Annotated in this window: 57 protein-coding genes and 13 pseudogenes (1 of these 70 running past the window's edge); 32 read left to right on the forward strand and 38 right to left on the reverse strand. The window is 47.6% G+C overall.

Translation table 11 applies throughout. The annotated features are described in order from the left end of the window. The 19 genes and pseudogenes from A5N84_RS03880 to A5N84_RS03955 form a co-directional block, all read right to left on the reverse strand. Positions 1–571 carry the 5' portion of an HAD family hydrolase gene (locus A5N84_RS03880; RefSeq protein ID WP_072281342.1) on the reverse strand. The gene continues 122 nt to the left of window position 1, outside the view, so only the first 571 of its 693 coding nucleotides appear in the window; its start codon is at positions 569–571; its stop codon lies off the left edge, out of view. Then, positions 568–966, reverse strand: coding sequence for a TRSP domain-containing protein (locus A5N84_RS13335; RefSeq protein ID WP_408633836.1), 399 nt, complete (start codon positions 964–966; stop codon positions 568–570). Before A5N84_RS13335 ends, A5N84_RS03880 begins: the two co-directional genes overlap by 4 nt. 143 nt (positions 967–1,109) lie before the next feature. Further along, positions 1,110–1,679 (reverse strand): annotated as a pseudogene (locus A5N84_RS13340) (phosphoribosyltransferase domain-containing protein); the annotation flags it as partial. A 60-nt stretch (positions 1,680–1,739) separates the two neighbouring features. Beyond that, complete coding sequence (locus A5N84_RS03890; RefSeq protein WP_072281343.1) at positions 1,740–2,318, reverse strand: TerD family protein; 579 nt, start codon at positions 2,316–2,318, stop codon at positions 1,740–1,742. Position 2,319: 1 nt separating this feature from the next. After that, positions 2,320–2,631, reverse strand: a complete 312-nt coding sequence (locus A5N84_RS11580) for an AIM24 family protein (protein WP_233119931.1) — start codon at positions 2,629–2,631, stop codon at positions 2,320–2,322. Then, on the reverse strand, positions 2,601–3,023 hold the full coding sequence (locus A5N84_RS11585) for an AIM24 family protein (RefSeq protein WP_233119920.1): 423 nt from the start codon (positions 3,021–3,023) through the stop codon (positions 2,601–2,603). The genes A5N84_RS11580 and A5N84_RS11585 overlap by 31 nt, the downstream gene beginning before the upstream one ends. A 3-nt stretch (positions 3,024–3,026) precedes the next feature. Further along, a complete protein-coding gene (locus tag A5N84_RS03900) occupies positions 3,027–3,602 on the reverse strand; it encodes a TerD family protein (RefSeq protein ID WP_072281344.1) in 576 nt (191 codons plus the stop codon). 30 nt (positions 3,603–3,632) lie between these two features. Then, positions 3,633–4,211: a TerD family protein gene (locus tag A5N84_RS03905; RefSeq protein ID WP_072281345.1), complete on the reverse strand. Its 579-nt coding sequence runs from the start codon at positions 4,209–4,211 to the stop codon at positions 3,633–3,635. A gap of 153 nt (positions 4,212–4,364) precedes the next feature. Further along, positions 4,365–5,473 (reverse strand): annotated as a pseudogene (locus A5N84_RS13345) (TerC/Alx family metal homeostasis membrane protein). Positions 5,474–5,560: 87 nt separating this feature from the next. After that, positions 5,561–7,059 (reverse strand): annotated as a pseudogene (locus tag A5N84_RS03915) (protein kinase domain-containing protein). Then, entirely contained in the window at positions 7,056–7,883 is an 828-nt protein-coding gene (locus A5N84_RS03920; protein ID WP_233119932.1) for a PP2C family serine/threonine-protein phosphatase, read from the reverse strand. Before A5N84_RS03920 ends, A5N84_RS03915 begins: the two are co-directional and overlap by 4 nt. After that, the gene (locus A5N84_RS11595; RefSeq protein ID WP_233119923.1) at positions 7,778–8,635 is read right to left on the reverse strand and encodes a hypothetical protein; all 858 of its coding nucleotides are present in this window, start codon (positions 8,633–8,635) and stop codon (positions 7,778–7,780) included. The genes A5N84_RS03920 and A5N84_RS11595 overlap by 106 nt, the downstream gene beginning before the upstream one ends. Positions 8,636–8,637: 2 nt before the next feature. Continuing rightward, a complete protein-coding gene (locus A5N84_RS13625; RefSeq protein WP_198923770.1) occupies positions 8,638–9,093 on the reverse strand; it encodes a TerY-C metal binding domain-containing protein in 456 nt (151 codons plus the stop codon). Positions 9,094–9,126: 33 nt separating this feature from the next. Beyond that, positions 9,127–9,684: a vWA domain-containing protein gene (locus A5N84_RS13630; RefSeq protein WP_198923771.1), complete on the reverse strand. Its 558-nt coding sequence runs from the start codon at positions 9,682–9,684 to the stop codon at positions 9,127–9,129. 31 nt (positions 9,685–9,715) lie between these two features. Continuing rightward, a complete protein-coding gene (locus tag A5N84_RS03935) occupies positions 9,716–10,876 on the reverse strand; it encodes a TerD family protein (RefSeq protein ID WP_143324819.1) in 1,161 nt (386 codons plus the stop codon). A gap of 21 nt (positions 10,877–10,897) precedes the next feature. Further along, on the reverse strand, positions 10,898–11,539 hold the full coding sequence (locus A5N84_RS03940) for a vWA domain-containing protein (RefSeq protein ID WP_072281349.1): 642 nt from the start codon (positions 11,537–11,539) through the stop codon (positions 10,898–10,900). 12 nt (positions 11,540–11,551) lie between these two features. After that, a complete protein-coding gene (locus A5N84_RS03945; RefSeq protein ID WP_072281350.1) occupies positions 11,552–12,097 on the reverse strand; it encodes a hypothetical protein in 546 nt (181 codons plus the stop codon). A 3-nt stretch (positions 12,098–12,100) separates the two neighbouring features. After that, the gene (locus A5N84_RS03950) at positions 12,101–12,661 is read right to left on the reverse strand and encodes a ComF family protein (RefSeq protein WP_072281351.1); all 561 of its coding nucleotides are present in this window, start codon (positions 12,659–12,661) and stop codon (positions 12,101–12,103) included. 58 nt (positions 12,662–12,719) lie between these two features. Next, complete coding sequence (locus A5N84_RS03955; protein ID WP_072281352.1) at positions 12,720–13,355, reverse strand: vWA domain-containing protein; 636 nt, start codon at positions 13,353–13,355, stop codon at positions 12,720–12,722. A gap of 137 nt (positions 13,356–13,492) precedes the next feature. Between A5N84_RS03955 and A5N84_RS03960 the strand changes: the two genes are divergently transcribed. Continuing rightward, positions 13,493–14,095 (forward strand): DUF3375 family protein, encoded by a 603-nt coding sequence (locus A5N84_RS03960; RefSeq protein WP_072281353.1) that lies wholly within the window; start codon positions 13,493–13,495, stop codon positions 14,093–14,095. 45 nt (positions 14,096–14,140) lie between these two features. After that, a protein-coding gene (locus tag A5N84_RS03970; protein ID WP_215253584.1) for an IS5-like element IS5 family transposase occupies positions 14,141–15,120 on the forward strand; the annotation gives its coding sequence in 2 pieces (ribosomal slippage) (positions 14,141–14,804 and positions 14,804–15,120; 981 coding nt in all). A gap of 161 nt (positions 15,121–15,281) precedes the next feature. Here A5N84_RS03970 and A5N84_RS03980 read toward each other — a convergent pair. The 10 genes from A5N84_RS03980 to A5N84_RS04025 form a co-directional block, all read right to left on the reverse strand. Next, complete coding sequence (locus tag A5N84_RS03980; RefSeq protein WP_016239123.1) at positions 15,282–15,896, reverse strand: ATP-binding cassette domain-containing protein; 615 nt, start codon at positions 15,894–15,896, stop codon at positions 15,282–15,284. 196 nt (positions 15,897–16,092) lie between these two features. Continuing rightward, positions 16,093–16,659: an ATP-binding cassette domain-containing protein gene (locus tag A5N84_RS03985; protein ID WP_233119924.1), complete on the reverse strand. Its 567-nt coding sequence runs from the start codon at positions 16,657–16,659 to the stop codon at positions 16,093–16,095. Continuing rightward, entirely contained in the window at positions 16,652–17,464 is an 813-nt protein-coding gene (locus tag A5N84_RS03990; protein ID WP_021565144.1) for an alpha-D-ribose 1-methylphosphonate 5-phosphate C-P-lyase PhnJ, read from the reverse strand. Before A5N84_RS03990 ends, A5N84_RS03985 begins: the two co-directional genes overlap by 8 nt. Continuing rightward, positions 17,461–18,474: a carbon-phosphorus lyase complex subunit PhnI gene (locus A5N84_RS03995; protein WP_016239120.1), complete on the reverse strand. Its 1,014-nt coding sequence runs from the start codon at positions 18,472–18,474 to the stop codon at positions 17,461–17,463. The genes A5N84_RS03990 and A5N84_RS03995 overlap by 4 nt, the downstream gene beginning before the upstream one ends. Continuing rightward, positions 18,474–19,031: a phosphonate C-P lyase system protein PhnH gene (gene phnH, locus A5N84_RS04000; RefSeq protein WP_016239119.1), complete on the reverse strand. Its 558-nt coding sequence runs from the start codon at positions 19,029–19,031 to the stop codon at positions 18,474–18,476. Before phnH ends, A5N84_RS03995 begins: the two co-directional genes overlap by 1 nt. Positions 19,032–19,035: 4 nt before the next feature. Continuing rightward, complete coding sequence (phnG, locus tag A5N84_RS04005; protein WP_021565143.1) at positions 19,036–19,461, reverse strand: phosphonate C-P lyase system protein PhnG; 426 nt, start codon at positions 19,459–19,461, stop codon at positions 19,036–19,038. A 12-nt stretch (positions 19,462–19,473) separates the two neighbouring features. Then, positions 19,474–19,989 (reverse strand): hypothetical protein, encoded by a 516-nt coding sequence (locus A5N84_RS04010; protein WP_072281355.1) that lies wholly within the window; start codon positions 19,987–19,989, stop codon positions 19,474–19,476. Beyond that, positions 19,982–20,806, reverse strand: a complete 825-nt coding sequence (locus A5N84_RS04015; RefSeq protein WP_016239116.1) for an ABC transporter ATP-binding protein — start codon at positions 20,804–20,806, stop codon at positions 19,982–19,984. Before A5N84_RS04015 ends, A5N84_RS04010 begins: the two co-directional genes overlap by 8 nt. 2 nt (positions 20,807–20,808) lie before the next feature. Next, the gene (locus A5N84_RS04020) at positions 20,809–21,867 is read right to left on the reverse strand and encodes a FecCD family ABC transporter permease (protein ID WP_072281356.1); all 1,059 of its coding nucleotides are present in this window, start codon (positions 21,865–21,867) and stop codon (positions 20,809–20,811) included. Then, positions 21,864–22,958 carry an ABC transporter substrate-binding protein gene (locus tag A5N84_RS04025; RefSeq protein ID WP_072281357.1) on the reverse strand — a complete coding sequence of 365 codons (1,095 nt, stop codon included), beginning with the start codon at positions 22,956–22,958 and terminating at the stop codon, positions 21,864–21,866. The genes A5N84_RS04020 and A5N84_RS04025 overlap by 4 nt, the downstream gene beginning before the upstream one ends. An 83-nt stretch (positions 22,959–23,041) precedes the next feature. Here A5N84_RS04025 and A5N84_RS04030 point away from each other — a divergent pair, with 83 nt between their 5' ends. Beyond that, on the forward strand, positions 23,042–23,947 hold the full coding sequence (locus A5N84_RS04030) for a LysR family transcriptional regulator (RefSeq protein ID WP_086961197.1): 906 nt from the start codon (positions 23,042–23,044) through the stop codon (positions 23,945–23,947). 293 nt (positions 23,948–24,240) lie between these two features. After that, a protein-coding gene (locus A5N84_RS04040) for an IS1 family transposase (protein ID WP_223814698.1) occupies positions 24,241–24,938 on the forward strand; the annotation gives its coding sequence in 2 pieces (ribosomal slippage) (positions 24,241–24,490 and positions 24,490–24,938; 699 coding nt in all). A 249-nt stretch (positions 24,939–25,187) separates the two neighbouring features. Here A5N84_RS04040 and A5N84_RS09860 read toward each other — a convergent pair. Together A5N84_RS09860 and A5N84_RS04055 are read right to left on the reverse strand one after the other, a co-directional pair. Next, positions 25,188–26,307 (reverse strand): annotated as a pseudogene (locus A5N84_RS09860) (IS3-like element ISSen4 family transposase). A 139-nt stretch (positions 26,308–26,446) separates the two neighbouring features. Continuing rightward, positions 26,447–26,671, reverse strand: a pseudogene (locus A5N84_RS04055) (hypothetical protein); the annotation flags it as partial. A 285-nt stretch (positions 26,672–26,956) separates the two neighbouring features. Here A5N84_RS04055 and A5N84_RS04065 point away from each other — a divergent pair. Beyond that, positions 26,957–27,688, forward strand: coding sequence for an HNH endonuclease (locus A5N84_RS04065; protein ID WP_072281358.1), 732 nt, complete (start codon positions 26,957–26,959; stop codon positions 27,686–27,688). Positions 27,689–27,864: 176 nt separating this feature from the next. Here the strand turns inward: A5N84_RS04065 and A5N84_RS04070 are convergent, their stop codons facing one another. Continuing rightward, positions 27,865–28,512, reverse strand: coding sequence for a recombinase family protein (locus A5N84_RS04070; protein ID WP_024262784.1), 648 nt, complete (start codon positions 28,510–28,512; stop codon positions 27,865–27,867). A 294-nt stretch (positions 28,513–28,806) separates the two neighbouring features. Between A5N84_RS04070 and A5N84_RS04075 the strand changes: the two genes are divergently transcribed. From A5N84_RS04075 to A5N84_RS04115, 11 genes and pseudogenes are all read left to right on the forward strand, one after another. Beyond that, positions 28,807–29,427, forward strand: coding sequence for a ParA family protein (locus tag A5N84_RS04075; protein WP_072281359.1), 621 nt, complete (start codon positions 28,807–28,809; stop codon positions 29,425–29,427). A 51-nt stretch (positions 29,428–29,478) separates the two neighbouring features. After that, a complete protein-coding gene (locus A5N84_RS04080; RefSeq protein WP_000051066.1) occupies positions 29,479–29,709 on the forward strand; it encodes a plasmid partition protein ParG in 231 nt (76 codons plus the stop codon). A gap of 171 nt (positions 29,710–29,880) precedes the next feature. Further along, on the forward strand, positions 29,881–30,861 hold the full coding sequence (locus tag A5N84_RS04085; protein ID WP_000019445.1) for an IS5-like element ISKpn26 family transposase: 981 nt from the start codon (positions 29,881–29,883) through the stop codon (positions 30,859–30,861). Positions 30,862–31,019: 158 nt separating this feature from the next. Then, a pseudogene (locus tag A5N84_RS04090) lies at positions 31,020–31,883 on the forward strand (DUF3375 family protein); the annotation flags it as partial. Next, entirely contained in the window at positions 31,873–32,517 is a 645-nt protein-coding gene (locus A5N84_RS04095) for a DUF4194 domain-containing protein (protein WP_072281361.1), read from the forward strand. The pseudogene A5N84_RS04090 and the gene A5N84_RS04095, both read left to right, overlap by 11 nt. After that, the gene (locus tag A5N84_RS10595; RefSeq protein WP_198923773.1) at positions 32,510–32,974 is read left to right on the forward strand and encodes an ATP-binding protein; all 465 of its coding nucleotides are present in this window, start codon (positions 32,510–32,512) and stop codon (positions 32,972–32,974) included. Before A5N84_RS04095 ends, A5N84_RS10595 begins: the two co-directional genes overlap by 8 nt. Next, positions 32,965–34,350 carry a hypothetical protein gene (locus tag A5N84_RS10600; RefSeq protein WP_198923774.1) on the forward strand — a complete coding sequence of 462 codons (1,386 nt, stop codon included), beginning with the start codon at positions 32,965–32,967 and terminating at the stop codon, positions 34,348–34,350. The genes A5N84_RS10595 and A5N84_RS10600 overlap by 10 nt, the downstream gene beginning before the upstream one ends. Further along, entirely contained in the window at positions 34,317–35,861 is a 1,545-nt protein-coding gene (locus A5N84_RS10605; RefSeq protein WP_198923775.1) for an SbcC/MukB-like Walker B domain-containing protein, read from the forward strand. Before A5N84_RS10600 ends, A5N84_RS10605 begins: the two co-directional genes overlap by 34 nt. Then, positions 35,858–37,021: a Wadjet anti-phage system protein JetD domain-containing protein gene (locus tag A5N84_RS04105; protein ID WP_072281362.1), complete on the forward strand. Its 1,164-nt coding sequence runs from the start codon at positions 35,858–35,860 to the stop codon at positions 37,019–37,021. Before A5N84_RS10605 ends, A5N84_RS04105 begins: the two co-directional genes overlap by 4 nt. After that, on the forward strand, positions 37,018–38,100 hold the full coding sequence (locus A5N84_RS04110) for a cysteine protease StiP family protein (RefSeq protein ID WP_072281363.1): 1,083 nt from the start codon (positions 37,018–37,020) through the stop codon (positions 38,098–38,100). The genes A5N84_RS04105 and A5N84_RS04110 overlap by 4 nt, the downstream gene beginning before the upstream one ends. Continuing rightward, positions 38,093–38,965, forward strand: a complete 873-nt coding sequence (locus tag A5N84_RS04115; RefSeq protein WP_072281364.1) for an HpcH/HpaI aldolase/citrate lyase family protein — start codon at positions 38,093–38,095, stop codon at positions 38,963–38,965. The genes A5N84_RS04110 and A5N84_RS04115 overlap by 8 nt, the downstream gene beginning before the upstream one ends. Before the next feature lie 316 nt (positions 38,966–39,281). On the opposite strand, the pseudogene A5N84_RS13030 reads toward A5N84_RS04115, so the two are convergent. After that, positions 39,282–39,509: pseudogene (locus A5N84_RS13030) on the reverse strand (uroporphyrinogen decarboxylase family protein); the annotation flags it as partial. A 316-nt stretch (positions 39,510–39,825) separates the two neighbouring features. On the opposite strand from A5N84_RS13030, the pseudogene A5N84_RS04125 reads away from it, so the two are divergent. The 8 genes and pseudogenes from A5N84_RS04125 to A5N84_RS04165 all read left to right on the forward strand — a co-directional run bounded on the left by A5N84_RS04125 (position 39,826) and on the right by A5N84_RS04165 (position 47,511). Then, a pseudogene (locus tag A5N84_RS04125) lies at positions 39,826–40,949 on the forward strand (ABC transporter substrate-binding protein). Positions 40,950–41,017: 68 nt separating this feature from the next. Further along, the gene (locus A5N84_RS04130) at positions 41,018–41,548 is read left to right on the forward strand and encodes a hypothetical protein (RefSeq protein WP_143324820.1); all 531 of its coding nucleotides are present in this window, start codon (positions 41,018–41,020) and stop codon (positions 41,546–41,548) included. 28 nt (positions 41,549–41,576) lie between these two features. Beyond that, on the forward strand, positions 41,577–42,674 hold the full coding sequence (locus A5N84_RS04135; RefSeq protein ID WP_072281386.1) for an ABC transporter substrate-binding protein: 1,098 nt from the start codon (positions 41,577–41,579) through the stop codon (positions 42,672–42,674). Positions 42,675–42,676: 2 nt separating this feature from the next. Next, positions 42,677–43,726 (forward strand): FecCD family ABC transporter permease, encoded by a 1,050-nt coding sequence (locus A5N84_RS04140; RefSeq protein WP_072281366.1) that lies wholly within the window; start codon positions 42,677–42,679, stop codon positions 43,724–43,726. Then, the gene (locus A5N84_RS04145) at positions 43,723–44,508 is read left to right on the forward strand and encodes an ABC transporter ATP-binding protein (protein WP_072281367.1); all 786 of its coding nucleotides are present in this window, start codon (positions 43,723–43,725) and stop codon (positions 44,506–44,508) included. The genes A5N84_RS04140 and A5N84_RS04145 overlap by 4 nt, the downstream gene beginning before the upstream one ends. 9 nt (positions 44,509–44,517) lie before the next feature. Then, positions 44,518–45,006 (forward strand): pseudoazurin, encoded by a 489-nt coding sequence (locus tag A5N84_RS04150; RefSeq protein ID WP_072281368.1) that lies wholly within the window; start codon positions 44,518–44,520, stop codon positions 45,004–45,006. Then, positions 45,006–45,860, forward strand: a complete 855-nt coding sequence (locus A5N84_RS04155) for an ATP-grasp domain-containing protein (protein WP_072281369.1) — start codon at positions 45,006–45,008, stop codon at positions 45,858–45,860. Before A5N84_RS04150 ends, A5N84_RS04155 begins: the two co-directional genes overlap by 1 nt. Before the next feature lie 616 nt (positions 45,861–46,476). Next, positions 46,477–47,511, forward strand: coding sequence for a 2,3-butanediol dehydrogenase (locus tag A5N84_RS04165; RefSeq protein ID WP_078055562.1), 1,035 nt, complete (start codon positions 46,477–46,479; stop codon positions 47,509–47,511). A gap of 46 nt (positions 47,512–47,557) precedes the next feature. On the opposite strand, the gene A5N84_RS13035 is transcribed toward A5N84_RS04165, so the two are convergent. From A5N84_RS13035 to A5N84_RS04180, 3 genes and pseudogenes are all read right to left on the reverse strand, one after another. Next, entirely contained in the window at positions 47,558–47,749 is a 192-nt protein-coding gene (locus tag A5N84_RS13035; protein ID WP_072281371.1) for a YgaP family membrane protein, read from the reverse strand. 20 nt (positions 47,750–47,769) lie between these two features. Then, positions 47,770–47,956: pseudogene (locus tag A5N84_RS13040) on the reverse strand (YgaP family membrane protein); the annotation flags it as partial. A 100-nt stretch (positions 47,957–48,056) separates the two neighbouring features. After that, on the reverse strand, positions 48,057–48,314 hold the full coding sequence (locus A5N84_RS04180; RefSeq protein ID WP_072281372.1) for a BrnA antitoxin family protein: 258 nt from the start codon (positions 48,312–48,314) through the stop codon (positions 48,057–48,059). Positions 48,315–48,663: 349 nt separating this feature from the next. Here A5N84_RS04180 and A5N84_RS10230 point away from each other — a divergent pair, with 349 nt between their 5' ends. Beyond that, a complete protein-coding gene (locus A5N84_RS10230; protein ID WP_158008638.1) occupies positions 48,664–48,819 on the forward strand; it encodes a hypothetical protein in 156 nt (51 codons plus the stop codon). Between the two features lie 58 nt (positions 48,820–48,877). Then, a complete protein-coding gene (locus A5N84_RS09870; RefSeq protein ID WP_143324821.1) occupies positions 48,878–49,060 on the forward strand; it encodes a hypothetical protein in 183 nt (60 codons plus the stop codon). A gap of 289 nt (positions 49,061–49,349) precedes the next feature. On the opposite strand, the pseudogene A5N84_RS04190 reads toward A5N84_RS09870, so the two are convergent. Further along, positions 49,350–49,501: pseudogene (locus tag A5N84_RS04190) on the reverse strand (helix-turn-helix domain-containing protein); the annotation flags it as partial. A 198-nt stretch (positions 49,502–49,699) separates the two neighbouring features. On the opposite strand from A5N84_RS04190, the gene A5N84_RS04195 reads away from it, so the two are divergent. Then, entirely contained in the window at positions 49,700–50,095 is a 396-nt protein-coding gene (locus tag A5N84_RS04195) for a hypothetical protein (RefSeq protein ID WP_072281374.1), read from the forward strand. Beyond that, positions 50,092–50,487 (forward strand): DUF4198 domain-containing protein, encoded by a 396-nt coding sequence (locus tag A5N84_RS04200; protein WP_072281375.1) that lies wholly within the window; start codon positions 50,092–50,094, stop codon positions 50,485–50,487. Before A5N84_RS04195 ends, A5N84_RS04200 begins: the two co-directional genes overlap by 4 nt. 284 nt (positions 50,488–50,771) lie before the next feature. On the opposite strand, the pseudogene A5N84_RS10610 reads toward A5N84_RS04200, so the two are convergent. Beyond that, a pseudogene (locus A5N84_RS10610) lies at positions 50,772–50,891 on the reverse strand (IS30 family transposase); the annotation flags it as partial. Here A5N84_RS10610 and A5N84_RS04205 point away from each other — a divergent pair. The 4 genes and pseudogenes from A5N84_RS04205 to A5N84_RS04220 all read left to right on the forward strand — a co-directional run. Beyond that, a pseudogene (locus A5N84_RS04205) lies at positions 50,882–51,202 on the forward strand (DHHA1 domain-containing protein); the annotation flags it as partial. The pseudogenes A5N84_RS10610 and A5N84_RS04205 sit on opposite strands and share 10 nt — an antisense overlap. 235 nt (positions 51,203–51,437) lie before the next feature. Further along, positions 51,438–51,923 carry a site-specific DNA-methyltransferase gene (locus A5N84_RS10615; RefSeq protein WP_072281376.1) on the forward strand — a complete coding sequence of 162 codons (486 nt, stop codon included), beginning with the start codon at positions 51,438–51,440 and terminating at the stop codon, positions 51,921–51,923. Positions 51,924–52,162: 239 nt separating this feature from the next. Next, complete coding sequence (locus A5N84_RS10620; RefSeq protein WP_233119928.1) at positions 52,163–53,521, forward strand: site-specific DNA-methyltransferase; 1,359 nt, start codon at positions 52,163–52,165, stop codon at positions 53,519–53,521. Then, positions 53,511–56,280 (forward strand): annotated as a pseudogene (locus A5N84_RS04220) (DEAD/DEAH box helicase family protein). The gene A5N84_RS10620 and the pseudogene A5N84_RS04220 overlap by 11 nt, the downstream one beginning before the upstream one ends. The last annotated feature ends 78 nt before the right edge of the window (positions 56,281–56,358 follow it).

The raw sequence follows: 56,358 nt of genomic DNA on the forward strand, positions 1-56,358 counted from the left end.
CCAGCCACGGCGGCAGTACGGCAAGATTATTGGCATTGAGGTGTAATTGTTCTGCGGGCAGTAGTTGGCTACGCAGGCAGGCGGCGGCTTGCTCCAGATGCACTTGATGTTGGCTGCGCGATTTGACAAGCAGGTAAAAGCTAATGCCCATATCGCTGATGAGGCGGATATGCAGGTCGTCATAAAGGGTGGTGGGTAGTTGCCGCAGGCTGTCGGCAAGTGTCTTTAAGCGGCTGTGGCTGCCGCGGGCAGCATTTTCGCTGCGTTGAAACCAGTCTTCGTCAATACTGCCGTTGGGCAGCAAAATGATGCCGCCGTAATTGATAACGGCATGATGTTTAAAGGCAATATTCACGCGGCGAAAGCTGTCCAAATTGCGTGCGGTAACCGGTATGAGGCGGCTGTGTGTCAGCCAATGTTGCAGCCATTGCTGCTGTTTGCGGTCGGCGTAGGAAATGGGGCTGCCGTTTTGCAAAAAGGCGAGGGCTTGGCTGTCGGCGGTCGGGGATTTCTTGCGGCAGCTGTTAAACAGAGTGTCGTCTAAATCGGTAAATAAAATGATGCTGCTCATAGGAATTCCAGTCGGATGAGTTGCGCGCCCAGTTCTGCGGCACAGGCGCTAAGCGCCGAATTTGCCGCATGCTCATGGCAGATATAGATGCGATCATAGCAATCGGGGGCGGCGAGATTGTAGAGGTAATAGGGGATGCCCTCGTCATAAGGGTCGGCAAAGGCGCGTTTGTGTTGCAGGATGTTCCAGACTTGCGCGGGCGAGCGGGTGCTGGATTGCAGAAAAATCGCGCCGCGCTTTGGGCGGCAAGCCCCTGCGCAAAAAGGGCGGCAGGGTGGATGTATTCGCCTGTGCCTAGTACCAGAACGCGTTCGCCGCTGCGGTGGGCGGCGGCATAATGGGCGATTTGCTCGGGATTGATGTGCAAGGGACGATCTATGCCCGTGCGTCCGCAGCCGCTGTCGATGATTTGCGGTGCTTCCTGGCTTTGGGCTGCCGCCGCAGGCGCCGTGTCAGCAATCGAGGGATGCGGCGTAAAGTGCCAGTCGCCCTGCAAGAGGCTGTGGCGCTGAATGTCTGGCGTGCCTTGTCGGCAAAAATCGGTCAGACAGAGCCAATGCTGCTCGAGCGGCTGCGGCAAATGTCGCTGCAATGCCTGATGTAATTGCTGAAAAGTGCGCCCTGTGGAGAGCTCATCATCAATCAGCACAAGGCGCTGCGCCTGCTGAAAAAGCGCCGATAGCCGCGGCGATGCGGGCAGATGCAGTAATTGACGGCTGGCGTGGCTGTGGCTTTCTTCAAATTCGCAGAGGGCATGCCCTTGCGCGCGCAGGCGGCTGCTGTGCAGATATAGAGCTTGAGCCTGCGGATAGCGCTTCAGCCATGCTTCAAAGACGCCTTGGGCGAGGGCAGTGGCGGTTTCCGCCATGCCGATAAAGAGCGTGATTTTGTCTTCGGGAGCAGGGAGTTTTGCCGCAAGGGATTGATAAATATGCCCAAGCGTTTCGGTGCCGACAGGATAATGCTTGCCCAGCACTTTGCTGACGAATAGAAAAGCGCGTTTGGGATTGTCTCGCGCGCCAATGCCGAACAGCGCATCGGGTGGCAGTTCGCTATGATGAATATTGAGTTGCAGAGTGCCGGTAGGGAGATGATGAGTTTGTTGCATGGTGTTAAGAATAAAAAAATTCAGACAGGCGAAGCTGTCTGAATGTCATCAAGTGGCGGATTAGAGATGCGGCAGAATGCGCGGTACGATTTTGTCCGGTGTGGCGCCTTGGCTGTTTTCGCCGATGGCGTGCATTTTCCATTCGCCGTTGTGGCGGTAGATTTTCGCCATGATTTGCGCGGTGTGCTTGCCTTGCGCGGAGAGGTTGTAGCGCGCGATTTCCTGTCCGTTTTGTCCGTTGATGAGGCGGCAATAGGCGTTTTCCACTTTGCTGAAATCTTGTCCGGTGTAGTTGCTGACGGTAAAGACCAAGGTTTTGATATGCGCGGGAATGCGCGTGAGGGCTACCGCGATTTGCTCGTCGTCGCCGTCGCCTTCGCCGGTGCGGTTGTCGCCGCTGTGTTGGATAGAGCCGTCTTGGCTGCGCAGTTGTCCGAAATAGACGAGATCGCGCAATTCGTTTTGCTCGTCAAATAAAAAGCAGGAGGCGTCCAAATCGATTTCGCCACCGCCGCCAAAGCCTAAAAAGCCTCTTTTTTTGACCGCATCCCAACCTAAGCCCATGACAACGCTGTTTAATTCGCCGCCCGCTTCTTTGGCAAGCGAGATTTTCTGTCCTTTTTCTAAATTGATACCCATTTTAATTCCTGGATTGTGAATTCATCGCGCCCAAGGGCGTGATTTTCATATTACGCGAGCAAATAATGACTTTGCCGCTGCCGGAAAATTTCAGCACTACGCCTTCGCCGCTGGTCATGCTGTTGACGATGTTGCCCAATAGTCCGCGGCTTTGCGAGCCGGTATTGAGCGCGATTTCATAGTGCAGGCGGCTGTCCCATGCCACCACATGACCGTTGTCGATGGTTATGGGATTATCGGGGCTGACGTCAAGCGTAAATAAGGTGCCGTAGCCGCAAACGGCTAATTGTCCTTTGCCGCTGCTTTGCCCGATGAAAAACCGCCGCTGCCGCCGAAGACGGCAGTACCGAGGCTTTGCATTTGCGCGGTTACTGCCACGCCTTCATCGGCGGCAAGATAGGCGCCGTCGGCGATTTTATATTGCGTTTCGCCTACTTTAAGCACTTCAATCGCGCCGGGAAAATTGGGGGCGAGCAGGCAATCGCCTTTGCCGCGCACCGCTTTGATGTGCTGCTGGAAAAAGCTCTCGCCGTTGACCAATTTGCGCGCCAATGCGCTTAAAATCCCGCCCTGCATACGACCGGAAAGCGCTAAGGCGCTTTCCATCATGACCATGGCATTGCTTTCGCAGGAAATGCTTTCGCCTTGCTCGAGGCTGATATGCAGGAAGGGATCGTTTTCGCTCGTAATGCTGAAAATGCTCATAAATTAGACGTTGACGCCGTAATTTTTTGCCAAAGGTCCTAAGCCGCCTTTAAAGCCCTGTCCGATGGCTTTGAATTTCCATTCGCCGTTATGGCGATAAACTTCGCCGAAAATCATCGCGGTTTCCACAGAAGCGTCTTCCGATAAATCGAAACGCGCGATTTCGCTATTGCCGTCGGCATTGATGCAGCGGATAAAGGCGCTGGAAACCATGCCGAAGTTTTGTCCGCGGGCTTCGGCATCGTGAATGGTGACGGAAATTGCGATTTTCTGTACGTCCGCCGGCACTTTGCCTAAATCGATGATGATTTGCTCGTCGTCGCCGTCGCCTTCGCCGGTGCGGTTATCGCCGGTATGTTCGACGGAGCCGTCGGCGGATTTGCTTTGATTGTAGAAAATGAAGTCGGCGTCCGAACGCACTTTGCCGCTTTCATTGAGCAAGAAGGCGCTGCCGTCCAAGTCGAAATCGGCGCCGTCGGTAGCACGCACGTCCCAGCCTAAGCCGATAATCATTTTGCTCATGCTTGGGGCTTCTTTGCTCAAGCTGACGTTACCGCCTTTTTGTAAACTAATTGCCATAGTGTTTCTCCTGTTAGGTTGAGTAAAAAATTAACCGACATTCACGCCGTATTGCTGACACAGCGCAAGCAGACCGCCTGCATAGCCCTGCCCGATGGCGCGGAATTTCCATTCGCCATTGTGGCGGTAAACTTCGCCGAATACCATGGCGGTTTCCGTACTGTAATCTTCGGACAAATCAAAGCGCAGCGCTTCCTGTCCGTTTTCATGATTGACCAAGCGCACAAAGGCATTGCGGACTTGTCCGAAATTCTGGCGGCGGTTTTCGGCGTCGTGGATAGTGACGGTAATCAACAGCGATTTGATGTTTGCCGGCACTTTTTCCAGCTCGACAATCAGACTTTCGTCATCGCCGTCGCCTTCACCCGTGAGGTTGTCGCCGGTGTGTTTGACCGAGCCGCAGGGCGATTGCAATTGATTGTAGAAAATGAAATGGCTGTCGGAAGGCACTTTGCCGTTCTCCGCCGTCATAAAAACGCTGGCGTCCAAATCGAAATCTTGTCCGTCGCTGCTGCGCGCGTCCCAGCCTAAGCCGATTAAAATATGCTTGAGACTGGGATCGGTTTTGCTTAGGGATACGTTTTGACCTTTGCTGAGGCTAACTGCCATTTCCTACTCCTTAGATATTTATTTGCCATTTTTTTGCCTGTGTTTAAAGCATCATCTTGAAACATTGTATCTGCCTTGGCGGATAAAAAGAAGCCGCTTGAAACAAGCGGCCTTGTTTAGGCTTTCGGCGCTGCGTCAAACAAGCGGCCTTGTTTAGACTTTCGGCGCTGCGTCGTCTTCATCTTTTTCAGGGAAAATAAATGAAGCGGCAATGCCGATGGCTAGAACGACTAAGACCACAATCAAAGACGCATTGGGCGAGATGTCCCAGCCGTGATGGAAGATGTGGTTCGTCGCGGATAAGCCGAGCTTAAAGGCGATAAAGAAGAGCAGCACAATCACCGCTTTTTCCAAATGCACCAAATAGCCTTTGAGCGCTTCCAAAACGAAATACATGGTACGCAGACCCAAAATCGCAAACATCATCGCGCTATAGACAATCAGGGGTTCTTTAGAAACCGCAATCACCGCCGGCACGGAGTCGAAGGCGAACATCACGTCTGATAATTCGATGACCGCCAAGCATAAAAAGAGCGGCGTGGCGACCCATGTGCCTTTTTTCAGCGGATGCGGATGGCTGTTTTCAGGGTGTTTGAGGCTTCGCCTGCCAGCTCTAAATGTACGTCGGGGTGCTTGGCGCGCGCGGCGGCGAGTTCTTCGCTATTGAGGAAGAAGTTATGTCCATGCAGGCGCGGCCAGACGGGGAAGTATTTATGCACCCAGCGATAGGCCAAATGCTCGGAATAGTCTTCGTTTTCTTCCTCTTCTTCGCCGCTTTTAAGCATCATCACGGCGGTCCATGCCACGACGATGGCGAAAATCAGTTCTACATAAGGTCCGAGGGCAAGCAAACCTGTGCCGATTGCCACAAAGACCATACGGAAGGCGATGGCGCCGATAATGCCCCAATACAATACGCGGTGGCGGTAGCCGTCTGGCACTTTAAACCATGTGAAAATCGCCATCATGACGAAGAGATTATCCACCGACAGCACTTTTTCCAGCGCATAGCCGGTAAAGAAGAGGCTGGCATAGGCGCTGCCGTGGTGCATCCAGAGATAGAGGCCGAAGGCAATCGATACCAAAATCCAGAAAACCGACCAGATGGAGGCGCTTTTCAGGGACAGGGGTTTGTCATCGCGGTGGGCGTATAAATCCACGATGATGGCGCCGATGGAAAAAATCGCGAAGATTAAGACGGTTTCAATCGGAAAGCCGAGTGAGGGTAGAGCATTGTTTGTGCTCGCTAAAGTCTCGTTCATAAATATCCTGTAAAGAGGGGTGAAAAAGGCAGCCGCCAGAGCGGCGGCTGTTGGCGCGCATTATATGCCAAGCCTTGAAAAAATAACTTACCGTCCTGCCATTTGTACCATGATCAGGCGTCCGCCCTGTCCTTTTTGCAAGAGGATTTGGGCATTGTCTGTGAGTTTGACTTTATCGCCGATGGCAACCGCGCTTTTATTGCCGACGTCATAGAGCTCGGGCAGTCCTTCATTGACTAGCCACCAATCGCCCTGATGCAGCACAAAATAGCCGATGCGTTTGGCGTCTTGGGCGCTGATTTTTTCATTGGGGAAGATGTTGCTGTCGGCATGCCATTTGAACAGCGATTGTCCGCTATAGACCATGATGCGGTGATTATCGGGACGATAGCTGCCGTTGGGCGCGGCGCAATAGAGGTTTAAGACCGGCAGTTTGCCTTGATGCGCGGTGCCGCAGAAGGGGCAATGCGGCCTTCGGCTGTTGTCGAAGGCATACCATTTCTGTTCGCAGCGCGGATTGGCGCAGGCTGAAGCAAATCCACGGTTTTAATCAGGGCGTTTTCCCATTCGTCGGCGGTCGGGCGCAGGGCGGGCTGATGCAGACCGTCGATAAAGGCGCGTTCGAAGAGTTTGGCGATATAGGGCCCGCAGACGCTGTAGGGGATTTTGGCGGTGTCTTTCCAAGGCAGTTCGCTAGGTTTCAAATGCTTACTTTTGATGCGGTTGCTGCTGTCTGTGGGGTGTTCGACAAATAGGGCTTTTTCGCCCATGCTCAGTTCTTCGTCGCGCTGACTGTCGTCGGGGTCGTGGATTTTGTCGCCGCGCAGGGGGTGGCGGTAGAGCAGGTACATGTAAATCAGCACCGCCAAAGCGTGCAAATCGGTGGTGCGGCTGGGCAGTTTGCGCATCGGATCGTCTTTGGATAAATGCGCGGTCGCCACGACTTCGGGGGCGATGAAATCCGGCGTGCCGACCACGGTGGGCGGATGCACGCCCGGCACGACCAAGCCGTCGATGTCAATCAGGCAGGCTTGCCCCGTGATGGGGTCGATGAGGCAGTTTTTATAGCCCAAATCGCTGTGGCTTAGGCCCGCCATGTGCATGCGGCGTACCGCGCGCGCCAGCATGATGCAAACTTTGATGTGCCGCATCCAATCGCCTAATTCGCGTTCGTCTAAAAATTTTTGCCGATTGTTGGCGCTGGCGAACCATTTGCCGTCTTTGTCCTTGCCTTTGATGCCGAGCATATCGTTGTTGCGGCTGCCGTGCTCAAAGAAAAAGCAGGAGCGGTAAAAAGGCGAGACCACGCCCAAGCGTCCTTCATACTCGACCACCGCGATCGGCCAGCAATAGAGGTTTTGCAGATAGTCGCCGCCGGCCTGATTGAAAATGCGCTCGCGGTAGCGTCCTGTAATCATCTCCAGTCTTTCGCGCATCGCCGCATCGGGTTTGTCGCGGAAAAACGCCACGACATAGCTTTTGTCGGGGGCGAACATCACGTCTTTCATGCCGCCCTGTGCTTTGATTTCGTTGATAAATTGAATGGTTTCGCCGTTGCTGGCGGTCAACGTAACGATATTGCTCATGCCGTATCTCCTGTGGCGGCGAGGTAGCGCTTGGGAACAAGCAGGGCGATGCTGCGGTCGTCATGATTGCCGGGCGACCAGAAATGCAGCCATTCTTCAAGGGCGGCGGCGCGATGCTCGGCTTGCAGCGGCGTTTGCAGTTCCTGCCACAATGCCTGCCAATGTTCGGCTTGGGCAAGCTGGGCTTCGGTTTCAAATTTGGGGTCGGAAACGCCGTCGGTCATGAGCAACAGCAGCGGCAATTCCTTACTGATGTGGCGGTAAATGCGCTGCTGCAATCCTGTGCCTTGCACGTATTCGGCGGCTAAAAAACGGGTTTCGCCCGAATAGGCGCCCGAATCGCTTTCGCCCATCAAGACAATTTCCTGCGTTTCGGGGCGGTAAATGCCGATGGCACCGTCGCCTACCCAATAGCTGAGGCTTAAAAATCCGCCTTCTTGCAGCGGCAAGACCAGCGCGATTAAGAGGGTGCAGGACAGACTTTTGAGGCTGACTTCTTCGTCAAGGGCTTGATGATGGGCGGCAAGGGCTTGATAGGCGGCGACGGTAATCAGGGCTTCGGCGGTGGCTTGGCGTTGTCGATTGTCCATTTCCGCCAAGCGGTGATAATTTTGTCGGGTATCCGCCAGCAGTTTGCCGATGCTGTCTCGCACGGCATTGACCGCCAAACGCGAGCCTTCGCGCGAGAAGGCGGCACTGCCGGCGCCGTCGGAAACCGTCAGCAGATAGATGTCTTGCGCCTCGAAATAGGCAAAGGCGATGTCGTCATCGCAGAAGCTGCCGACGTGGGCATGCGAGCGTCCGCGCAGGCGCGCGGCAAGCAGGGCGGCGGCGGCAGTGTCGAATTCGGCATGGGCGCTGTCTGTTTTGGCGAATTTGCCTGCGGGTCGCTGGGCAGGTTTTTCCACAGGCTTTGCGGATTGGGATTGATGTAGAGCTTTTGCTGCGCTTGGCGGCGGTCAGCGAAATAAAAATCTACCTGCACGTCGCCGCTGAGGTTGGGGCTGCCGTGAATGCGGTGCTCTTCGCCGTCCCATAGTAAGCCGCAATCGGGGCGGAATTGCACGTCGATGATGTCCGCGCTCAGGCGGCTTTCATAGGCTTTGCCTTCTTGGGCATTGTGCAGCAAATTGAGGCTGCGGATAGATTGGGCGGCGGGTGGCGGAGCGGTGGCTTTGCTGGGATGAATCGGCATAGTATCGGGGCTGTATTGGTTTTGATGGGAAGTATTGCCGAGCATGGCTTCGGGAGCGGGATTTGCCGCTTCGGTAATGAGCAAAGGTTCGGCGGGCGGCAGGACTGTCTTGTCGAGCGCTTCGGGCAAATCGGTAGGGCTGTGTGCCTCTTGTTCGGATGTAAACGGCATCACATCGGCGGCAATCGTGCTTTCCTGCTTCGGCGAGTCCAAACTGCCGCTGTCATCATCAGCGGGCGGCGCAGCAGTCTGCGCTTGCTGAAATTGCTGCCAAGCCGTCTGCACTTCGGCGAGCAATGCCGCGTGTTCGGAGGCAAAAGCGGCGAATTGTGCGGAATCGAGCAATTGATTAAGCGCGTGTTTGAGAGCTTGGGTATCCATGTTTAACCTCGCGAGCGGGCAATGTCGAAATCGCCTTCGGCGCTGCCCATGTAAATGGTTTGCTGACAGCCGGGGCAGACGACTTCGCCGTCGCCCTCTACGCACAGTATCTGTCCGCAGCTGCAAGTCGCTAAAGCATAAGCCGCGCCGCAATGCGGACAACCGCCGCCGCCTTCCAAATGCGAGGCGGCAATGGTGTTGGCGTTGAGACGCGTATCCGACCACTCGGTATAATCGGCTTCCACAGGGAATACGCCGGTGTAGCGATAGACTTGCGGCGATTGGTTTTTGAAAAAGGGAATGTCGGCAATATCGGGCATGCGCTCGTATTTCATCAAATAAGGCAATTTGGATTTGCTGCATAAGCCGCTGATAATCACATAGTTCTCATCAAGCGCAGCGGCTTCTTCCAATTCTTTGACTAAAGACAGGGCAAAACTCTCATCTTTTTTATGCAAAGACAGAGGCGCGTCTATGCCTAAGCTGCGACTTTAGCTGGAAATGGATTGGGTAATCCAGTCGATAAAACTTTTCAGGCTTTTTTCATCGCTGTTTTCAAGGCGCAGACTGTGGCTGCTGATGCTTTGCAGGACGCTCAAATCCGCATATTGCCCGATGCCGATGCTGATTAGGGTCGCCCGCTGCTGATAATGCTGCTGCCAACGCGCAATGGCGGCGTTCGGATTGTCGGTCGCGCGTCCGTCCGACAGGAAATACACCACCGGTTTCCAATCGCCTTTCTGTTCTTTGCTGCTGCGCTGCACTTGGCGGTCAATCTCATCCATCAAATGATTGAGCGCCGCGCCGATTGAAGTGCCGGCGCCAATCGGCAAACGCGGCGGATAGAAAGCGAATAATTCCACTAAGGGCGCCAAGGTTTTCGCCACTCCGGCAAAAGCAATCACGGATAGATGCACGGTTTCCAAGGCATGCGGGTCTGTGCGTAATTCGCTGATTAAACGGGAAATGCCTTCCTGCATGGCGCGCAGCGGCGTGCCGATCATGCTTTCCGAGACATCGATGACTAAAAAAATAGGTAAGCGGCGCATGTCATTCCTTCTCCTGCGGCTAATCCGATAATTATTTCTTGCCCGCCTGCCAGCGGAAGCCCCAGCCGAAGGCTTGATCGAGTTCTTTGTGTCCGCTGAAATAGCGGTTAATCCGCTCGATGTGAATCGCGCCGCCTTGATTGACCAAGCGCGCAATGCCGCACATCGGGTGGCGTGCATTGCCGTCGGTCAGGCGGGTTTCGATTTCCTGCCCTTGCACATATAGGGTTACGACGCCGTCGGTCGCGTCCCAATTCGGGATACCCTGATAGATAAAGGCATAAATCAGCACTTCATCTATCTGCTGCCATTGTGCGCCGTTTACGTCCAACCATTCGCCCTCTGCCACATCGCCCGTGCGGTCATCGCCGCGCAAATGCACAAAAGGCGCCTGACTCAAACTGCCGAAATTGCCGCCCAAAGCCTGCACGCAGTCTTGCTGTCCGTTTTTCAGCCGCACAAAAGCGCCCAAATCCAAATCAATGCCTTGACTGCCGCCTAAAAGCGATTTGAGAAAACCGCCGCTTTGTGTTTTTGCATCGCCGCGTTGCCAATTCAGATTGATGCGGATTTTTCCGAAATCGGCTTTTTTCTCCAGCGTTAAAGAAGATTTCGCCTTATCTAAAGTGATTTTTTGCAAATTGAGGCGTGGATTAGCCGTCGAGCTGGGGACGGGCGGCGGATTGGGCGCAGGGGCATCATCGCTGATTTCCACGCCGAAATGTTCGGATAGGGGCTTGAGTCCGCCGTTAAAGCCTTGCGCGACAAAGCGGAATTTCCATTGTCCGTTGCGGCGGTAGCATTCACCCAAAATCAGGGCTTTTTCCGTTCTATGGCTTAATTCCACAGGGCATTGCAAAGTGGGGCTGCCGTTTTCTAATACTGTCAGCGATACGCTGCCTAGTTGTGAGACGGGCAGGGCGGCAGAAAAGGCAATGGCGATGCGCTCGATGGCGGCAGGTTGCGCAGCTAAATCGAGGCTGAATTCGCCGCGGCGTTCATTGCCCGAAAAACGGACGCTGCCGTCATCGGATTGTGTTTGTCCGTAGAAAATCATATCACCGTCGCCGCGTACTTTTTGCGTGGCGGAAAGGCGGTAGGCGGCGACATCGATATTGGCGCCGCTGTCTATGCGGATGAGCAGAGAAGAGGCGGATAAATTGGCGTTTGCGCCGGCGACTAGGGTTTGCATAGGGGGTTCTCCGATAGGTGATTACAGCACGATATTGATTTCCGGCGGTGGCGGCGGCAGATGATTATCGGCATTGGGATTGCCCACGCTGACGCTGCTGCCCGAGATGGCGGCGGATACCCATTGGAAGAATTTGCCGAATGAGGCGGCATCCATGGTATCAAGGGAAACCACGGTGTCGGTCAATTGTTTTAAATAGCTGACATCAGCTTTCGGGCCTGCCGCGCAGGCAACGATATTGCCGAAGCCGAGTGCTTTCAGCGGCGCAAGGGCTTCGCTATAGACCAGCAAATCCGTGGGCTTGCCGTCGGTCAGCACAATCAGGATGGGGCGCCAATCGCCTTTTTGCTCGGCGGTGCCGACGATGCGGTCGCGCTGCACGGCGGCAATGACGTGTTCAAGCACGGCGCCTAAAAAAGTCGCGCCGCTTTCGGGGCAGACGATTTCGGGCATGACGACTTGTTCTAAAGCAGTCATGGGCAGCACTTCTTTGATGTGGCTGTCGAAGGTAATCACGCTTAAATGCACGCTTTCCAGCGCGTAGGGATTTTGTCTGAGCGCCGCCATTAGCGCCGCCAAACCGTTATTGACCGCCTCAATCGGCTCGCCGCGCATCGAGCCAGAGGTGTCGATGCAGATATAAGTGAGTAATCGTCTGGACATAATTATCAATATTTAAATTAAACTAAATTGTGGTGTTACCAGTTGCTTTAAGTAAAGATTGCCTTTTTTTAAAATATCATTGATTAAGTTTTTATTTTGGTAGTCAATAATGTTTTTTAAATCTTTAAAAGATTTTATATCTAAAAATTGTTTGTTGGGCGAGTGGTAAATGAGAGAGGGGTTTTTATGATTCAACAATTCCGAGATGTTGTTTAAAGATCCGATGCTCTCGCCATCCCATAGAATAAATCCATAATCGGCAATTGTCGCCATTTTCTTATCTTTTTCTGTGTAAAAATCTCTACCTTTTTGATTAGATGGTACAAAGTTAACCTGCCAATTTCCCAAATTATTGCGAAATGTTGTCCCAGAACAAAAAATTTGCACTTTATCATAGCGTTGTTCTGCAAATAATTTTTGAAAAGCCTTATCTGCGCCGTTGGCATCGCCGAGTACAATGTCAAATTGATTTTTAATTACATTATTTATAATTCGTTGGCGGATATCCGCATTTAGTCGGGTGATGCTTCTAGAACCTGAAAAAAAGATAATTGACATAATTTATCCTTTTGTTTTGGTTAATGTAATTGTAAATACATGTTTTGCATGTTGAGTAAATAATTTTTCGGTGGACACTTCCAATGTTGCGCCGCTATCAAATAAATCGTCTAATAAAAGAATTTTTCTACTGCTTAAATCAATATCATCAATTGTAATGCTGTTTTTTAAAATGGCTAATTTTTGCGCTTTGTCTTGAATGTTTTTCAGTGCTGTATGGTTATTTGATTTTCGTAAAATCGGATGATAGGGAATGTTTAAGCTGTTGCTTAATGCTTGTGCAATCAACGGAACAGGTTGATTGATTCGCTCTTGCGTAAATGGCGCCGGCACAATCACGTCAATCGTCTCTAAACCTGAAAAATTATGAATAATACAATCGGCAAGTAATTTGGCATTTTGTGTTTGATTACGATATTTGAGTTGGAAAAGCCATTCGCCAATCATACTGCGTTTGCTTTCAAATTGCGGATGACCTTGTTCGCTGTATCCAAGAAAAATGCTGTTTTGCATGTGGTAATCCAATGCAAAACCTTTTGTCCAATTTCCTATTAATTCTATCATTTAATTTTTTCATTTATTTAGTATCAAATGCCACCGCGACAAAGGCGGTGGCGGGGGATTATAAAACCACATTCAATTCCGGCGGCGGAGGCGGCAGTTCGTCTAAGCCGTTCGGCTCTTTGCCCAGCTCGATTTTTTGGCTGGAGACGGAGATTGAGGAGGAGACCCATTTGAAGAAGCTCTTAATGGAAGTGGCGTCGGCGGTGTCGAGGGATACAACGGTTTCGGTAATTTGCTTTAAGGTGTTGCTGTCTGCCGCAGAACCTGCCGCGCAGGCGACGAAAGTACCGGTTTTGACGCGTTTCAAAGCCTCGATGCCGCTTTGCAGATTATCGGTCGGCGAGCCGTCCGAGAGTAGAAAGATGACGGGTTTCCAATCGCCTTTGGTTTCGGCATTGCCTTTGATGACTTCGCGTTCGATGCAATCCGCCAACAGGCTTAATGCGCCGCCGAGCGCGGTAGTGCCGCTGGCTTGAATATCCGGCACCTGAAAGTTCATCAGTTCGGTAAGCGGTGTGAGTTGGCGCGCTTCGCTGTTAAAGGCGATAACGGATAAATAGGCGGTTTCCAGCGCATAGGGGTCTTGGCGCAGGGCGGAGACTAATACTTGCAGTCCGTTGCGCACGGCTTCAATCGCCTCGCCATGCATAGAACCTGAGGTATCGACCAATAAATAAACGGGTAAACGGCGCATGTTTTCTCCTTGAAATTGAGACGGTAGCAGCCGATTGTAGCCTTGGCTTATAATGATGTAAAGCGTGTTGCCGCCGGCTTTATGCGGCGCACGGCGCTTGTCTGTTTTTAGATGGTGAATATATTTTCGGAGATGCTATGAAGGCGGCGAAAACCCTTGCTCATTATCAGCGTTTGCGCACGCAGGCGGTGTGGCGTTTATTGGCGGCGCATCATGCGCCTGTGATTATCGCTTTATTGCAGACGTATTTATACGATAATGAGCGCAGTTTGCCGGCTTCGGTTTTGCTGGAGCGTTTTGATCGAGATTTGGCTTTACTGCGTGCGCAGGGGGAGGATTTGCCGCAAACGGCTCAGTTGTATTTAAGTGCTTGGCTGGCGGAGGGGTATTTATTACGTTCTTTTCCCGAAGGTGCAGCGGAAGAGGTGTATGAATTATCCGGTGCCGGAATAAACGCGATCCGTTTTGTGATGGGTTTGCTGCAACCGCATGCAAGGGCAACGGAAAGCCGTTTGTCGGTAGTAATTTCGCAATTGCAGGATTTGGCGCAGGATACGGATAAGGATAAATTCCGCCGTATTGATCGTTTGCTGAAGGAACGGGCGCGGATTGATCAGGAAATTGCCGCGATTGAGCAAGGGCAGTTGCGGGTGATGCCCAAGGATCGCGCTGTTGAGCGTTGTCGCGAGATTATTAGTTTGGCTGATGAATTGTTAGGGAAGGTGCGAACAAGTCCCTGATATGAGATCATGTTTGTCATCTGGAGCCATGGAACAGGGTTCATCATGAGTCATCAACTTACCTTCGCCGACAGTGAATTCAGCAGTAAGCGCCGTCAGACCAGAAAAGAGATTTTCTTGTCCCGCATGGAGCAGATTCTGCCATGGCAGAATATGACCGCTGTCATCGAGCCGTTTTATCCCAAGGCGGGCAATGGCCGACGGCCCTATCCGCTGGAGACCATGCTGCGTATTCACTGCATGCAGCATTGGTACAACCTGAGCGACGGTGCCATGGAAGATGCCCTGTACGAAATCGCCTCCATGCGCCTGTTTGCCCGATTATCCCTGGATAGCGCCCTGCCGGATCGCACCACCATCATGAATTTCCGCCACCTGCTCGAGCAGCATCAACTGGCCCGCCAATTGTTCAAGACCATCAATCGCTGGCTGGCCGAAGCAGGCGTCATGATGACTCAAGGCACCTTGGTCGATGCCACCATCATTGAGGCACCCAGCTCGACCAAGAACAAAGAGCAGCAACGCGATCCGGAGATGCATCAGACCAAGAAAGGCAATCAGTGGCACTTTGGCATGAAGGCCCACATTGGTGTCGATGCCAAGAGTGGCCTGACCCACAGCCTGGTCACCACCGCGGCCAACGAGCATGACCTCAATCAGCTGGGTAATCTGCTACATGGAGAGGAGCAATTTGTCTCAGCCGATGCCGCTACCAAGGGGCGCCACAGCGCGAGGAGCTGGCCGAGGTGGATGTGGACTGGCTGATCGCCGAGCGCCCCGGCAAGGTAAGAACCTTGAAACAGCATCCACGCAAGAACAAAACGGCCATCAACATCGAATACATGAAAGCCAGCATCCGGGCCAAGGTGGAGCACCCATTTCGCATCATCAAGCGACAGTTCGGCTTCGTGAAAGCCAGATACAAGGGGTTGCTGAAAAACGATAACCAACTGGCGATGTTATTCACGCTGGCCAACCTGTTTCGGGCGGACCAAATGATACGTCAGTGGGAGAGATCTCACTAAAAACTGGGGATAACGCCTTAAATGGCGAAGAAACGGTCTAAATAGGCTGATTCAAGGCATTTACGGGAGAAAAAATCGGCTCAAACATGAAGAAATGAAATGACTGAGTCAGCCGAGAAGAATTTCCCCGCTTATTCGCACCTTCCTTAAATGTAGACGGTTTAACCGTCTAAAGAGATTGACTGATCCACCCAACTGGCACTCGTATGACTGGTGTAAATAACCAGTTTCTGAGCGGCTTTAGCCTGTAATAAAAGCGTGCTCACCTGATGACTACGCTCTGGATCCAATCCTGTACAGGGCTCATCTAAAAGTAAGATTGGAGGAGAAGAAAAATAAGCGTGAAGCAACATAAAACGCTGTAGTTCACCACCAGAGACATCACAGGCATAGCGAGAGAGTAAGCTAGGAGAGAGGTCCAGCAGTCTTAGTCCGTCGAGTACTGTCTTTGTGGGGACTAGAGCAAACCAATCCACAAGTTTTTCGCGAGGTAGTACGGTAGGATGTTGCCCTACGTACGACATTAATCGTGAGCGTAGAAATGCAAAGTGGGCGGGTGTCATTGTGCTTGGTGTGAACTGCTGATCGTGGGTTCGTATGCACAAGTGTGCCGTTCCTAAGCTTCGACTTCCCCAAATTCGTGAGAGCAAAGTCGATTTTCCTGAGCCTGACGCTCCCCAGATCTGTACGATCTGCCCTGTTTGTGCCGTTATGCGAAGTGGCCCATGATGTATGCCATTGCCTTCATACTGCAAAATCACAGTTGGTTTATTCATTAAATCATTGCCTTAACAAGAGCTTGGGCGATGAGATGCTCAGGCTCAGTAAGCAAACGATCCATAATGGATTCGCTGACGATGCGGCCTTGATCCATCACGATGGCCCGATCAGCAATGAGTCGAGCTAGACGTAAGTCATGAGTCACAAACACCATGGCAGTCTGTGTTTGGTTTCTCAAATTAGAGAGCACATCTAAAAATCTGCTTGAGCGAATGAGTCGAGACCAGCAGTGGGTTCATCTAAAAATAAAATGCTCGGCTGATGGATCATGGCCGCAGCGATTTGTACGCGTTGGCGCATCCCTCCCGAAAAGTTCTTCACTGGCTCATGTAATCGTTCTGGACATAAACCAAGTCGCTGGCCCCATTTTTGTGCTTGTTTGAGTGCATCAACCGCACGGTTGTCACCTAAATCAAAAAGACGACGTACGATATTAGTGGCGGCACTTTGTCTCAGGTTTAGGGTTGTGCTGGCATCCTGAGCCACATAGCCACACGCCCGCCGACGTAAAAGGTTAGTTTGATAAAGACTGGTACGTAGTAAATCCTGGCCTAAAAGGGAAAGAGCCTGACAGTTGTTAGATAGCTGTCGTCCAGCAAGTATATTCAGAAGACTTGATTTTCCAGCACCTGAGGGGCCGACTAAAGCGAGAACCTCGGAAGGATAAAGCTTGAGGTGACAATCCGACAAAATACGGTGCCCAGCTATTTCAAGTGAGATAGCCTGTGCTGTCAGCACGGGATCTGGCAAGCTAAACATGAGCGCGCTCCTTGCATGCTTCGGAGTCGGAACATACCCAATGGGGGGTGTTTGACGTACCAATATTATCCAAATAATGAATAGATGAGCCGCAGATACAACATGCTGTATCGACTTTTTTCAGGCTAGCAGGCAGGTCAACAAAAGCTAAGTTTGCTAAGGGTGTATAGGCAGGCAATGCATAAATTCGTCGCTCGCGTGCGGCGCCAAAAATCTGAATAGCAGGCATCATCGCCATGCGGGGGTTATCCATAGCAGGAATAGGCGACGGTGACATTAAGACCCCATCATTAACAATCACAGGGTGGTCGTATCCTAAGCACGCATCATCTTGTTGCAACCATGTTTCAAATAGAGCGCTTAACACGACACCGTAATCATGATGTGCGTGCCGTGTCAGTGCTTCGGCCGCATCATTAATAAATCCACGTAGAGGGTCAGGTCGAGGAACTTGGTACACCACAATTTGCTCTTCCCGCAACGGGCTTTCAGGGACTCGCTGACGCGTTTGAATGAGAGTAGCCTTTGAGCTTGTTGTCGTAATTGATATGTTTGCCGTTTTAGTAAAAAAATCCGCGATATTCAGGGCATTAACGGTATCATCCGAACCATGATCGACTACCTTTAACGTGTCATTCGGTTCTAATAAGGCAGCGGTAATAGCCATGCCTCCTACCCCCCAACCATAGGCAATGGGTAGCTCAGGAGCTGAGAAAGGTATTTGACGTCCAGGTAGACAGAGTGCTTTTAGGGTTTTACGACGTATTTCTTGTTTGGACGGTAGATCAAGGTAGGCATAATTCATATTTCCTCCTTAGCCTGAACTCGGCGTAAACGCGCTAAATCAGCATCAAAGTCAGAGTAATGAGGTAATTTCAAATGGCTGACATAGCCGGATGCAGCGACTCCGTCGGTATGCATGAGTGCATCACTGGTAGCACCCTCAATTTTAAAGTGCTGATCTACGATTGCCATGGCGACGGCTTTACGCTCGTTAGCTCCAAAAGCAATACCAAAACCCGCTTCTAAATGTGGAGATGAGCTAAAATTTGGAGCCACAGTAGTGCAGGCAGTTAACTCAACCTCACCAATGGATACGGTTAAATTGAGGTCTTCCAGCTCTACGAATATTTCAACGCTCCCTCTCATTAATTGCGCTACATAGGGATGACTCGTTGAGGCTTTACGCAAACTCTCGTAAGCTAATCCAGTTAAGTAGCCTTCTTCGCCACGAGCGAGATGAGCGAGACGCTCGCAAGGATCAGGTAAAGAAGGCAAAACAGTTCGCGTAATGTCTATCGGAGCTTTAGATATTTCGGTGCGGATAAGATCTGCGTACAGTGGCTCAGAGCTAGAGGGCGATGAGGGAGCTGTTATCACTGATTTAGGTAACTCGCACTGAGGGCGAGAGTGTTCTAAATCCATATTCAGTAAGCGGTGGGTGTAGTCGTAAGTGGCGCCTAAAATTTGCCCTCCAGCCAACTCTTTTTGCGTGGCGGAAATGTGGCGACTGTAATGCATTGTTTTTAGATCTATGTTTTGGCTTGAGCCAAAATTGGCTAATTGCGCGCGATGAGCACGTACGAGAAATACCGCTTCGGCAATGTCTCCCTGAGCTTGCTTAAAGGCAATAGCAGCAAAACGTCGATCGTATAAGCCCCCCTCACTCATGATCCGATCAAGAGCTAACGACATTTGTGCCATGATTTGATTAATTTCAATCTCGGGGATTGTGTCGTCGCCTCGGCGACTCCGTTCTACGGCTATACGGGAAGCAGCAATTGCTTGTTCACCACCCTTTACTGGTACGTACATTAAATGATCTCCAAAGTTAAGTGACGTGGTAATACAACCAGCTGCGTGTCAGCGCATAGTAGTAGGTCCACTCCACGCGGGTAATCGGCACGAAAAGCAATATGATCAATGACTACATTTTGATGTAACCCTGAAAAATATAAAGTGTGTGGTTTGTTGAGTCCTGCACCGGTGGCTCGTATAGCAAGCCCCCCGTTTGTAGGTGATATGGCGGCTATTTCCATGACAAGGGTTGCCCCACTTTCAGGCGACTCACGGCTTCCTGCTGGAATATGTTGTAAGTGATGCCGTTGAGAACCTGCAAAAACCCATTCGGGAGTTTGGCTCAAGGTTGCGCCTGTATTCAAAATACGGCTTGTTAATTCCTTATTTTCCACCTCAATAGCTACCGTCGTTTGGCTGTCTAGAAGGCAGTCAACGATGCAATGAATAGCACGCTCTTCTAGTTGCTGTATGCGCATTGGGTAACCAAAGGCATGCAGTAGTCGCCGATAAGTACGCGTCTGCCGATGTAACTCATCGTCATGTCTGTGCTCAGATCGTAAAGGTATTTTCATGATTCTAAGTTTTTTGTGTGGTGTAGAAACGTACAGAAGTAGCAGCCGTCAGCTGCTCCCTCTCAGCCTTTTTTAGCTCTAACTGTTGGCGTATAGGGTGCAGCACCAGCTCACGTTGGTGGGAGGGGGCCGTTTGTAGAAAGGCGTCTAGATAGGCCGCTAACTCCGCTTTGCGTAGATCGGAGCCCAAATGTACTGCGTAACCTTGAATTTTCCCAATAGCGATTACGCAGCGAGTACAAGAAGCCTCACCAAACTGAAATGACACTGAGGCCTTACAAGCTTGTGTATTGAGCTGCACCAACCCCGTTTCAGGGCCAGCGAGTTTTTGTATAGGCACACCCGGATTGTAAGTAGCCCAGATATTTTCCAGATAATCTCGGTTAGCTCGGGCAAGTAGCCCGAGCCAAGTTTGACGTTCTTGATTCATGGCTATGACTTATTACGATAATACGGTAGCGTTGTAAATATCTTCTGCGGGCTGGACTAACAAGCGTTCTACCATTTCGAGCTTCATTTCAGCCAAAATGATCTCTTCTTCTGGTGAGCGGTCTTTCTTGCGTGCTAACTGAATGAACTCGGGGCGTACGTGTCCGGGACGGATGGTGATTTCAACAGCGGTGCCACGGTACTCGAAACGGAAGTAATAACGACCACCGGGGGACTCTTCTTCTTCGAGCCCTACTGAGTTATCAACAATGTAGCGACCCTCAGTAAGACCGCGGGTAACAAACTCAATCGCATCTCTACCCCCTGGGCCTCCAAAGGCTGTGACACAGCGAATTTCACGTCGTTCAGGCAAACGACCATTATCTAGCAAGGGCCAGGCTCGCTGCATAACTTTTAGCCCGTGGGCTACACCACCCGGATAACCGGCACCGTGGTATTTTAATAACTCATCAAAGTGGACTGTAAATTCATGTCCATTTTCCAGATAGGAGATTGTATCGTTACTCATTGTATTTACCTTTGTTTAGAGGATAAGAAATGGGCATATCTTGATCCGGTTCACGTATTCCAAAAACCGGGCAGATTGTGCTTTGAAAATGTTCTCCCGTTTGCACCATTAGACGGCGTAGTCTGACGTTGTATAAACGGGATAACTCAGACTCGGTTAACAGCTCATCAGCTGGACCAAATTTAATCTGATCGTTGGTGTGCATCAGCAGTACTTTGTCTGCGAGATGCAGAGCGTGTTGCGGATGGTGAGTGGTAAAAACGACCGAATGGCTACGTACTCGGCGTAACTCGAATAAGACGTTAAGCAATAAGTCCTGATTAGCTAAATCTAAAGCTGAAGCCGGCTCATCAAGTATGAGTACCTCAGCACCAGTAGCTAAAGCACGAGCAAGCAACACTAATTGGCGCTCGCCGCCGGATAGAGAGCCATATAAACGATAAGCAAAATGCCCTCCGCCTACTTTTTCCAATGCTTCAAGAGCTAGCTTACGATCCCGCTGTGAAGGAAGGCTGAACATGGGAAGCAAGGCGGCTCGTGCCATGAGTACCACATCGAGGCAACAATGGTTTTCACTACCGTATTGGTATTGAGGTACATAGCCGATGAGGTGGGGTACCTGCCGTTGTCCTTGATCTAAACGTTGTGAGCCTAATAGAGCTTTTAGCAACGTAGTCTTACCGCGTCCGTTTGGGCCCAAAATGGCCAACGTTTCGCCCTTTTGTACGTTAAAACTTAAATCCTGAAAAATCACACGTTCACTAAAACGTACGCACGCTCCAGTTAAACTGAGATGAGAGGTAAAGACGGTTTGCATGATTAAGCCCTTTCACGTCGACGAGTGCATAGTAAGTACACAAAGACGGGGGCGCCAACTAGAGCTGTGAGTACGCCTAAAGGAATCTCTGCAGCAGTTAAACTACGAGCCAACGTATCAGTCAAAATCATGAAAGTGGCACCCAGCATAAGACTCGTGAAATAGAGCCGGCGGTGATCTTCGCCTACTAACATACGAGCAAAGTGTGGGATTACGAGTCCTACCCACCCCACTACGCCCGATGCGGTTACGCAGGCGCCGATAATGATAGAAATCAACGCGAAGACGACCATCCGGGAGCGTGCAACATGGATGCCAAACGACTTAGCTTCGTCGTCACCCATAGCGAGTACAGCAATGCGATAGCGCATTCTATTCAGTAGGTAAATGCTGGCAATGAGTATAGGAGCAGTTTGTGCAAATTTTTCCCAACTCGCCGTTGCAAAGCTTCCCATCAGCCAAAAGACGATGGCAGGTAAACTCGTTTCTGGATCCGCGGCATATTGAACTAACGAAATACCTGCTGCAAATAAAGCATCAATAACAATTCCAGCAAGCACAATAGTCATCAAAGTACGACCCGCCATATTTGAAATCAGCACTACTAAAAACAGAGCAGCAAATGCTGATACAAACGTAGCCCCCATCAGTAGCGGCCCCCCTACTCCAGCCAAAATTGCCAGTGATCCTCCTAATGCTGAACCTGAGGATAAACCTAGCACTTTAGGTGAAACGAGAGGGTTACGAAATAAGGTTTGTAAGGCTACCCCGCAGATGGCAAGCCCAGCCCCACATACTCCTGCCAATAATATGCGCGGCAAGCGTACATTCAAGATCACCAACGCATCCATATGCTGTGAGTTATCACCTCGTAAGGCTGCATATAGGATGGCTACAATCTCATCTAGCGCTACGCTGTATCGACCTACTGATAGCCCGATTAGCACAGTCGCTATAAGCAGTAGGGACAAAAGAGGCCAATGACTAGCACGCCAAGTGCTCAGGGTAACTGGCTCAACCATTTCTGAGGACGAGTGAATCGATCGCATATATTTGTTCATTGTTTACGAAACACTTGATAACCGTGACTGTCGCCGTTCATATCAATACGCAGAATTCGATCTATCTGCTCATCCGATAGGTCAAAGTTATAAAGTAATTTGAAGCCTTCTTTTAATTCGTGACGTAGGTCAAAAGAGAAAATATCGGGATGAGTAAGATTGGCCAGCCACATCCATGTGTAGGGGCTTTCATGGGAAGCACTATCCCAGATATATCCACCTTGAGGTGTCTTATAAACGCGTTTTTGTACGGCGGCATTTAAGCGAGAAAGTAATGGGTCGTCGTATATCGCTTCTAATCCAGCATCCGTCTCTGCTGCGGAAAGTAAGATAATATCTGGGTTCCATTCAAGAATCTGTTCCACGCTAACAGTGCTTTGTACGCCAACTCCTTGAGCTACATTTTTAGCGCCAACCAGCTCGATGAAGGTTTGTTGATAACTTTTCTCACCAGTAGCAGTCAACTTGGATTTGGCAGAGCGCAAATGCAAAATGCTTGGTGTTGCATGAAAGCCTACTTGTTTTAAACCAGTAGTAATTTCACTTTGTACACGGTCACGCCAATCAATAAGCTTTGACAGTTTTTCAGTATTACCCGTGATATCAGCCACCATTTTCATATTGGCTCGGGCCAGCTCTTCTGTACCCGCATTGCCACCGCCTACCATTAGAGCAACGGGCAAACCTGCATTGCGAAGTGGAGCTACGATATCATCGCCGCGCTCACCCCACTGGATGACTAAATCCGGTTTAAGTTCTGCGATGGCCTCTACGTTGGGCATCCAACCACCGTTTTCCGACAAAATGTCACTGGGGATATCAACAGCTTCAGGAAACATAACGCTCATCATACCGCTCTTAAAGGCTCGTTTAGAGCCCTCATTCATACCCACTAACAGCTCGGTAGAACCATCTATTGCGATGAAGGTAGCTGCAGCTGGATTGGGCAGAGTAATGATACGTCTAGGAGGGGCTTTTAACTTAATTTCCCGTCCGGTTACATCAGTAAAGTTAAATTCTTGCGCTGACAAGTTACCTGATAACAAAGTTGTCGCTACTAGCACGGCAAAGCAACGGGGTATTGAGGTCATAATCCCTCCTTAGGAATTAGATTGAATATAATTTTGATTAAAAATATTATAGCCAGTTTTTCATCAATTGGAATCGAATGTTTATGACGGTGCGTGAAGTAATTTCGAACAAGCTAGCAGCAGTGTCTGTGCGTGACTTGCTTTTAGTTGAGGCCGTCGCAATGAAACGTAGTTTTCGTTATGCGGCCATAGACATGGGTATTTCGACCTCGGGCTTGTCTTATCAAGTAAAAAAAGTAGAGGAAATTCTCGGACAGCCCATTTTTGAAAGGGGGAGTAAAATAACACCCACTGCCTTTGGAAAGGAAGTTTTAGACTTAATCGCCGTAATTTTAGAAGGCGTGACTCGGCTTGAGGGGTTACGTGATGATGGCTTAGCTCTTCCCTTTGGGCAAACCTTACGTATTGGAGTGATTTCCTCACTGGCACCGGATAACTTGTTACGGATTATCCAGATTTGTGCTCACCGTTCAGGTAAAACTAAAGTCGAGTTGGTTAGTGGCAAGCATCAAGGTCTGTTACGGCGTTTACAGAACCGTGAAATTGATTTGCTAATTAGTGCAGCACAGTCGGTTCCTGAGGGGATGGCATATACAAGCTTATTCAAGGAACACTTTGTCTTACTAGTGCGAGCCGATAAACTTCAGCCTGAACTCCATCCTCTTATGCTCTGTGAGCCTGGATTACTACCACTTAGCGAGGATGATTTTGTTCCATCGCTAATTACTGAAGGCTTAAGTAAATTATTAAGCTCCGGCTTGACTCGTACATATGGCCTTGGTGTTGAGCATCGAATGGCTTTAGTTGCCGCAGGTTATGGTCATGCATTATTGCCGTATGGCTGGGTAAGAGATGTACATTTACCGGATCATTTAGCAGTGATGGAGCTTCCTCCCGCTTTATCGGCAGAGCGTGAATTAGGTTGCTTTTGGCGTCACTCATACATGATGGGGAGTCAAATTTCTCAGGCTTTTAGTGAAGCATGGTAATGCATGTTTCTGATGCGGGAGTATTTAAGATTTTACTGAAAAAAGGCATTGTGCATCAAGGTGCGCTTACGCATTGATTTTGTGGTCTGCAAACATTCGGATCAGCCTTCGAGCGTCATCATGCTTGACGCTCGTTGTAACAGATAAGCAAGGAAAGGCAATTCCTGTCGCTTTGAAAGTACTCTTGATTTTTTTCCAGTTGCGCTCGTCGGGAGGAATTCGACATAGCGCAAGTGCCGGTAATGGTGCCAACTTACTGATTTAGTGTATGATGGTGTTTTTGAGGTGCTCCAGTGGCTTCTGTTTCTATCAGCTGTCCCTCCTGTTCAGCTACTGAAGGCGTGGTGCGTAACGGTAAAAGTACTGCCGGACATCAGCGCTATCTCTGCTCTCACTGCCGTAAAACATGGCAGCTACAGTTCACTTACACCGCTTCTCAACCCGGTACGCATCAGAAAATCATTGATATGGCCATGAATGGCGTCGGATGTCGCGCCAGTGCACGCATTATGGGCGTTGGCCTCAACACGGTTTTACGTCACTTAAAAAACTCAGGCCGCAGTCGGTAACCTCGCGCATACAACCGGGCAGTGATGTCATCGTCTGCGCTGAAATGGACGAACAGTGGGGCTACGTCGGTGCTAAATCACGTCAGCGCTGGCTGTTTTACGCGTATGACAGGATACGGAGGACGGTTGTGGCGCACGTATTCGGTGAACGCACTCTGGCCACGCTGGAGCGTCTTCTGGGCCTGCTGTCGGCCTTTGAGGTCGTGGTATGGATGACGGATGGCTGGCCGCTTTATGAATCACGCCTGAAGGGAGAGCTGCACGTAATCAGCAAGCGATATACGCAGCGCATTGAGCGGCATAACCTGAATCTGAGGCAACATCTGGCAAGGCTGGGCAGGAAGTCACTGTCGTTCTCAAAATCGGTGGAGCTGCATGACAAAGTCATCGGGCATTATCTGAACATAAAACACTATCAGTAAGTTGGAGTCATTACCCATAAGTCTAATATGGCAACAGTTTCTATAATCGCGTTTCGCGAATCCGTGATATGAGCACCAATGTTGACAGTGCCACTTACCACTACACAACTTCATATCGCGTCTACTCTATTGCTAACACTTTCGAGTGATCCGTACCAGCAAAAGTGGACACTTCGCTAAGAAAGTCTGGGGTCAAGTCTTGCAACGTGCACAACGTGCTTGACCTGCCCCCACGATTAGATACAACACTCAGTTAGTAACGTCGGAATCTTCATTCTCAGAATGACCCTTTCTCCAGCCCGCTGCAAATTCAGACGGTGTCTGATAATTCAGCGTGGAGTGCGGGCGGCATTCGTTATAATCCTGCCGCCAGTCATTAATAATTTTCCTAGCATGAACGATATCGCTGAACCAGTGCTCATTCAAACATTCATCGCGAAATCGTCCGTTAAAGCTCTCAATAAATCCGTTCTGCGTTGGCTTGCCCGGCTGGATTAAGCGCAATTCAACACCATGCTCAAAGGCCCATTGATCCAGTGCACGGCAAGTGAACTCCGGCCCCTGGTCAGTTCTTATCGTCGCCGGATAGCCTCGAAACAGTGCAATGCTGTCCAGAATACGCGTGACCTGAACGCCTGAAATCCCAAAGGCAACAGTGACCGTCAGGTATTCCTTTGTGAAATCATCGACGCAGGTAAGACACTTGATCCTGCGACCGGTGGAAAGTGCGTCCATGACGAAATCCATCGACCAGGTCAGATTGGGCGCCGCCGGACGGAACAGCGGCAGACGTTCTGTTGCCAGCCTTTACGACGTCTTCTGCGTTTTACGCCCAGGCCACTGAGGTGATAAAGCCGGTACACGCGCTTATGATTAACATGAAGCCCTTCACGGCGCAGCAACTGCCAAATACGACGGTAGCCAAAACGCCTGCGCTCCAGTGCCAGCTCAGTGATGCGCCCTGATAAATGCGCATCAGCAGCCGGACGGTGAGCCTCATAGCGGCAGGTCGACAGGGATAAACCTGTAAGCCTGCAGGCACGACGTTGCGACAGACCGGTCGCATCACACATCAGCATCACGGCTTCCCGCTTCTGGTCTGTCGTCAGTACTTTCGCCCAAGAGCCACCTGAAGCGCCTCTTTATCCAGCATGGCTTCGGCAAGCAGCTTCTTGAGTCTGGCGTTCTCTTCCTCAAGCGACTTCAGGCGCTTGACTTCAGGCACCTCCATACCGCCATACTTCTTACGCCAGGTGTAAAACGTGGCATCGGAAATGGCATGCTTGCGGCAGAGTTCACGGGCGGGTACCCCAGCTTCGGCTTCGCGGAGAATACTGATGATCTGTTCGTCGGAAAAACGCTTCTTCATGGGGATGTCCTCATGTGGCTTATGAAGACATTACTAACATCGGGGTGTACTAATCAACGGGGAGCAGGTCATGCTTTGGCAAGGTCTGCTTTTGGCACATAAGAAATATTCAGAAATTTCGAATACTACATTAGCTCACTCACTTTACTGCAAAAACCGTAACCAACGTTTTCATTGAGTCACCCGAAACCATAACAAAGTGCATTTTGCTACCAACATGCTGCCAAAACTCGGCCTCTTGTGCATATTTTTTGGCTTTTTGGATAGAGGCACTTTCTGGTAACTGGGTTTTAGTTAGCCTTGGGCATAGCAGCTTTGTGCACAAAGCCTTCCAAGGATGCTTAGGTACACCGTCTGAAAGCCGCATTTAATCCCGATGTGCGGCCCTGTGGCTGCGTAAACAGGTTAATGGTGATTGGTTCTTGCAAACCACATGCAAGTTCTATCAGCGTTTCAGTCACGCTCCGAAAGGTACACGGTTATCCTGATAAGGTGTGATCCCTCTGACAATCTGATGACGTCACTACGCTCCGCTTGTTGCTGTATCACCAACGGGGCTTTATGGCTGCAATTGTCTAAATCAGAGGGTTGCACAAGTTATACTCGAAAGTTAATCTGAGATAAATCTTAGATTGCCAGAGGTCTCTTGATGTTTTCAAAATCAAATCGAACATACAAGTATGGCGACCAACCGATAAGAATCACTACTGTGCGAGTGGTTGAGGAACAGTTCAGAGGGGCGGCAACTGCTAAGCAAGTGGATGATTACCTTAGAGGAATATTCCCACACTATAAAGATGATACCCGCCTTAACCTAATAGTTAACACGGTTAATTGCAATCGGAGCTATTGGAGTTTCAACAAAACAGCCAGACGCACAGGTGATGTGACTCATCGCCATCATCAATATGATCGATTATTCAAGCGCGGAAACATTTTTGAAATCTATCAACCCTCTATTCATGGCATATGGGAGTTATATCAGGATCAGCAAGGAAAATGGTGTTACCGTCAAGTGAAGTCGGAGTTTGAAGAAGTAGTAGAGGCTGCTGCTAAATTACCCTCATCTACACGGAAACAGATTTTAGCAACGGAAAGTAAAACTCCAGTGCTAACCGAAGTAACAACACGAGTTTATAAGCGAAGCCCGTATGTAGTTGCCGAAGTTCTTTTAAGGGCTAAGGGTAAGTGCCAAAGCTGTAAGCGTGATGCGCCTTTCTTGAAAGAAGATGGTACACCATTTCTCGAAGTTCACCACATTGAGTGGCTTTCTAAAGGCGGGGAAGATTCCGTGGAAAATGCTATAGCATTGTGTCCTAATTGCCATAGGCAAGCTCATTATGGTGCTTTAGAATTAGTGGCGGTTAACAAGCAAGGTTGAACATAACTTCCCGATAACCTCGCCACGCTCAGTGGCGATATAATAGGAGGCCTTACGAGTTAGGTACGACTCTTCGAAAATCCAGATGATGAAATTTCGGGTGATATTTATATAGATCTGGAACATCTCACAAGCCAACCAGCTAGGACGGGTAGACATTTTCTTGTGTGTTGTAACTACTTACTCAAAGCACGTTTATCTTCCCTCGATTTTACAGCACTACTAATTGTCCCTCGACTACAGGCCATAATTTTCTGAACCTGGCTCCAAGAACTACCGCTATCGAGCAACCGATTAATTGCATCGTATCGAGCCTGATTGACCTGACGCCCCTTATATTTTCCCTCCTTTTGAGCTTTATTAATCCCCTGCCTTTGACGTTCCCGGCGTTGTTCATAATCACGACGAGCCACAGCAGCCAGCATATCAAGCAACATATCGTTGATTGCAGCAAACATGCGACTATCAAAATCATGGCTCGCTGAAGCAATCCAGGTTGTCGGTACGTTGATGGCCATCACTCGAATATCCTTCTGGCGAATCAACTTCTTCAGGCTGTTCCAGTCTTCACCAGTTAAGCGTGAAAGCCGATCAACATCTTCAATGAGGAGAATATCGTTCTGTCGGCAGTCGTTCAGCAGTCTGAATAATTCCGGTCGGTCGAGCCGCGAACCAGATTCATTCTCGATGTAGTAATTGCAGATGTTAAGGCCACGCTCATCAGCAAAGCTATCGATCGCAGCGAGTGCGCGAGAAGCGTCTTGTTCAGATGTTGAGGCGCGTAAATAAGCCCGGACAAAGCTTTGCGGTACGGTATGAGTCACAATGTCGAACCAGTTCAATTTAGGTTATTAAAGCATAACCATATAGTACCTGTTTCGCATGGTATTTTAAAGGCATACTCTAAAAGAACCAAAAAACAAATAATGAGTAGATGTGACCTTGTCACTACACACTCATAAACTCAAACACTCATATACACAAGACAACTCAAATGAGTAGATACTCCTTAACTCATATACACATAAACTTATATTAACCTTTACTCATACAAAGAGTATGATGAACTCAAAAACTCACAGGAGTAATTGAGTAGACACACAATTGAGGATTTGAGTATGAAGGTGATCTCATTTCTGAATCCGAAAGGGGGTTCAGGTAAAACAACTGCCGTAATCAACATAACCACTGCATTGAGCAGGAGCGGATACAACATTGCTGTGGTAGATACAGATCCACAAATGAGCCTGACGAACTGGAGCAAAGCGGGCAAGGCAGCATTTGACGTATTTACAGCAGCATCTGAAAAAGACGTCTATGGAATCCGAAAAGATCTGGCGGACTATGACTTTGCTATTGTGGACGGGGCAGGTTCACTCTCAGTAATCACCTCCGCAGCCGTCATGGTAAGCGATCTGGTAATTATCCCTGTCACCCCCAGCCCTCTGGATTTCTCCGCAGCAGGAAGCGTCGTTACTGTTCTGGAAGCACAGGCTTACAGCCGCAAAGTTGAAGCCCGCTTTCTGATCACCCGTAAGATAGAAATGGCAACCATGTTGAATGTGCTTAAAGAAAGTATCAAAGACACCGGTGTTAAAGCATTTCGTACAGCTATTACACAACGTCAGGTTTACGTGAAATCAATTCTTGATGGCGACAGCGTGTTTGAATCCAGTGATGGTGCTGCAAAAGGTGAAATAGAAATCCTTACAAAAGAGATAGTTAGAATGTTTGAGTAATTACACATTTACTCATATAATCAAATAAGTATAAAAACCGGAGTAGCCTGAATGTCACTTGAAAAAGCGCATACGTCAGTAAAAAAAATGACCTTTGGTGAAAACAGAGATCTGGAACGAGTAGTAACAGCACCAGTATCATCTGGAAAAATCAAACGTGTTAACGTTAATTTTGATGAAGAAAAGCACACTCGGTTTAAGGCTGCATGCGCCAGGAAAGGTACATCAATCACTGACGTGGTGAACCAGCTTGTAGATAACTGGCTCAAAGAGAACGAATAATTGGAAGCCGAAGCGAACAGACAGGCCGACGCAAAACAACTGTTCTCAAAGCAGCCCTGGCTATGTACAACAGCCAATAGTTACTTGATTCTGCAAAACTTAGGGAAGGTGCGAACAAGTTCCTGATATGAGATCATCATATTCATCCGGAGCGCATCCCAGAGGGACATCATGAGCCATCAACTCACCTTCGCCGATAGTGAATTCAGCACTAAGCGCCGTCAGACCCGAAAAGAGATTTTCCTCTCCCGCATGGAGCAGATTCTGCCATGGCAGAATATGACCGCTGTCATCGAGCCGTTTTATCCCAAGGCGGGCAATGGTCGACGGCCCTATCCGCTGGAGACCATGCTGCGTATTCACTGCATGCAGCATTGGTACAACCTGAGCGACGGTGCCATGGAAGATGCCCTGTACGAAATCGCCTCCATGCGCCTGTTTGCCCGATTATCCCTGGATAGCGCCCTGCCGGATCGCACCACCATCATGAATTTCCGCCACCTGCTCGAGCAGCATCAACTGGCCCGTCAATTGTTCAAGACCATCAATCGCTGGCTGGCCGAAGCAGGCGTCATGATGACCCAAGGCACTTTGGTGGATGCCACCATCATTGAGGCACCCAGCTCTACCAAGAACAAAGAGCAGCAACGCGATCCGGAGATGCATCAGACCAAGAAAGGCAATCAGTGGCACTTTGGCATGAAGGCCCACATTGGTGTCGATGCCAAGAGTGGCCTGACCCACAGCCTGGTCACCACCGCGGCCAACGAGCATGACCTCAATCAGCTGGGTAATCTGCTTCATGGAGAGGAGCAATTTGTCTCAGCCGATGCCGGCTACCAAGGAGCACCACAGCGCGAGGAGCTGGCCGAGGTGGATGTGGACTGGCTGATCGCCGAGCGTCCCGGCAAGGTAAAAACCTTGAAGCAGCATCCGCGCAAGAACAAAACGGCCATCAACATCGAATACATGAAAGCCAGCATCCGTGCCAGGGTGGAGCACCCGTTTCGCATCATCAAGCGGCAGTTCGGCTTCGTGAAAGCCAGATACAAGGGGCTGCTGAAAAACGATAACCAACTGGCGATGTTATTCACGCTGGCCAACCTGTTTCGGGTGGACCAAATGATACGTCAGTGGGAGAGATCTCAGTAAAAACCGGAAATAACGCCAGAAATGGTGGAAAAAATAGCCTAAATAGGCTGATTCGATGTGTTTGCGGGAAAAAAATCGGCTCAAACATGAAGAAATGAAATGACTGAGTCAGCCGAGAAGAATTTCCCCGCTTATTCGCACCTTCCTTAGGTGATTTTCGCCGTGTGCGCGATGAGTTTGAGCAGCTCAATCGCGATTTGCGTGAAAAGATTTTAGAAGAGGCGAATCGCGGCGAAGTCTTAGAGGCTTTGTTTGCGGGCATGGATGTGATTAGCGAGAGCGAAGCGGGCAAGACTTTCGCAGCGTTTTGGCGTTTGCTGATTGATCAGGAGCAGTCCAGTACTTTGGAATCGGCGCTTGAGGAGATTATGTCGCGCCATTTCGTAGGCGAGTTAACGAGCCGTGAGCGACAGTTTTTATTGAATTTGACGAAGGTCTTATTAGAACAGGGCGGCGTGGTGCATGATGTGTTGAGTAATTTTGCCGGTAGTTTGCGTCATTTTGTGCAAAGTCGTGAATATTTGGAGTTTCGCCGCTTGAATACGCTTTTGCGTGAGGCGCAGTTGGCGGCTTTGGCGGTAAAAGATAAGGCGCGCGCTATGCAGCAGTTGAATTATCACTTGCATTTAAGCAGCAGTGCGGTGCATTCTCTTTCCCAATGGCGCTTATATGATCCCAGTCAGCAGGCTGATCCTGCGGCGATGCAGGAGGCGGAAGCGGCGACGGTGGATTTGGCGGCAGTCGGCAATTTGCTGGCGCAATCTGAGATTGATTATCGCCGTTTGCAGGAGAATGTGCGTCAGGTGTTGCTCAAGCATTCGCAGGCATCGGTTGCGCAGGTTTTGGAGGATTTTCCGGCAACTCAAGGTTTGGGTAGTGTGCTCGGCTTATTGTCTTTGGCCAGTCGTGACGGAATTAAGACGCAGGAGACGGAAATGGTGCAATGGCAGGGGCAAGATGGTCTGTTGCGCAGGGCAAGGATTGATAAATTGTTTTTTGTGAGAGATAAGCATGGATTCTGAAGAGCAGGCAATTGAGCCGCTATATGTCGGCGATACGGGAGATTTGTGTTTGGAAAGCCGCCGCGCTTTAATTCAGTTGTTGCAGGGGCCGGCATTGGATGCGCGTTATCATGGCAGATTATGGCAGGCATTGCTGCAAGATGAAGAGAATATCCGCCGTTATTTATCGGCTTTATTTTTAGAGTTGATTATTGATACGTCATCACAAATTGCTTTTGTACGTCAGGCGGATACGCAAGAGTTGGAGGCGCCGCGAATGTTGAAAAGTCTGCCTTTGAATTTCGAGGCTTCCGTCTTGCTTTTGTTTTTGCGTCAGCAATTGATTCAAGCGCAGGCGCAGGGGCGGCGGGCGGTGGTATCCGAAAATGAGATTGTGGAATATTTCATGGCTTTTGAGCGCAGCGGCAATACGGATCGGGCTTTGTTTCTCAGACGCATACAGGCAGCGATAGAGAAAATGAAAAAACCGAATATTTTGCAAAAAATTCGCAATAGCGAAGGGCGTTTTGAAATTTCGCCGGTGTTGAAATTGCTCTTTTCGGCGGAAGAGGTTCAAGAGTTGACGCGGCAATATCGGCACATTGCCGCACATCAAGCGCCGGTGTTTGAGGCGCAGGAGAATGCGGATGAGTAGTGCGGATTATAATTTGTCTTTGTTTGAGACCGAGCAATTTAGAATGCGCGCTTTGCAGGTCTATCATTGGGGCACTTTTCATGGCCTGCATCATATTCCGATAAGCGAGAAAGGTTTTTTATTTGTCGGGCGTTCCGGGGCCGGAAAATCCACTTTATTAGATGCCATTTCGGCTTTGCTTGTGCCGCCGCGTTGGCTGGATTTTAATGCTGCCGCGCGCGAAATGGCGCGCAGCGGTCATGATCGGAATGTGTTGAGCTATGTGCGCGGGGCATGGTCGGAGCAAAAAGACGATGATTCGGGGGAAATTGCCACGCGTTATTTGCGCACAGGAACGACTTGGAGCGCTTTGGCTTTGCGTTATGAAAATCCTTCGGGACGCGTGGTGGTCTTGGTGCAGATTTTTGGCTGCGCGGCAATAGCAATAGCAATACCGATGTGCGGCGCGTGTATTTGATTAGCGAGGGCGATTTTGATTTGCGGGCTTTGCAGAGTTTTGCAGAGAGCAATTTTGATCTTCGCAAACTTAAGCAAACTTTTTCGCAGGCTTTTATCCGCGAAGAGTTCAGCGCTTACGCAGAAAGGTTTCGCCATTTATTGGGCATAGAGAGCGAGATGGCTTTGCGCTTGCTGCATAAAACGCAGTCAGCGAAGAATTTAGGCGATTTAAATGTGTTTTTGCGCGATTTTATGCTGGATAAACCGCAAACATTTGCGGTGGCGCAGCGTTTGGTCAATGAATTCGCCGAGTTGAATGCGGCGTATCGGGCGGTGGTGGATGCGCGTGAGCAGATTGCGGTATTGCGTCCCGCAGCTCAGGCGCATCAGGAATATGTTCATCTGCAATCTTTGCGCAGCTATCATGAGCAATTAAAGCAAGGAATTGATATTTATAGCAATCATTGTCGTCGGCAATTGTTGGGCGAAGCGATTGAGCGTTTGATGAAGCGGCAGCATCATCAGCAGCATGTGCAGCAGCAGGCGGAGCAGGAGAAAAATCATCAGGAAGTATTGCTGGAAAATCTCAGATTGCAGCATTTGGCGGCAGGCGGCAGCGAGCTCAGGCATTTGGAGCAGGCGTGCAGGGATTGGGAAGACAAACGGGATAAACGGGTGCAGCAATCGGCGGAATTGCAGAAGATTTGTCTGGCTTTGGATTGGCATTTTCCTAATACAGTAGAGGAATTTGCCCAGCTCAGTGTATCGGCACAGCAAGAAAAAGAAGACTGGAATGCTCATTATGATTCGGAAAACGAGCGCTATATCGCGCTTAAGCAGGCGCTGAATCAAGCCTTGCAAGAGCGGGATTCTTTGCAGGCGGATATTCTGGAGATGCTGCGCCAGCCTTCCAATATTCCAAGAACTCTGCTGACTTTGCGCCGAGAGATGGCCGAGGCTTTGAATGTGCATGAAAGTCAGTTTCCTTTTGTCGGCGAGCTTTTGGAGGTGAAAGCGCAAGAAGCTGCTTGGCGTGGGGCAATCGAGCGTTTGCTGCGCGGTTTTGCTTTGTCTTTGTTGGTAGATGAAGCGCAGTATGCCGGTGTCAATAAATATGTGAATGAGCGGCAATTAGGGCAGCGATTGGTGTTTTATCGCTTAAGCGGAGTCGATAAAAGCCCTTCTTCTTTGCGCTCGACGGATTCGGTATTGCATAAATTGCAGATTAAAGAGCATCCGCATCGTTATTGGCTGGAGCAGCAGTTGCGGCAGCGTTTCGATTATGTCTGCGTTGAGAATTTGGCGGCATTGCGCCAAGCCGAACGTGCGCTTACCCAAGAAGGCAGATTAAACATAATCAGATGCGTCATGAAAAAGATGACCGTCATGCGCTAAATGAGCGCCGTCAATGGGTCTTGGGTTTTGATAATCGCGAGAAATTGGCTTTGTACCAGCAGCAATTGCATCAGCTTGAGGCGGAAATCGAAGCGCTTGAGCAAACGATTGATGGTCTGCAGAAAAAGAAAAAGCAGCAGGAAGAGCGCATGGGTTATTGTCATCGTCTGATGCTGCTAAATTGGCAGGATGTCGATGTATCGAGTGCGGTAAAACATATTGATGCCTTAAATCGGCAGATTGATCGTCTGCGGCAAGATGCACAGCATTTGCAGACGTTAGAAGTGGAAATTGAGCAGCAGCACAGCCGCTATCAGAAGGTCAAAGAGGTTTGGGAGCAAGCGCGGTTGGCTTATTTGCAGATTGAACAGGATTTGGCTAAATATCAAAAGCAATTAGAGCATTTACAGACTCAGGCACTGGCTACATTGCTCCCGCGTGAAAAAGAGGCGCTTGCCGAGCGGTTTCAATCGATTGCCGAAGAGTTGACGCAAGAGAATTTGTCTGAGGTAACTTTGGCGGTTGAGCGGCAATTAAGCGAGGACATCAAAGGGCAGACTAAGCAGATTCATAGTCATGAACGTTTTATTGAAGAATGTTTTGCGGAATTTAAGCGGCGTTGGCAGGCGGAAGCCGGCGATGTGGATGCGAGCTTGGCAAGCGCCGGCGATTATTTCAATAAATTAAATCGTTTGGAAAGTGACGGTCTGCCGGAATATGAGCAGCGGTTTTTTGATTTGCTGCAAAGTCAGAGTCAGCAGAATCTTGCCGCCTTGTCCAGCTATTTAATGCAGGCGCGCAAGGATATTCTGCATCGTATGGAGCTGGTGAATGAGAGTCTGGGGCAGGTGCCTTTTAATCAGCAGGGCGGAGAAAAAAGTTTTTTGAAAATTGAGGTAAAAGACCGCTATTTGCCCGAAGTGAAGGAATTTAGAAAAGATATTCAGCAGGCATTAAGCCATGCTTTTGTGCAGGAATCGCGCGAAGAGGCGGAGGCGCGGTTTTTAATTTTGCAGAAAATCGTGCAGCGCTTATCCGGCACGGAAGCAGAGGCGAAGCGTTGGCGCGAGTTGATGTTGGATGTGCGCCTGCATGTGGAATTTATCGGGCTTGAGTATGATGAGGCAGGAAAGGTGTTGGAAACGCATCGCAGCGGTGCGGCAAAATCGGGCGGTCAGCGGCAAAAATTGGCGGCTACCTGTTTGGCGGCAGCTTTGCGTTATCAATTAGGCGGGCATGATCACGGTTTGCCGATGTATGCTCCTGTGGTGCTCGATGAGGCTTTTGATAAGGCGGATAATGAATTTACCGCCTTGGCAATGAATATTTTCATTAATTTTGGCTTTCAGATGATTGTGGCAACGCCTTTGAAATCGGTGATGACGTTGGAACCCTTTATCGGTGGGGCTTGCTTTGTCGATATTTCCGAACGCAAATATTCTTCCGTCTTGCTGATTGATTATGACGAATCGCATCAGCGGCTGAATGTGCCGGCGGATGCGGCGCAATGAAATTTCCAGACGATGTGCTGAACATATTGCGCCGCCGCTTTGATGCGAATTATCGACAATGGCTGCAACAGGGATTTGGCGAATGTTCCGTATCGCTGGGCTTGCCGAGCGAGCAGAAGGCTCAGCAGGATATGCAGCGTTTTCTCGCTTGGCTGCAAGCTTGGCAGAAATGGCAGGGCGGCGGTGAGTTGCGGTACAGTCAAAAACAATGGAAACATTTGTCCGTGCAAAGATTGCCCGAAAAATTGCTATTCACACAAGCGGAAGCGCTTGCCGCCGCCATAGGTCGGGCAGAGGCTTGGCAAAGCATGAGAAAGCGCTATCAATCCTTGGTGAATCAATGGCGGCAGCTGGCCGGCGTGGCAGCGAAACATATTGAAAAGCTCAGTTCCTATAGTGATGAGGATTTTTTACGTTTGCAGCATTTGCTGCTTTGGCTGATTGAGCATGAGGCTGCTTCGCTTTATCCGCGCCAATTGCCGATTGCAGGCATGGACAGCAAATGGTTAGAAAGTCGCAAGGGATTGATTGTAGATTGTTTGTCGGCTATCCGCGGCGGTTTGAACGAAAAAGATTTCTATGCCTGTACGGGCTTGCTCGCCCCGCCGACACGTTTGCGTATGCGTATTTTAGATGCGAATTTACGCAGGCTGTGCGGCGGTTTAAGCGATATTTCGGCACCGGTGGCAGAAATTGCCGCATTGGCGATTGCGCCGCGGCGGGTCTTTATCGTGGAGAATGTGCAAACCGGTTTGGCATTTACGGATATGCGGCAGACGGTCGTGATGATGGGTTTGGGCTATGCGGTAGATGTCTTGGCGGAAATCGTCTGGCTCAAACAGGCGTATGTGTATTATTGGGGCGATATCGATACGCACGGTTTTGCGATTTTGCACCGCGCACGCACTTATGTGCCGCATTTGCAATCGATTTTAATGGACGAAGCGACTATGCTGGCGCATCAAAGTTTATGGGGTAGGGAAGACAAACCTCATAGCGCGGATGGATTTGAAGGGCTGATGCCGACTGAGCAGTCATTGTATGAGACCTTAAAAAACAATCGTTATGCCCAGCATCTGCGTCTTGAACAAGAGCGGATTGATTGGCATTGGGCTTGGCAGATAATCGCAAATGCCGCAAACATTAAGGAGAATGAATGATGAAAGCCTTTCATGGCAGTTATTTGCCGCATCAGGTGCAATTTTTGCTCAAGCCGATCGAGATGCAATTGATGGAGGACGTGAAAGAAAAAGAGCGTTTGATTCAAACGGGGGCGAAGCATTATAGCGAGATGCTTTCGCCCGAGGCTTTGCCTTCGCCGGCGTATTGGGCTTTGTTCGAACGCGCCTGCGTGCAGCATTTGCCGCAGATGGCGCAGGATTGCCGACAATTGGCGGCTTTGATTGCCCGAGAGCGGCAGGCGCCGGTTTTGGTTTCTTTGGCACGGGCGGGGACGCCGGTGGGCGTGGCTTTGCAGGCGATATTAAGCCGGCATTACGGCTGGCAGGTGCCGCATTTTTCCGTCTCGATTATTCGCGATCGCGGGATTGATGCCAATGCGCTGCGCTATATTTTGCAGCAGGGTTTTGCGTCCGAGCAGATTGTGTTTATCGACGGCTGGACGGGCAAGGGCGTGATTCATCGCGAATTGTGCAAGGCGGTGGCGGATGTTAATCGGCGCGAAGGCGTGAATTTGAGCAGCGATTTGTTTGTTTTGAGCGATTTGGCGGGCGTAACGCCTTTTGCCGCCGGCAGCGAGGATTATTTGATTCCTTCGGCGATTTTAAATGCCTGCGTGAGCGGTTTGGTCAGTCGTTCGATTTTGAATGAACAGATTGGCGCGACGGATTTTCACGGCTGCGTGTTTTTTAAAGAATGGGCGGCGCATGATGTGTCGCAGCGCTTTATTCGGGATTTGCTCAATCACGTGCCGCAGGGCGATTTGCCGCCGGCACAGCCTTTGCCGACCGCGGAAAGGGCGCAGCAGAACCGCGATTTCATTGCCGCCATGCAGGCGGAATTTGCCATCGGTAATGTGAATTTAATCAAGCCCGGCATCGGCGAAGCCACACGCGTCTTATTGCGTCGTCAGCCGCAAAGGCTGCTGCTGCGCGATGCCGATTTGCCCGCCGTGCAACATTTGCGGCAATTGGCGGCGGAAAAGCAGGTGGCGATTGAGATTCGCCCCCGACTGCCTTATTTAGCCACCGCCCTTATTCAGAAAAGAAATCATGATTAATCCTTATCAACTAGGCGCTTCTTTATATGTGCCTGCCATTCACGAGCAATTGCCGGCGATTGCGCGCGGCGACAAGCTCGGCTTTGTGCGCAGCTTGATTTATTGCACCGAAGATGCCCTGCATCCCAATGATTTGCCGCAAGCTTTTGCGCAATTGCAATTATTATTAGATACCTTGCCGGCGCAAGACCGACGGCTGCATTTTATCCGCCTGCGCAATCCGCAAGTGATGCAGGAAATCTTGCAATTGCGCGGTATTGAGAAAATCAGCGGCTTTGTTCTGCCGAAAATAAGTCCGCATAATCTGCATGAGTATGCGCCGCTGCTGTCTTATGATTTTGCCCTGATGCCGACTTTGGAAACCGGCGATACCTTCCTTGAAAGCGCGATGCTGGATTTGCGCCGCCAATTATTGCATCCCGAATGGTTCGCAAGGATTTTATGTCTGCGCATCGGCGGCAATGATTTATTGAGCCTGCTGCACATGCGCCGCTCGCGCAACGCCACGATTTATCAAGGCGCATTGGGCGCATTGATTGCGCGTTTGGTCGGTATCTTCAAGCCCTACGGCTTTTATTTGACTGCGCCCGTATTTGAATTTTTGGAAGAACAGGCATTGCTGGCGCAGGAAGTACAGGAAGATTTGCGCTACGGCTTAATCGGCAAAACCGCCATTCACCCCGAACAAATTCCCCTGATTGAGCGGCATTACCGCGTCTCTGCCGGCGATAAATACCTCGCCGAGCAGATTCTCTCTAGCCAAAGGGCGGTATTTAATGCCGATGCCACTATGCAGGAAGTTAGCACGCACAGCAATTGGGCGCAGGCGGTACTCAAGGCTTGGGCGGTGTATGGGGAGAAATGAGAGGCTGATTAATTCTTAATTTTAGTAGCTTAGGCGCTAAAATTATGGCGGACGGATTGTCGCTAAATGATAAAAAAGATAAAATTACGGTCATTTTCTAATCTTATTTTTGAATCATTCAGGAGACAATATGGCTGCCTACGTATTTCATGTTTATCGCGGCGAAGGGCTTAGTTCATCGATTAATTTAAGCAGCGGTCAAACCGTGCATTTGAAAGCCTTGGGCGATATGCAGTATCAACTGTTGGCAGAGAACGGCAGCCTGATTAATAATCCGGAATTTATTATCAAAGGCAATGATTTATGGATTTTGAAAGAGGGTGTCTCCGAGCCTTTGCTGATTATCGAAGACCATGCGATCACGGCGTATCAAGGCGGCTTTGCAGGCAAGCTCGGTATGGCGGCATAAATCCATAAAACTGCCCGCCTGTTCGCGCGTGGCGCGGTATTCAGGCAAATAACGTCCTGCTTGACGCATCATCCACACAGGAGTTCTTTCTACTTTTTCACCGCGCAGCACACGCAGAAATAGGTCGTTTTGCATAACAATTTCTCTTTTTTGTCGAATAGAACGCAAATCAGCCGCCTTGCAGCGCAAGTCTTGCCAGAAGGCATTATCAAGATTCGCCTTAGGCATTTCAAGCCTTAACACCGCTGATAAGCCGTGCGCCGCTTTATCTGTGATTTTTTCCATCATTATCCCGATATATTTGCCAATATCGGCTTGTCATGAAAAGTATTAAGGTTTAAATGTGTTTGATTTATTTATAAATACAGATTCTTAGAGCAAGATGCTAAGCAATGAAAATATTGAAATGAGAAGTTTTCGTATTGACTTTATCTTATCCAAGAAGGAAGATATGCGCGCTTTTTATTTTCAAAGGTATATTATGCGTAAATTATTGTCTTTGGCGGCGGCTATCGCTGCTTGTGCCGCTATGGCGGAAGTCAAAACCTTTCAAGACGTCATGGGACGCGAAGTCTCGGTCGATGTGCCGGTCAAACGCGCGATTCTGACGTTCTATTATCCGGATTATATTGCCGTTGCAGGGGCGGAGAATTTCAAACATGTGGTCGGCATCTCGCGCGAATTCTGGGAAAAATTCAATCCCGGCAGCTGGGGGCTGTATGTGGAAAAAATGCCGGATTTGGTCAATATCGTCGATGTCGCTATGCCACCAATAATAATTTTTCGACCGAAAAAGCCCTTGCTTTAAATCCCGATGTGCTGATTGTGCCGAAAATCCAGATGGGCGCCTTAGAAAGCGAATTGCCGTATTTTGAAAAAGCGGGCGTGCCGGTGGTGGTGGTCGATTTCAATGATCAAACGGTGGAAAACCACCGCAAAAGCGCGGAAATTTTCGGTATTTTGAGCGGCGAAGAGGCGCGCAGCAAAAAAATCGGCGAGGAATATGCCGCCGGCATTGCCGATATTCAGGCGCGGATAGCGAAAGTCAATGTCGCCAAGCCTAAGATTTATGTGGAATTCGGCAATAAAGGCCCGAGCGAACACAGCTTTACTTTCGGCAAAAACATGTGGGGCGCGATTGCCGAGACGGTCGGCGGCGACAACATCAGCGCGCCGCATATCGAGTCTTGGGGACAACTCAATCCCGAGCAGGTCATCAGCGCGCAGCCTGAAGTCATCATTATTACCGGCACGGAAAATAATGTGGAAACCGCGCCGGAAATCATGGCAATGGGCATTGATATTGCAGAAGAAGATGCGCGCAAACGCTTATCAGGATTTGTCACGCGCGCAGGTTGGACGGAATTGCCGGCAGTAAAAAACCAACGCGTTTACGGTCTGTATCACACCGCTTCGCGTTCTTTAAGCGATTTGGCCGCCGCGCAATTTATGGCAAAAGCCCTGTATCCCGAAGCCTTTGCCGATGTCGATCCGCTGAAAACCTATATGGATTTCCATGCCGATTATTTGCCGATTACACCGAAAGGCACGTTTTTTCTAAATTTCAATAAATAAGAGAAATAAAATCATGGATATTTTTTCTTACTTTCCTCAAATTTATAAGATTGGTTTTTCCCTATTCCTTGCTAGATAGCAAAAAGATCGACAGAAATAAATTAGAGGAAATAGAAGAATATCTCAATATAGAAAGACCTAAACATATAGAAAATAACAGCACTATCCTCACCAGACAGTTTGCTCAAAAGAAAATTCCTATTTTAAATAATCTATCTGTAAATGAATTGGATGATTTAATAGATAAAAAAGAATCTGATATGGATGGGATATTCAATGTTGTTTGGGCTAAAGGCGGTGCATTGATAGGGTTTGGTTATATTGAATACAATTCGGAAGAAGGCAAATATTTGTATAAGAAAAATGGCAATCCTACTACCGCATTAATTGTAGGATTAATAATGATATTTTCTTTATTTTTATATATTGCCTTCCTTTTAAGCAATTATCAAATAACAGATATTGTAAAATTTATTATCCACATCACATTAGTATTTTTATTTGTTACAATATCCACATCTATCCTTTCGTTTTATACTAATTGCAAAAATGCTTATAAAGAATTACAGAAAGATAAATATCGCCATATTTTTGAATAACCAATTTTTTAACCATAGGGAAGCAACCATGCTGAAAAAACTACTGGTCGCGGCAGCTATCGCCGCTTCTTTGGGCACTGCTTATGCAGAAGTGAAAACCATCAAAGACGTACTGGGGCGCGAAGTGAAGGTCGATATACCTGCCAAGCGCATTATGCTCGGCTTTTATTACACCGATTATCTTGCCGTCGGCGGCGAAAAAGCCTTAGATAATGTGGTCGGTTTTTCCAAAGCGGTATGGACGGATTGGACGCCGACTAGTTGGGAAGTCTATAGCAAAGCCCTGCCCAAGCTCAATGAATTGGCGGATGTGGGCGAAGTGGAAGTCGGAACCTTTTCCGTAGAGAAGGTTTTGTCGCTGAAACCTGATTTGGTCATTCTCGGCGAATGGCAATGGCAGGTCTTGGAGCCTGATCTTGAGCCTTTGGAAAAAGCGGGTATTCCCGTGGTAGTTTTGGATTACAACAAAGAGCAATTAAATTTGCATTTGGACAGCACGCGCGTTTTGGGCGAAATTACCGGTCAGGAAGCGCGCGCGAAGGAAATTGCCGATTGGTATGAAGGCGTTGTGAAAGATGTGCATACGCGCGTGGAGAAATCCGGTCAGCCCAAGCCGAAAGTCTATATCGAATTCGGCAATAAAGGACCGGCAGAACAGGGTAACAGCTTCGGCAATACCATGTGGGGACCTTTGGCAGTGCAGGCGATGGGCGACAATATCGCTGCCGAGCATGTGGAATACGCCGGTCCGATGAATCCCGAGCAAGTGATTGCGGAGAATCCCGATGTGGTCGTAATTACGGCACGCGAAACCGAGCTGAAGAAAAATGCCGAAGCCATGGTCATGGGTATCCACATTGACGAAGCGGAAGCGCAGAAACGCTTGGCGGGCTATAAGGCGCGCAGCGGTTGGTCCGAATTATCCGCGATTAAAAACGACCGCCTCTACGGCATTTATCAAGGCGCCTCGCGTACCTTAGCCGATGCCGCTTCCATTCAGTTTATTGCCAAAACCCTCTATCCCGAAGCCTTTGCAGATATTGATCCCTTGGCGACTTATTTGGATTATCACAAAAAATATCTTCCTATTGTTCCTGAAGGTACTTTCTACCTGAAGGCGAAATAAGTATGTCGGCTAACGATCTCTTTGTTAGCACGACTATTGCCAACCACCGCCGCCGTGAAAAGCAGCGGTGGTTGACGCTTATGGCTTTTGCAATAGTTTGTTTTATTCTTTTAGTCTTGGATTTGGCGACAGGTCCTGCCATGCTCAGCCCGATGGAAGTGCTGCGCGCCTTATTCAAAATGGAGGGTGTGGAGCCGATTTCTTTGAATATCGTGCATGATATGCGCCTGCCCAAGGCTTTTATGGCGGTGGTGGCGGGTATGGCATTGAGCGCAGGCGGTGCGGAAATCCAAACTCTGCTCAATAATCCCATGGCAAGCCCTTATACTTTGGGTCTGGCGGCGGCGGCAGGTTTCGGAGCGGCAATTGTGATTGTTTTCGGCAGCTTCGGTCTGCCGCTGATGATTGCCATGCCCTTGGGTGCTTTCTCGATGACGATGATCGCTTCGGGAATTATGTTTTTGTTCGCCTCGATGCGCCGCTTTAGCTCGGCAACCTTGGTCTTGGTCGGCATCGCTCTGCTCTTTTTATTTCAGTCCGCCTCTTCACTGATTCAATACCGCGCCGCACCCGAAGATTCGCAGCGGATTTTATTTTGGCTCTTCGGCACCTTGGAAAAAGCCAAATGGGATACGCTGACAGTCAGCGCCGTAATTACCGCCGTTTGCACCGTGATTTTACTTGCCAATACTTGGCAATTGACCGCCTTGCGCTTAGGCGAAGACCGCGCGGCAAGCATGGGCGTGAATATCCGTCATCTGCGCCTGAAAGTCTTGGTAGTTGTTGCCGTCATGACCGCTACCGTCATCAGCTTTGTCGGCACAATCGGCTTTATCGGCTTGGTGGCGCCGCATGTGGCGAGAATGTTGGTCGGCGAAGATCAGCGCTTTTTCCTGCCGGCATCTATGCTCTGCGGCGCGGCATTTTTATCCGCCGCCTCGGTGCTCTCTAAAATCATCAATCCCGGTGCACTGTTCCCGATTGGCATCATTACCTCCTTTATCGGCGTGCCCTTCTTCTTTTGGATTATTTTAAGCAGGAAGAACCTATGAGCCTTCAGCTTGAACAAGTCAGCATTTTGCGCGGCGATTTATGTATTGCCGATGCCATTTCCTTAGAACTGCAAAGCGGTAAAGTTTATGCCGTGCTCGGCCCGAACGGCGTCGGCAAATCCTCGCTGATTAAAACTATTTTCGGCGACATCGCTTTTCAAGGCGAAATCAGCTTCAAAAAACGCTATCTGCGCAATGAACGCCTCGCCCATTGGCGCAAAACAATCGGCTATATGCCGCAGGATACGCAAATCGACGCCTCATTAACGGCATTGGAAGTCGTACTCTTAGGCAAACTCGACTCTTTAACTTTGCATATCAGCGATGAGCAGCTGGCAACGGCGGTCGAACTGATGCAGACACTCGGCATTGCCCATTTGGCGCAGCGCGATGTGCTGTCCTTATCGGGCGGACAGCGGCAAATGGTCATGTTTGCCCAAGTGCTGCTGCGCGAGCCGGAGCTGCTCTTGCTCGACGAACCCGTCAGCGCCTTAGACATGCACCATCAATGCGTATTGCTGGAGCAAGTGCGGCAATACACACGCGAGCGCAATTTAGTCACCATCATGATTCTGCATGATTTAAGCCTTGCGGCGCAATTTGCCGACGAACTGATTTTATTGGCTCAGGGCAAAATTCAAGCTCAAGGCAGCGCCAGCCACATTTTCCAACGCCATATCATCGAGCGCATTTACCGTGTGGAAACCCATATTTTTACCGACGAAGCCGGCAATACCGCAGCCGTTCTGCCGCGTCGCGCCATTCTTTCCCCCTCACAATAAGGAAAAGCCATGAAAAAAATCTTCTTAGCAAGCGTATTCAGCCTGATAGCCCACAGCGCTTGGGCGGCAAATCATCAAGTCCAAATGCTGGACATCGGTGCGGATAAAGCGCCGATGGTCTTTGAACCGGCAGTATTGCATATCGCCGTCGGCGACAGCGTCACCTTTCTGCCGACCAACAAAGGGCATAACGTGGAAAGCAAAAGCGTGCCGGAAGGTGCGGAGCATTTCAAAAGCGAGCTCGACCAAGAATTCACCGTCACCTTAGACAAAGAAGGCATCTATCTCTACACCTGCCCGCCGCACAGCATGATGAACATGAACGGCGTCATCATCGTCGGCGAGCCTGTCAATTTAGAAGAAAGTAAAGAATACGCCAAAAGCCGCATGGAGCGTCGCGCCATGTCGAATAAAGGACGTTTGATGCAATATCTGGACAGCATCGACAGCCAAGCTGCGGAACAGTCGGCAGAGGCGGACAAAAACGCCGCACCATAATGGCGAACATCTACATCGCCACCTGCCTTGCTTGGCGGCAGGGCAATGCGCTGCTGCAAGCCTTGGCGCAGTACCTGCAAGCCGAGCTCCTTCCTTGGCAGGAAATTATCCCTGAGCGCATCGGCGGCGGCGCCTTGCTGCCGCTTGCCGCTTGGGATTACAGCGAACAGCCGCAAGCCTATTTGGATTGGCTTGCCGCCTTAGAAGCCGCGCAAGTGCGGCTGATTAATCCGCGCGCCGTACAGACATGGAACATCCGCAAAAGCTACCTTGCCGACTTGTACGCCCAAGGGCTACCCGTTACGCCCAGCATCGTGCTATCAGCTCAGCATCGCGCCGACTGGCAAAAGCAGATTGCCGCCGCAGGCTGGGAAAATCCCGTTATCAAACCCCTTATCGGACAAAGCGGCAAAGGCGTGCAACGTCCTGCCCAAATGACTAATCTCAACAGCGCCTATCTGCAAGGCGCATTGTTGCAAGCCTTTATTCATGCCCCTTTCGGCGAAGTCTGCCTTATTTATCTGCAAGGTGAATATTTCCATGCCGTCCACCGCCGTCCGGCGCCTCAAGAATGGCGTGCCAACAGCGCCTATGGCGTTGAAATTCTACCGATAAGTGTTTTACCGCATTGGCGTAAAGCGGCGGATAGGCTGATGCAAGCCCTACCATTTCAGCCTGCCTATGCGCGTATCGACGGACTGATTCAAGAAGATAATGCCTTTATTTGCAATGAAATCGAGCTGATAGAGCCGGCATTGTATTTGCCGCCGGAGCGCATCGGAGAGGCGGCAAAACTCTTGCTACAGTCAAAGAAATCAAAAAGAGTTACAAATCCACAGGAAGTAAAAGAATAGTTTATCGATGCAATCTAAGCGCCAATCCTTGCGTTTACGTTTAAGCCAAGCCCACATTTTCTCGATTGGGTTCAGATCCGGGACCGTATGGCGGCAGCCATAAAATATAGTACCTTAACTTCAAAATGAGACTTAGAGATACACATTTTGTCAGGAGAAGCGCTTAGAATAATCTCATTTTGAAGTTAAGAGACTATATGATGTCCCGCATCTGCAATAAGCTCTTGGGTATCCTGTCTTTTGTGAAAGCTGGCATTGTCCATAATAATGACGCTGTTTTCAGGCAATTGTGTTAACAGCAATTATTCTACCCAACAATGAAATACATCACTATAGTCAAAGAATTGAAAAAGTATTACGGCAAGGCGAGCCAACGCCGTAATACTTTTTCAATTCTTTGACTATATGACCTGATGCCAGCTTGTTCAATGTCATTTGTCTGTAATCTTTTGAGTATGCCATAAGTTTTAGTGTAACTTTTTTTGGATTCTTTGACTATAGAATAATATTTTATGAAGAAATCAACATTGTTTTTATTTGACGCGGCTATTTGAAAAAAATATTATTCCAATGTTGTAATTGGCAACATCATATAGAAGGAGGATACCTCATGACAATGAAAGCAGCATGTTGGTATGGTAAAGGCGATATTCGGATTGAAGAAGTCGATATTCCTAGTCCGAAAGCACACCAAGTTAAAATTGCCGTTAAATATACAGGCATTTGCGGTAGTGATTTACATGAATATCTTGGCGGTCCGATTTTTATTCCGGTCGATAAACCTCATCCTTATTCTGGACAACAAGCACCACTGATCATGGGGCATGAATTTTCTGGTGAAATTGTCGAAGTTGGCTCGGACGTACATCATCTCAAGGTAGGTGATCGTATTACCGTAGAACCCATTTTGGCGGAAAACGGTTTAGTGGGGCAGTATAATCTTGATCCTAATTTAGGTTTTGTAGGGCTTGCTGCTGACGGCGGTTTTGCCGAATTTTGTGTAGTAGATGCGCAATTGGTACATCAATTACCGGAAAGCATCGATTTTGAACAAGCTGCATTAACCGAACCCGCAGCAGTTGCCTTATATGCCGTGCATCAAAGCAAAATTAAAGCCGGCGAAACTGCTGCGGTATTTGGTTGTGGACCCATCGGTTTGCTAGTTATTGAAGCCTTGCGGGCAGCAGGCGCTTCAGAAATTTATGCTGTCGAACTCTCTGCGGAACGTCAAGCCAAAGCTAAAGAATTAGGCGCTATTGTTCTTGATCCTCAAAAAGATGACGTAATCAAAACTATTAAAGACAAAACTAATGGTGGCTGTGATGTTTCATTTGAAGTTACAGGCGTACCGGCGGTATTACAGCAATCAATCGAAGCTGTAAAAAATGACGGTATGGCAGTCATTGTCAGTATTTGGGAACAAGAAGCCAGTATTCATCCTAATGAAATCGTGATTAAAGAAAAAACAGTAAGAGGTATCATTGCCTATCGTGAAGTTTTTCCTGCCGTATTAAAACTCATGGAAAAAGGGTATTTCTCAAAAGATGTCCTTGTAACTAAAAAAATCCAATTGGCTGATTTAGTCGATGAAGGATTCGAAGCTTTAGTGAAAGAAAAAAGTCAGGTAAAAATATTAGTTTCTCCTAAATAAAAACATCTAAAAAACGCCGCAAAATGCGGCGTTTTTTATTGCATTTTCAATCAATTTTCTTGCAGGTAGAAATTCCTAGCAAGCGCCATATCGGGCAAAAGCTGATGGCTGCGGTAGCGATAAAAATCGCCCCTAAATAGCCCCACCAGCCAATCGTACCTGTTGCCGCTAAAACCACCAGCAACAAACCTAAAACGCCGCGTGCAATACGTTCCATTTTTCCAAGATTACAAGGCATAAGGATTCTCCAGATATGAATTAACGATTCCACGGCATACGCGCCAATAAACGCGCTATGCCACAGTAGCCGGACAGACCTGCAGAAGCAGCCCTGCACCGACCATTCCTGATAAATACATGAATGCCGGCGCGACAGTCGGCTCAATATCACGCCCAGCAAGACCAAAACGCCGGCAATAATTTGCACTTGGCGCATAATATCCAGTTTTAACAAGTCATGGGATTTAGCATTCAATCCAAGGAAAAAAATACATGTTTCCATGCCCAAAATCAAGCGCATCATCTGCACGATATGGATTTGCACATCATTCATGCATTTCTAACCATTCCTTTAATGCATTATTAATACGGGTTTGCCAGCCCTTACCTCCTGCTTTAAATTGTTCAACCACCTCAGAATCTAATCGGATGGTGGTGATAGTCTTTGTAGCGTCTTGCTTTGGTCTTCCGCGACGCAATAATTTTTCACCCTCGTATAAATCCGCACGCAAGAAAAAATCATTGCCAAGCTCTGGAGCATCATCTTCTAAGTGCATGTTTGAATTTTTTACATTCTCGTTCATTTGCTTTCCTCATAGAAATAATTCGTCTGTGAGTTGGGGTTTGGGCATTATCGTATTAACAAAAAATACCTTGGTCAATTTCTTGATTTCCCCAACCCTCTTTGTAGATAATGCGCTTACCGCAGCAAACTCTGCGGTCAGGATTAGCCTCCTGCAATTCACAAAGCGCACAACGCTTTTACAGCGCATTTTTTACGCCCAGATTTTATCTTGTTATGGCGGTGTGCGCAGGAGAACCCTCGGGTTCGCCGTTTTCTTACTGAGCGGTAGTTCCAATCCTGTGTATGCTGTCGCCCTCTTGTTTGGAACCAATGGCGGCAGTTATCCTCAACTCAGTAAGGAGACTGCTATGTCTAATCTATATATTATCCTTGCGCGTATTCACGCCTTTATATTCTCTAAGCAAAACCATGGCGTTGTCTTTGCTAACGCCCCCATCACACGCTTAACCACCCACAAGCTCAATCCCCGCTTTGTACAAGCGATGCTCAAGGAGGTGGCGTGATGAATCTTTATTCAACCATACTGTTCCTAACGCTCTCACCTCTACTGAGATTGATGACTTGATTGAGGGGAGCTTGGCGCTATTAGACGCGCTCAGTGTCGCTCTTGACCATCCTTTCGACGCTATGTCGCATAACTCTGCGCCTCTTTTGCTTAACGTCGTTATTCATAATTTGAATATCGTCTTTTCTTACTATGATGAATTAGAGTGTGAGTGTATAAAAGGAGAGGGCGATGAATAATGATAGCGTCAAGCAACCTTATACGATTGTTCAGGAGAATGGGATTGAGACTTAGAGATACACATTTTGTCAGGAGAAGCGCTTAGAATAATCTCATTTTGAAGTTAAGAGACTATAATTTGGGTATCGCTTTGCACTTTTTCCGATGCTTTTGATAGCTGCTGTGCGCCGAATTCGCTCGATATATAGTCGAAAAATTGAAAAACGGACACAAGATGGTGAGTCATAGACGATAGAGAGGTATGAAAAAGAGAAGTAAATCTGTAACTCTTTTTAAATTCTTTGACTATGCTTTGAGTGCATGCTTTTTTAGCTCACGGGAAATGGTGCTGCAGCTCCGCCCTAATTGTCGGGCAATCTCGGACTGTTTTTGCCTTGAGCGAGCAGAATCATTATGCTTTCCTGTTCTGAAAGTGTAGGATGTCGGTAAGAAGCGTTCATTTTAGAGTTCTTTTTTGTTGGGGAACAAAATTATACTCTATTATGAATGCTTCTTTTTTTTGCACTTGGATTATAAATTCAGGAACAAAAAACGTAGTAAATAATAACGGTTTTGATAAATGTCAATAGCAAAATATTTACAAAAACATTATCATTTACAAGCCAGTTTGGCATTGTTATTTTTATGGGAGATCCAATATGAAAAAATTACTTCTTGCAGCAAGCGCTGCATTAATTATGCAAGCCAGTTCCGCACATGGCGTTTGGGTAACACCTCATTTTGGTGAATTATCCGTAGTTTACGGCATGGGCGTTGCAGATGATGCTTATGGAGAGGAAAAATTAGCGTGGGTCAATGGTTATGACGAAAAATTTGCCACCAGCGAAGTCGTGGTAAGCAAAAAGCCAAGCCATAGCACCATTGATGCTAAAGATGCAGCCGTGTTAACTGTATTCTTCAATAATGGTTTTTGGGAGAAAGGTGAAAATGGTCGCTGGAAAGAAGTCGCAGAGAAAGATATCAGCAAACCAGTAGATACTTCTACTTCTCTTAAATATAACATTTCCGTATTAAAATCATATCAAGCGAAATGAAGCCGTTTGCAGAATTACCTGTACAAGTTATTCCTGAACAAGATCCTTCAGCGGTGAAACAAGGTGAGCAGCTTGTCGTTACGGTTTATGTTGATGGCAAACCTGCTGCAGACGTGCCTGTTACTAATGATTACATCAATAATTTTGCGGAAAAACAAAAAACAGATAAAGACGGTAAAGTGACGTTGACCGTGCGTAATGACGCATTAAATGTAATTGCTGCACTGGTAAATCACCCAACGCCTGATGATGCCAAAGCGCATTTACAACGTAGCGTAGCAACCTTATCTTTCAAAGCCGCAAAAAATGATAATTCATCATTCCTAACCATTGATTCACATCAATGCAAAAGGTACTGTTTTTCAAATAGAATTTCTTTTTTCTGCTCGTAATAGTTCGAAGAAGTGGAAAAGTAGTACAGGGCGAGCCAACGCCGTAATACTTTTTTAATTCTTCGGCTATATAAGGCGGCATAAGCGGATTTGCCACAATAAACCCGCTCGGGGATATCGGTTTTGAATTCCGCATCTCCGATAAAAACAACGTCAGAATGAATTTTTTCTCTCGGAATGGCTAAGAGATCGGCAATTGCCTGATAATGTTTGTAATTTTGATGTGGCGGATTTTGAAAGCGGTATTTTTTTCCCTTGAATTATCAAACCAAGTGCAATAGTTTTTAAAAGTAAACTTCATAAGGTGTTTTCCAGCCTAAACACTTTCTCGGTCGTAGGTTTAATTTGTCAACGACCGATTGAATATAATCATCGCTCCACCGGTTTATATCCTGTTGCTTGGGTCAACGGCATGGCTAATAAAACATTACGCACCTTATCAGATGACATGAAATCAAAACTGGCTGATGGCATTGTGATACTGGCAAGCGTCTATACGGCAGACGGTGAAGACAAAATCGCCATGACCGCAAGCGTGGGCAAACACTTAACAGGCAAAATCAAAGTAGGCGACATCATCAAGCACCTAAGCGAAAACTTAGGCGGCAAAGGCGGCGGCAAACTAGACTTTGCCCAAGGGGGTGCAACCGATGTGGCGAACCTGCCAAAACTGATGACTGACTTGACAGATTGGATTGGGGAGAAATTGAGTTAAACTTTACCCATATTGTCTTTTAATCAGCAAATGCCACAATGGAGATTGCAAACTAAAATGTGTGCATGTTTGCCTAACATTGCAATATATGCACACATTTTTTAATTATGCGTAAAATATTGGCTTATAACTTCTACTTTATAAACAGCTAGGCAATCCCCCATTTTAGTTTGAGCTGCTTATTTCAAGTTGAGAGTGGGGTATTTAATATGATTTTATACAAGAGAGGTTTTTTATGGATAGCAATATTCAAAATCAACTGGAACAAACATTACAATCTGATAGTAGAGTTTGGGTAAACAATGACAGTAACGAAACAAGTATTTTAGCCAAAAATATCCTATTGGATTTGGTGGAAAAAACTGACCCGATCATTATCGGTTTGTTATTGAGTAATGATGATTTAAAACGCCATTTTTTTGTAGAAGTGAATGGTGTTTTGGTGTTTAAATTGCAGGATTTTCGTTTTTTCTTGGACAAACACAGCGTCAATAATTCCTACACAAAATACGCCAACCGCATTGGTTTGACGGACGGTAGTCGTTTTTTGAAAGACAGTTCAGATATTGTGTTGGATTTTCCGTTTAAAGATTGTGTATTAAATGGCGGACAAAGCACCGAAGAAGGCGAAGAGATTTATTTTAAACGCAATAACAGCCAGCCAGCCAGCCAGCCAGCCAGCCAGCCAGCCAGCCAGCCAGCCAATTATACACTAAATTAACCCGAAAAAGGAAAGAAATCTTTTTTAATCAAACGCTTGCTTTTGATGAAATTGACCGACTTTTTGACGCAAAAGCATTCTCAAAATTCTCTCGCTATACCGCAGACGGCAAACAAGCCGTTGGCGAAATCAAACGCCATTCAGACGGCTTTTTAAAAGGCATACCAGCCGAAAATATCATTATCAAAGGCAATAATCTAATAGCCCTGCATTCGCTTGCCAAACAGTTTAAAGGCAAAGTGAAGTTGATTTATATTGACCCACCGTATAATACAGGCAATGACGGTTTCAAATACAACGATAAATTTAATCATTCGTCATGGCTTGTGTTTATGAAAAATCGTTTAGAAGTTGCCAAAGAATTGTTAAACGATGATGGGGTGATTTTTGTTCAAATTGATGATAATGAACAGGCTTATTTAAAAGTGCTGATGGACGAGATTTTTGGGCGTGAGAATTTTATTGGAACAATTCCTCGCTTAACCTCTGCACAACGCCCTTCACAAGAAAAATATTTCTCCATTAGTCATGATTATCTTATTTGTTATGCCTTTAATAAAAACTACACCTTTAATGCAATTATTGAAAGAGACTTTTCGCAAGAAATTTTTCAAGATGAAATTGGCAAATTTTTTAAAAATGATACAAGCCCCATTCTAGCATCGGCAACACAAGGTTATTCAAAAGGTGGGGATTATGATATTGAAGTAAATGGCAAAATCTATCAACCAGTTGATTCAAAAGGCAATAGACGTCGTTGGCTTTGGACAAAAGAACGAATGGAAAAAGCTATTGAATTAGGAATTGTAGTAGAAACAAAAACAACTTTAAGAGTAAGAAATTATATAGATAAAGAATTTGCAGTCAAAACAAACACAATGATTGATAAAAATCCAAATTTATCAATGACTACTTATGATTTAATGAATTCAAATTATGTCAATAATATTGGCACAAGCGAACTTACAAAATTAGAAATTAATGGTTTTAGTTTTCCAAAACCTGAAAAACTTATTAAACGAATTATTGAATTAACAACCAAACCAAACGACATCATCCTAGACTACCATTTAGGCAGTGGCACAACCGCTGCCGTTGCTCACAAAATGAACCGCCAATATATTGGTATTGAACAAATGGATTATATTGAAACACTTGCCGTTGAACGCTTGAAAAAAGTGATTGATGGCGAGCAAGGCGGTATTTCCAAAGCCGTGAATTGGCAAGGTGGTGGCGAGTTTGTTTATGCCGAGCTTGCTCCATTTAACGAAACCGCAAAACAACAAATTTTGGCTTGCGAAGATTCAGACGACATCAAAACTCTGTTTAATGAATTATGCGAACGCTATTTCCTAAAATACAATGTGAGCGTAAATGAATTTAGCCAAATTATTGAAGAGCCTGAATTTCAATCTTTGCCATTAGACGAACAAAAACAAATGGTGCTTGAAATATTGGATTTAAATCAAATGTATGTTTCATTATCTGAAATGGATGATGAGCAATTTTCAGCTTGCTTAAATGATGATGATAAAGCGTTAAGCCGTGAATTCTATCAATCAGCAAAAAATCAAGCGGAGAAAAAAGATGGCGAATAATAAAATTTTGTTTGAAGTGATTGAAAATGAATGTAAAGCGGTTAAAAAATACAAGCCTGAATTACTTGAAATGCCTGAATTTATGTCCAAAAACTTAAAATATGATTTTTTTGAATGGCAAAAATCCGCCCTTGAAAACTTTTTGATTTTTGACCGCATGTCAGAGCTAGACGATTTCCCTGATTTAAAAAATAAGCCAACGCATTTGCTATTTAATATGGCGACAGGGGCAGGAAAAACGATGATGATGGCGGCGTTGATTTTGTATTATTTTGAAAAAGGGTATCGGCATTTTCTGTTTTTTGTGAATCAAAATAATATCGTGGATAAAACGGAAAATAATTTTATTGACCCGACGCACGCAAAATTTTTATTTAACGAGAAGATTTTGCAGGGCGATACGGTAATTCCCATTCGCAAAGTGGAAACATTTAGCCCACATTCAGACGGCATTGAAATTAAATTTACCAGTATTCAAAAACTGTATAACGATATCCACACCGAGCGAGAAAACCAAACCACATTGGCGGATTTGCACAAATTGAACCTTGTGATGCTGGGCGATGAAGCACACCATTTAAATGCTCAAACCAAAGGCAAAAAACAAGGCGAGTTGGATTTGGAAGTGGAATTAAAAGCCAATGCAGGCAATGCCGAAATTGAACGCAAAGGCTGGGAGCATATGGTTTTGGAATTGTTACTCGATAAAAATGGCAATCCCAGCGAAAATGTGCTGCTGGAATTTACCGCCACGCTGCCTGAAAATGCTGACGTGCAACAAAAATACGCTGATAAAATCATCACAAAATTTGGTTTAAAAGATTTTTTGCAAAAAGGTTATACTAAAGAAATCAATTTGGTATCCAGCACACTGGACAAGAAAGAGCGGGTGTTGCACGCTTTATTGTTTGCCTGGTACCGCCATCAAATCGCGTTGAAATACGGCATTGCCAATTTTAAGCCTGTGATGTTGTTTAGAAGTAAGACGATTGATGAATCAAAATCGGATTATTTGGCATTTTTAAATTGGGTAGAAAATGTGCAAGCGGATGATTTTAAGTTTTTAGATACATTTTCAATGAGCTTAAACGATAGCGATAACGCCAACGAACAAGGCAAAACCCGTACCGAACAAGCCCTAAAATTTATGCAGGAAAATGGCTTTGAGTTTGCACATTTAGCAAATTGGGTGAAACAAAATTATCAAAAACACAATGTCATTATTACCAACTCCGAAACCAACAAAAGCAAAACCGAAAAAACCGACAGCGAAACGGAAAAATTGCTAAATAATTTGGAAGCAGCTGATAATCCGATCCGCGCCATTTTTACGGTGGATAGATTAACCGAAGGTTGGGACGTTTTAAATTTGTTTGATATTGTGCGTTTGTATGAAGGGCAAAACGGCGGCGGTTCAAATAAAAAATCAGGCAAAACGGCTACCGCTACCGTATCGGAAAAGCAGTTGATTGGTCGTGGCGTACGTTATTTTCCATTTGCGTTTGAAGATAAACAGCCGAATAAACGCAAATTTGACAACGACATGCAACACGAATTACGTATTTTGGAAGAATTGTTTTATTACACGCACGATGAGCAATCTCGCTATATTACAGAACTGAAAAACGAGTTACGAAAAGATGGTTATTTGCCTAAAAAAGACGATGATAAGGTATTGGCAACATTTAAACTCAAATCTGAATTTGCCGATAATAAGGATTTTAGAGAGTTGTTAATTTGGGCGAATAAAAAAATCCCCAATCCCAATGCTAAAAGTAATAATGCAGACAGCCTAAAAGTCAATCCGCAAACACTTTCATTCCAAATTCACGGCAATCAACTGTTGCAGGAAATGCAATTTACAGCCGATGAAAATGATGAAACAGCCCGACAAATCGGCACACAAAATAATTTTACTCAAACCATAAAAATGAGTGAAATGGAACGGCACATTTTCAATAAAGCCTTGCATATCAAAGGAAAAAATAGTCAATCTTTATTCCATTTTGACCGCCTGCAAAGCAAACTCAACATTCAAAATCGCAATGAATTACAAAATAACTTGTTAAAAGATTGGCAAATTGAATTTTTGGGATTAGAGCAAGATAAACAGATTCACCCAGATGACAAACTTGCAGGCTGCCTGAAAATCTTGGAAATGGTTGAAAAACATCTGAATGAAAGTGATATGCCGTTTATCGGTACAAAAGAATTTACGCCTAAAAAATTGTGGAAAATTTTCGGCACACCAAAAACAAAAATGGGTCAAAAAAGATGATGTAAAAACTGCTATTGCCATGCAAAATGATTGGTATGTGATGGATAATTTTGCTGGAACGAGTTTGGAAGAAGCGTTAATTCAATTTATTTCAGAACGTTTGGGCGATTTAAAATCTCAATATGACATTAATTTAATCCGTAACGAAGAAGTATTTAAATTGAATAACTTTGCTAATGGCGAAGGATTTATGCCCGACTTTATTTTATTGCTGAAAGATAAACAAAAATCTTCTTCCAATGGTGTGGATGGCTTTTTGCATTACCAAATTTTTATCGAACCCAAAGGTGAGCATTTAGTGGAAACTGATAGGTGGAAAGAAGAATTTTTAGAAGCCATCACAGCAGAATATGGCAAGGATAAGATTCTGCAAAAAGATACGCCACATTATAGGCTAATCGGACTTCCATTTTTTACAGAGAAAAAATATATAGAAGGAAATTCTTTATTTGAGGAAAGGTTTAAAATTTTATATTGTTAATAGATTAGAGCCTACAAAACCCATCATTATTTGTTTAAGGATTTTTCATCCTTGTGATGCACTAATGGTGGGGTTAGT

Source organism: Rappaport israeli, from assembly GCF_001888055.1.
In the GTDB taxonomy this organism is placed as follows: domain Bacteria; phylum Pseudomonadota; class Gammaproteobacteria; order Cardiobacteriales; family Cardiobacteriaceae; genus Rappaport; species Rappaport israeli.

Coding starts and splice junctions, on each gene's coding strand:
- A5N84_RS04200 (WP_072281375.1), top strand. CDS start 50,092: ATGAAGCCGTTTGCAGAATTACCTGTACAAGTTATTCCTGAACAAGAT.
- A5N84_RS10230 (WP_158008638.1), top strand. CDS start 48,664: ATGTCTAATCTATATATTATCCTTGCGCGTATTCACGCCTTTATATTC.
- A5N84_RS04145 (WP_072281367.1), top strand. CDS start 43,723: ATGAGCCTTCAGCTTGAACAAGTCAGCATTTTGCGCGGCGATTTATGT.
- A5N84_RS03945 (WP_072281350.1), bottom strand. CDS start 12,097: ATGTCAATTATCTTTTTTTCAGGTTCTAGAAGCATCACCCGACTAAAT.
- A5N84_RS03890 (WP_072281343.1), bottom strand. CDS start 2,318: ATGGGTATCAATTTAGAAAAAGGACAGAAAATCTCGCTTGCCAAAGAA.
- A5N84_RS04085 (WP_000019445.1), top strand. CDS start 29,881: ATGAGCCATCAACTCACCTTCGCCGATAGTGAATTCAGCACTAAGCGC.
- phnH (WP_016239119.1), bottom strand. CDS start 19,031: ATGAAAATACCTTTACGATCTGAGCACAGACATGACGATGAGTTACAT.
- A5N84_RS04135 (WP_072281386.1), top strand. CDS start 41,577: ATGCTGAAAAAACTACTGGTCGCGGCAGCTATCGCCGCTTCTTTGGGC.
- A5N84_RS04155 (WP_072281369.1), top strand. CDS start 45,006: ATGGCGAACATCTACATCGCCACCTGCCTTGCTTGGCGGCAGGGCAAT.
- A5N84_RS10595 (WP_198923773.1), top strand. CDS start 32,510: ATGAGTAGTGCGGATTATAATTTGTCTTTGTTTGAGACCGAGCAATTT.
- A5N84_RS04030 (WP_086961197.1), top strand. CDS start 23,042: ATGACGGTGCGTGAAGTAATTTCGAACAAGCTAGCAGCAGTGTCTGTG.
- A5N84_RS04115 (WP_072281364.1), top strand. CDS start 38,093: ATGATTAATCCTTATCAACTAGGCGCTTCTTTATATGTGCCTGCCATT.
- A5N84_RS04195 (WP_072281374.1), top strand. CDS start 49,700: ATGAAAAAATTACTTCTTGCAGCAAGCGCTGCATTAATTATGCAAGCC.
- A5N84_RS04010 (WP_072281355.1), bottom strand. CDS start 19,989: ATGAGTAACGATACAATCTCCTATCTGGAAAATGGACATGAATTTACA.
- A5N84_RS11595 (WP_233119923.1), bottom strand. CDS start 8,635: ATGGATACCCAAGCTCTCAAACACGCGCTTAATCAATTGCTCGATTCC.
- A5N84_RS03990 (WP_021565144.1), bottom strand. CDS start 17,464: ATGAATTATGCCTACCTTGATCTACCGTCCAAACAAGAAATACGTCGT.
- A5N84_RS03955 (WP_072281352.1), bottom strand. CDS start 13,355: ATGCGCCGTTTACCCGTTTATTTATTGGTCGATACCTCAGGTTCTATG.
- A5N84_RS04020 (WP_072281356.1), bottom strand. CDS start 21,867: ATGAACAAATATATGCGATCGATTCACTCGTCCTCAGAAATGGTTGAG.
- A5N84_RS04140 (WP_072281366.1), top strand. CDS start 42,677: ATGTCGGCTAACGATCTCTTTGTTAGCACGACTATTGCCAACCACCGC.
- A5N84_RS04015 (WP_016239116.1), bottom strand. CDS start 20,806: ATGCAAACCGTCTTTACCTCTCATCTCAGTTTAACTGGAGCGTGCGTA.
- A5N84_RS04080 (WP_000051066.1), top strand. CDS start 29,479: ATGTCACTTGAAAAAGCGCATACGTCAGTAAAAAAAATGACCTTTGGT.
- A5N84_RS13035 (WP_072281371.1), bottom strand. CDS start 47,749: ATGCCTTGTAATCTTGGAAAAATGGAACGTATTGCACGCGGCGTTTTA.
- A5N84_RS04110 (WP_072281363.1), top strand. CDS start 37,018: ATGATGAAAGCCTTTCATGGCAGTTATTTGCCGCATCAGGTGCAATTT.
- A5N84_RS10605 (WP_198923775.1), top strand. CDS start 34,317: ATGCGTCATGAAAAAGATGACCGTCATGCGCTAAATGAGCGCCGTCAA.
- A5N84_RS04095 (WP_072281361.1), top strand. CDS start 31,873: ATGGATTCTGAAGAGCAGGCAATTGAGCCGCTATATGTCGGCGATACG.
- A5N84_RS03960 (WP_072281353.1), top strand. CDS start 13,493: ATGAAGGCGGCGAAAACCCTTGCTCATTATCAGCGTTTGCGCACGCAG.
- A5N84_RS03980 (WP_016239123.1), bottom strand. CDS start 15,896: ATGAATAAACCAACTGTGATTTTGCAGTATGAAGGCAATGGCATACAT.
- A5N84_RS04165 (WP_078055562.1), top strand. CDS start 46,477: ATGAAAGCAGCATGTTGGTATGGTAAAGGCGATATTCGGATTGAAGAA.
- A5N84_RS04180 (WP_072281372.1), bottom strand. CDS start 48,314: ATGAACGAGAATGTAAAAAATTCAAACATGCACTTAGAAGATGATGCT.
- A5N84_RS03985 (WP_233119924.1), bottom strand. CDS start 16,659: ATGTTTAGCTTGCCAGATCCCGTGCTGACAGCACAGGCTATCTCACTT.
- A5N84_RS03950 (WP_072281351.1), bottom strand. CDS start 12,661: ATGATAGAATTAATAGGAAATTGGACAAAAGGTTTTGCATTGGATTAC.
- A5N84_RS03940 (WP_072281349.1), bottom strand. CDS start 11,539: ATGTCCAGACGATTACTCACTTATATCTGCATCGACACCTCTGGCTCG.
- A5N84_RS04150 (WP_072281368.1), top strand. CDS start 44,518: ATGAAAAAAATCTTCTTAGCAAGCGTATTCAGCCTGATAGCCCACAGC.
- A5N84_RS03995 (WP_016239120.1), bottom strand. CDS start 18,474: ATGTACGTACCAGTAAAGGGTGGTGAACAAGCAATTGCTGCTTCCCGT.
- A5N84_RS04075 (WP_072281359.1), top strand. CDS start 28,807: ATGAAGGTGATCTCATTTCTGAATCCGAAAGGGGGTTCAGGTAAAACA.
- A5N84_RS03905 (WP_072281345.1), bottom strand. CDS start 4,211: ATGGCAGTTAGCCTCAGCAAAGGTCAAAACGTATCCCTAAGCAAAACC.
- A5N84_RS13630 (WP_198923771.1), bottom strand. CDS start 9,684: ATGCGCCGCTTACCTATTTTTTTAGTCATCGATGTCTCGGAAAGCATG.
- A5N84_RS04105 (WP_072281362.1), top strand. CDS start 35,858: ATGAAATTTCCAGACGATGTGCTGAACATATTGCGCCGCCGCTTTGAT.
- A5N84_RS03935 (WP_143324819.1), bottom strand. CDS start 10,876: ATGCAAACCCTAGTCGCCGGCGCAAACGCCAATTTATCCGCCTCTTCT.
- phnG (WP_021565143.1), bottom strand. CDS start 19,461: ATGAATCAAGAACGTCAAACTTGGCTCGGGCTACTTGCCCGAGCTAAC.
- A5N84_RS10615 (WP_072281376.1), top strand. CDS start 51,438: ATGGATAGCAATATTCAAAATCAACTGGAACAAACATTACAATCTGAT.
- A5N84_RS04025 (WP_072281357.1), bottom strand. CDS start 22,958: ATGACCTCAATACCCCGTTGCTTTGCCGTGCTAGTAGCGACAACTTTG.
- A5N84_RS04065 (WP_072281358.1), top strand. CDS start 26,957: ATGTTTTCAAAATCAAATCGAACATACAAGTATGGCGACCAACCGATA.
- A5N84_RS03900 (WP_072281344.1), bottom strand. CDS start 3,602: ATGGCAATTAGTTTACAAAAAGGCGGTAACGTCAGCTTGAGCAAAGAA.
- A5N84_RS11585 (WP_233119920.1), bottom strand. CDS start 3,023: ATGAGCATTTTCAGCATTACGAGCGAAAACGATCCCTTCCTGCATATC.